The organism is Streptomyces sp. NPDC058308, from assembly GCF_042880275.1.
Classification (GTDB): domain Bacteria; phylum Actinomycetota; class Actinomycetes; order Streptomycetales; family Streptomycetaceae; genus Streptomyces.
Genome location: NZ_JBHVZA010000043.1, coordinates 1 through 51,276, shown reverse-complemented (window position 1 = coordinate 51,276; position 51,276 = coordinate 1). Strand labels below are relative to the sequence as shown.

Here is a 51,276-nt window from a genome sequence, read left to right as displayed (position 1 = left end):
GCGTTTCCGACTCTATCAGACTCTTTCGTGTCCGACTTCCTCGGTGCCTTTCCGGTTCCCGCTCCGGCCTTTCGGCTTTCGCGTTTCCCTTTCCGGCGGATCCGACTTTATCAGAAGTTTTCGGCCGGACTTACCGGCTTCGGATTCCGATTGATCGGGGGTGACTTCTCGCATTGATGTAATTCGAGAAGCAGGAAGATATTAACTGTTGCCACTGGACTTGTCCAGTTCTAGGCAACTGTTCGAATCTACCTCCCCGGTCCTTCCGTGTCAACGGCTTTTCCGGGGCGAGAAGGAGACTAGCAGGTCAGCGGGGTCGGACGCACATCACGCTGCGAGCGGGACCGACGCACTGCGTTCTTGCTGGTCAACGTCGCCTGTGGCGCCTGCGCGGGCCGCTCTGCCGCCCAGGACGTAGACGTACGCGAGGAAGGTCAGTTCGGCGCCGACGCCGATGGCGATGCGGGCCCACGTCGGGAGGCCCGAGGGGGTGACGAAGCCTTCGATGGCGCCCGAGACAAAGAGGACCAGGGCCAGGCCGATGGCCATGCCCAGGGCCGCGCGGCCTTCTTCTGCCAAGGCGGTGCGGCGGGTGCGGGGGCCCGGGTCGATGACGGTCCAGCCGAGGCGCAGGCCCGTGCCCGCCGCCACGAAGACGGCGGTCAGCTCCAGGAGGCCGTGGGGCAGGACCAGACCGAGGAAGGTGTCCAGGCGGCCGGCCGAGGACATCAGGCCTATGCCGACGCCGAGGTTGAGCATGTTCTGGAAGAGGATCCAGAGGACGGGGAGACAGAGGAAGGCGCCCAGGACGAGGCACATCGCGGCCGCTTGGGCGTTGTTCGTCCAGACCTGGGCGGCGAAGGAGGTCGCGGGGTGGCTGGAGTAGTACGTCTCGTACTCGCCGCCCGGCCGGGTCATCTCGCGGAGTTGGCTGCGAGCCGCGATCGAGGACTGGACCTCGGGGTGGGTGGCGATCCACCAGCCGATGATCGCTGCCAGGACCGTCGAGAGCAGGGCGGTGGGGATCCACCAGCGGCGGGATCGGTAGACCGCTGCGGGGAAGCCGTGCGTCAGGAAGTGCGTCACGTCGCGCCAGGAGGCGCGACGGGTGCCGGTCACGACACTGCGCGCGCGGGCCACCAGGTGCGTGAGGCGGCCGGTGAGCTGCGGGTCCGGTGCGCTGGACTGGATCAGGGAGAGGTGGGTGGCGGTGCGTTGGTAGAGGGCTACGAGTTCGTCGGCCTCGGCGCCGGTGAGGTGGCGCTGGCGGCGCAGCAGGGCGTCCAGTCGGTCCCACTCGGCTCGGTGGGCGGACACGAAGACGTCGAGGTCCATCGGTTGACTGCTCCTCGTACTGCGGCGCGTGACTGCTCAGCTTGGCAGACTGGCCAGTCCTACGGCAGGGCAGGGAAGGGCGGCGGGCGTGAGTGAGCTTGTGACGGGTGAGGCGGTGGCGCTGGAGTTGCGTCCCGCGAAGCTGCCGAGCCGGGCGCTTTCCGTACTGATCGACATGGCCGTGGCGTGGACCGTCTATCTCGTGGTGACCCTCGGGATCATCGCGTCGACCTCCTCGCTGGACGATGCGGCCGCCGCGGCTCTCGCGGTCGCCACCTTCGTACTGATTCTGATCGGCGGGCCCATCGCGGTGGAGACGCTCAGCCATGGGCGGTCGCTCGGGAAGCTGGCGTGCGGGTTGCGGGTCGTGCGCGACGACGGGGGGCCGATCCGGTTCCGGCACGCGCTGGTGCGGGGGGCCGTCGGGGTCGTCGAGATTCTGCTGACGTTCGGGGTCGTGGCGTGTATCGCGTCGTTGGTGTCGGCCCGCGGGCGGCGGCTCGGGGATGTCTTCGCGGGGACGCTGGTCGTGCGTGAGCGGGTGCCCACGGGGCGGGCGGCGTTCGTTCCTCCGCCTCCGCCCTGGCTGGCCGGGCGGTTCTCCGAGCTGGACCTGTCGGGGGTGCCCGAGGGGCTCTGGCTGGCTATTCGCCAGTACCTCACGCGGATGGGGCAGCTGGATCCGCAGGTGGGCTGGGCCATGGCCGAACGGCTTGCCGGTGATCTGGTGGAGCGGACCGGAGCGCCCGCGCCGTACGGGGTGCCTCCGGCCGCGTACTTGGCTGCTGTTGTGCAGGAGCGGCAGGCGCGGGACGCGCGGCGGGCCTTTGGTGGGGCCGCCGACTCCGGGGGCGGGGCGGGGGCTGCCGTTTTTTCGGGGGGCCCGGGTAGTGGTGCTTATCCCGGAGCTGCGCGTACTGACGCTGATCCCGGTACTGCGCGTACTGACGCTGATCCCGGTGCCGCTGATGGCAGCGGATTTCCGGCTGGGGCCGCTGAGTCCGAGTCCGCAGGACAGGGTGGTGAGCCCTCTCCCCCGGCCACGGGGTTCGCGCCACCGGCTTGAGCGGGAACGGAGACGCGAACGGCTGGCGGCTGGCGGTTCGGTGAGGGCGCCGGGGTCAGGTGAAGACCGACGGTGGGGTTTCGAGGTGTTCCAGCTCGATGCCGGGGGCCGCGAGGACCACGTCGCCGGTGAGGTGGACGGCGTGCTGTTCACCGGTGTCCAGGGCTGTGACCTGGTATTCGTCCACGGTCAGGGGGCCGTTGTCAGTGGCGTGTGCTTCGCTTTTCAGCAGGGCCCAGGACTGGTCGAGGGTACGGGGGGCGAGGACCGGGTCCGTGAAGGCGACCAGGCGGAGTCGGGTCGCGGGGGATGCGGGGGTCAGGCGCAGGAGCCGGGCCGTCGCGATGAGGAAGGCGGGGGACGTGCCGGTGAAGGCGTGTGCGGGGGCGTTGTCTTCGGTGGCGTGGGTGCCGGTGGGGTCGGTGCGGACCCAGGTGACGCCGTTGAGGACGCCGGCGCGGACCTGCCAGTCGCCCGCGTGGAGTTCGAGGCGGATGGGGCGGCCCCGGTCATCGAGTGCGAGGTCGACGGAGCCCGCGGGGGTGCCTGAGGGGGTGGTTCGTTGGGAGACGTAGCGCCAGCCGGAGGGGCCGGGGGCGCAGTGGAAGTGTTCTTCACCGAGGGGGGTGTGGTCGTGCGTGTCGTGGAGCGAATAGCGGCCGCGGGGCATGGGCTTGGGTCCTGGTCCTCGGGTGGGTTCGTACGGTGAGTCTCGCCGGTTTCGGAGTGGGGTGCGCAAGTTCCGGCGTAGGTCGCGCGGGGCCGGGGTGGGCCGTGCCCAGTCCGGGGTGGGCCGTGCCCAGTCCGGGATGGGGCGCGTGTCGGCCCGGAGTGGGGCGCGTGTCGGCCCAAAGGGGCAGGCCCCCGCCGCGGGGGCGAGGGCCTGCTGAAGTGGCGCTGACCTGCGGCCGGTTGGCCGTCGGTATCAGTAGCGGTAGTGGTCGGGCTTGAAGGGGCCCTCGACCTCGACGCCGATGTAGGAGGCCTGCTCGGGGCTCAGCTTGGTCAGCTTCACGCCGAGCGCGTCCAGGTGCAGACGGGCGACCTTCTCGTCCAGGTGCTTGGGCAGCACGTAGACGTCGGTGGGGTACTCCTCCTGCTTGGTGAACAGCTCGATCTGGGCCAGCGTCTGGTCCGCGAAGGAGTTCGACATCACGAAGGAGGGATGACCGGTGGCATTGCCCAGGTTCAGCAGCCGGCCCTCGGACAGCACGATCAGAACCTTGCCCTCGGGATAGGTCCAGGTGTGCACCTGCGGCTTGACCTCGTCCTTGACGATGCCCGGCGTCGCCGCCAGACCCGCCATGTCGATCTCGTTGTCGAAGTGACCGATATTGCCCACGATCGCCTGGTGCTTCATCCGGGCCATGTCCGCGGCCATGATGATGTCCTTGTTGCCCGTCGTGGTGATGAAGATGTCCGCCTGCTCCACGACCTCATCCAGCGTCGTGACCTGGTAGCCGTCCATCGCCGCCTGCAGCGCGCAGATCGGGTCGACCTCGGTGACGATCACCCGCGCGCCCTGGCCGCGCAGCGACTCCGCACAGCCCTTGCCCACATCGCCGTACCCGCACACGACCGCCGTCTTGCCGCCGATCAGCACATCGGTGGCCCGGTTGATGCCGTCGATCAGGGAGTGCCGGCAGCCGTACTTGTTGTCGAACTTCGACTTCGTCACCGCGTCGTTCACGTTGATCGCCGGGAAGAGGAGGGTGCCCTCGCGGTGCATCTCGTACAGGCGGTGGACACCGGTGGTGGTCTCCTCCGTCACGCCGCGGATCTCCGAGGCCAGCTGGGTCCACTTCTGCGAGCCCTCACCGATGGTGCGGTGAAGGACCTGCAGGACCACACGGTGCTCGTCGTTCTCCGCCGACTCCAGGGCCGGGACCTTGCCGGCCTTCTCGTACTCGACACCCTTGTGCACCAGCATGGTGGCATCGCCACCGTCGTCCAGGATCATGTTCGGGCCGCCGCTGGGGGTGTTCGGCCAGGTCAGCGCCTGCTCCGTGCACCACCAGTACTCCTCCAGGCTCTCGCCCTTCCAGGCGAAGACCGGGATACCCCGGGGGTCCTCCGGCGTGCCCTTGGGCCCGACGGCGACGGCCGCGGCGGCGTGGTCCTGGGTGGAGAAGATGTTGCAGGACACCCAGCGGACCTCGGCGCCCAGCGCCACCAGGGTCTCGATGAGGACGGCCGTCTGCACCGTCATGTGCAGCGAGCCCATGATGCGGGCCCCGGCCAGCGGCCGGGCATCGGCGAACTCCTTGCGGATCGCCATCAGACCGGGCATCTCGTGCTCGGCGAGGGTGATCTCCTTACGGCCGAACGCGGCCAGCGAGAGATCGGCGACCTTGAAGTCCTGGCCGTTGATGAGAGTCATGAGTGAGCTGCTCCTCGTGGGATTGATCGAGGGTGGACATGGCTGACCTGCGGCGTCGGGCACACGGGTGCACGGACGCGCGCAGCGCAGTCCGTCGGAGGCCCTCTCTCCCTCGGACAGTCCGTGCGTGGACCGCCCGACCGCCATCAGCAGCGACGTCTGGCTCGTCCCCAAGCTACACCGATTGGCCCAGTAAGCCCCAGCCCACCTTCGGCACACCGTGTCTGGCGGATAGGCCGTCAGACCTGGACGATATGGGACCTTTGCGCTTTTGATCCTGGGCTTATGTGTTGCAGGATGCCTTGAGATCGGGAACATTGCGCGATCTTGTCCGGCGAAGGCGTTAGGAGATCCACGTGACCAGTCCGGCCGATCCCCCCATAGGCGGGCCCAGCGGAGGGCAGCGCAGGCTGAAGCTGCTCGCGGTGACCGCCTGTCCGACCGGCATCGCTCACACGTACATGGCGGCGGAGAAGCTCTCGCAGGCGGCGGCGAGCCTCGGTGTCGACATGAAGGTGGAGACGCAGGGCTCCATCGGGGCCGAGAACGTTCTTTCTGACAACGATGTCAGAGAAGCGGACGGCATCATCATCGCAGCCGACAAGGACGTGGACCGCAGCCGCTTCGCCGGTAAGCGGGTCCTGTCCGTCGGCGTGTCCGAGGGCATCAGCCGCCCGGAACGGCTGATCGAGCAAGTGCAGAGCGCGCCCGTGCACGACGGGGGCGCGGGCGGCGGCTCCGCCGGGCAGCCGTCCGGTGGGGGCGGCGGAGGCGGCCGGGAGCGGAGCGTCGCGTACAAGGCACTGATGAACGGCGTCTCGTACATGATCCCGTTCGTCGTGGTCGGCGGGCTGCTGATCGCCATCTCGCTCTCGCTCGGCGGGCACACCGACCCCAAGGGCGGGCTCGTCATCCCCGACGACTCGTTCTGGATGCACGTCAATCAGATCGGCACCATCGGGTTCACGCTGATGGTCCCGATCCTGTCGGGATACATCGCCTACGCGATCGGGGACCGGCCCGCGCTGGTGCCCGGCATGATCGGCGGCTGGATCGCCAACACCGGTGAGCTGTACGACTCCAAGGCGGGCGCCGGCTTCATCGGGGCCATCGTCACCGGCTTCCTGGCCGGTTACCTGGTGCTGTGGATCAAGAAGGTCAAGGTCCCGAAGTTCGTCCAGCCGATCATGCCGATCATCGTGATCCCCATCATCGCGACGTCCGCCCTCGGCCTGTTCTTCATCTACGTCATCGGGAAGCCGATCTCGTGGGTCTTCGAACATCTGACGAGCTGGCTCAGTGGGATGACAGGGACGAGCGCGATCCTGCTCGGCGCGATCCTCGGGCTGATGATCGCGTTCGACATGGGCGGTCCGGTCAACAAGACGGCGTTCCTCTTCGGCGCCGGGCTCATCGCGACCGGCAACCAGACCGTCATGGGCATGTGCGCCGCCGCCATCCCCGTCATGCCGCTCGGGCAGGGTCTCGCGACGCTGATCCGCAAGCGGCTCTACACCGAGCAGGAACGGGAGACCGGGCTCGCGTCGTTGTTCATGGGGTTCTTCGGGATCTCGGAGGGCGCGATCCCGTTCGCGGCCGCGCGGCCCGCGCAGGTCATCCCCGCCAACATGCTCGGCGGCGCCGTGGCCGGTGCGATCGCCGGCCTGGCGAGCGTGAAGGACGCGGTGCCGCACGGCGGTCCGATCGTCGCGGTCCTCGGCGCCGTCGGCGGCGTACCCATGTTCTTCGTGGCCCTCGCCATCGGTTCCGTCGTCACCGCGCTCACGACCGTGACCCTCATCGACCTCAGCGAGCGCAAGCGACGTGGGGCTCCGCCGGTCGGCGCGCCCGGTGGAAGCGGGGGGCCCGAGCCGGTGCTCGCCGGGGTCGGGACGACCGCGAGTGGTGCGGCGGTCGCGGCGGACGGTCTCCGGAAGGACTCGGCTCCGACGAAGGCTGCGACTACGGCTGCGGCTGCGGCTCCGACGGTGGCGGCCCCGGCGCCTGCGCCTGCGCCTGCGCCTGCGCCTGCGCCTGCGCCCGAGTCTGAGTCTGAGTCTGAGCCCGAGGACGCCGGCGAGGTCCTCTCCGGCTACCTCACCCGGCAGACCGTGAAGGTCCAGCTGGTCGCCGCCGACAAGGAGGCGGCGATCCGCGAGATGGCCGCACTGCTCGCCGCCACCGGCAAGGTCAACGACGTGGAGGAGCTGGTGCGGACCGCGCTGCGGCGCGAGGCGCAGGGCACCACAGGGCTCGGCGAGGAGATCGCCATCCCGCACGCCAAGACCGACGCCGTGGACTCGCCGGTCGTCGGGTTCGCCCGGTCCTCCGAGGGCATCGAGTGGGGCGCCCTCGACGGTACGAAGGCCAAGCTGATCTTCATGATCTCCGTACCGGAGGCCGCCGCGGGGGACGAGCACCTGCGGATCCTCGCGCTGCTGTCGCGGAAGCTGATGGACACCGGCTTCCGGGGGCGGCTCGAGGCGGCGCCGGACGACGCCGCGATCCTCGACGTGCTGCGCGAGGTACGGTAGCCCGCCTTTCGGGGACGTTTACGACGACGGGCCCCGCACCGGTGTGGTGCGGGGCCCGTCGTCGTACGTACGGGAACGGCTCAGTGGCCGCCGGGCGCCTTGGCCGGGTTGGTGCCCGCGGCGGCCGCGGACTCGCTGAAGATGTCCGGTTCGAGGTAGATCACGCGGGCGATCGGGACGGCGGCGCGGATGCGCTCCTCGGCGGCGTTGATCGCGGAGGCGACCTCGGCGGCCGTGTCGTCGTGCTGGACGGCGACCTTGGCGGCGACGAGCAGTTCCTCGGGGCCGAGGTGGAGCGTGCGCATGTGGATGACCTTGGTGACCGTCTCGCCGTCGACCACGGCCTGCTCGATCTTCCTGACCTCGTCGGTGCCCGCGGCCTCGCCGAGCAGCAGGGACTTGGTCTCCGCAGCGAGGACGATCGCGATGAGGATGAGCAGGACGCCGATGCAGAGGGTGCCGACGCCGTCCCAGACGCCGTCGCCGGTGGCCAGGGCGAGGCCGACGCCGCCGAGGGCGAGGACCAGGCCGACGAGCGCGCCGAGGTCCTCCAGGAGGACGACGGGCAGCTCGGGGGCCTTGGCGCGGCGGACGAACTGCGTCCAGCTGAGGCTGCCGCGCGTCTGGTTGGACTCCTTGATGGCGGTACGGAAGGAGAAGCCCTCCGCGATGATCGCGAACACCAGGACCCCGACGGGCCAGTACCAGTGCTCCAGCTCGTGCGGGTGCTTGATCTTCTCGTAGCCCTCGTAGATCGCGAACATGCCGCCGACCGAGAAGAGGACGATGGAGACGAGGAAGGCGTAGATGTAGCGCTCGCGCCCGTAGCCGAAGGGGTGTTGCGGGGTCGCCTCGCGCTGGGCCTTCTTGCCGCCGAGGAGCAGCAGTCCCTGGTTGCCCGAGTCGGCGAGCGAGTGGACGCTCTCGGCGAGCATCGAGGACGAGCCGCTGAAGATGAACGCGACGAACTTCGCCACCGCGATCGCGAGGTTCGCGCCGAGTGCCGCGACAATCGCCTTTGTTCCGCCTGACGCGCTCATGAGTGCCCGGGGTCCCTTCGCCTTCGTACGTTCTCGGCCATCGCCTGCGGGCAGTGCTTTGCCCGCCCTTTGCGGTGGGTCATTGTTGCAGCACGGGAGAGCGCTGGGGCGTCAGGCCACCACCGTGGCACGGAAAACCGTGCCTGTTCCGGACACTTCGGCCTTTTCTCCCGCCGGGACGAATGCGGACTGGCCGGGCGCCAGGGCCAGTTCGCCCGCGCGGACCGAGCCCGCCGTGCAGAGCAGGATCTGCGGGGTCGGGGCGGTGAGGTCGTGCGGGGCGGCGCCCTCGGGCAGGACGAAGCGGGAGAGGCGGAACTCGTCGATGGGGGTCTCGTAGACCTCTTCGCCGTCAGAGACTGTGACATCAGCCGCTGCCGCGGCGGGCTCCGGACGCAGCACGCCGGGGTCGGTCGCCTCGAAGCGGACGATGCGCAGGAGTTCGGGGACGTCGACGTGTTTCGGCGTCAGGCCGCAGCGCAGGACGTTGTCGGAGTTGGCCATGATCTCGACGCCGAGGCCGTCGAGGTAGGCGTGCGGGACGCCGGCGCCGAGGAACAGGGCCTCGCCGGGCTGCAGTCGGACGTGGTTGAGGAGCATCGCCGCGATGACGCCGGGGTCGCCGGGGTAGTGGTGGGCGATGCCCGCGTACGGCTCGTACGCGCCGCCGAGGCGCTGGGCGGCGGCGGTGACCTCGGTGACCGTCTCGGCCATCTGCTCGGGGTCGGCGGTCAGTACGGCCGTCAGGACCTCGCGCAGGGCGGCCTCTTCGGGCTGGGCGCGCAGCAGGTCGACGTACGGCTTGAGGGAGTCGACGTCCAGGGCCTCCAGGAGGTCCGCGGTCTCGGCGGGGGCGCGGAAGCCGCAGAGTCCGTCGAACGGCGTGAGGGCGCAGATCAGTTCGGGCTTGTGGTTGGCGTCCTTGTAGTTGCGGTGCGGGGCGTCGATCGGGACGCCGCGGCGCTCCTCGTCCGCGTACCCCTCCTTGGCCTGCGCGAGGTCGGGGTGGACCTGGAGGGAGAGCGGGGCGCCGGCGGCGAGGAGCTTGAGCAGGAAGGGCAGCCGCGGGCCGAACTTGTCGGTCGCGGCCGTGCCGAGTTCGCGCTCCGGGTCCGCGTCGATGACCTCGTTCAGCGCGCCGCGCCCGGTGCGCGAGGGTGCGCCCGGGTGGGCGCCCATCCACATCTCGGCCTGCGGCTCGCCGGTCGGCTCTGCGCCGATGAGCTCCGCGATGGCGGTGGTGGAACCCCAGGCGTAGGGGCGGACGGTGTTGCTGAGGCGGTCCACGGAGGAGCTCTCCCTTGCTGCGGCTACTGCTGCTACTGCTGCTGCTTCGTACGCGGAACTGCCGCTACCGGCGCGGCCGCGGACGCTGAACCGGGCGCGCCGCCTGCCGCGGCGGTCGCGGTCATGATCCGTCCGCCGAGGCGAGCGCCAGGTAAACGGCGGCGAAATCCGTGACGGCGATCAGCTCGGCGAGTGCTTCCAGTTCGTCGCCGCTCTCCGGTTCCAGCTCGCTGATCGCGACGTCGTGGCCGTGTGCGAGCTCGCGGGCGGCGGGGGCCGCGGTGAGGCCTCCGGCGTCCACCGGGGAGTCGCGGAGCAGCACCACGCGCGCGCGAAGGACGGCCGGGTCGTCGACGCGGTCGCGGAAGAAGTCGTCGGTGTCGTCGCCGCCCGCCGGATTGCCGGCGAGGAGGGCGCCGTGCGCGGGCAGCGCCTCGGGCAGCTCGGCGGCGAGCGCGGCGTGTCCGGCGAGCTCGGCGAGGGTGGCGGCGAAGCGGCGGCCCGCGACCCCGGCGGAGCGGCCCTCGGTCCAGATCAGCGGGAGGGCGTCGGCCAGCTCGGCGGCGAGGGTCTTGGCGGGGTTGCTGTAGGTCGCGACGGCCGGGCCGCAGCGTTCCGCGACGTGGTCGAGGCGGTCGGCGACCTTCTGCAGGGTGTCGACGGGGGCGGCGAGCAGTCCGGTGCGGTCCAGGAGCACGAGCAGCGGGACGAGGAGGGCCCACAGGGTGCCGGGGGCGCCGGGCGCGGCCTCGTCCTCGACGCGGCGTGCCTCGTACGAGGCGGAGTCGCGGTCGGTCCGGTCGTGTGCGCCTTCGTACGCGCCGTAGGGCGAGCAGGCCATGGGGACGGTGAGGCCGTGGCTGCCGTCCACGCTCTCGGCCAGCGGGGTGCGTGCGGGGGCCACCGCGACGACCGTGCAGCCTCGGCGGTAGGCCTGTTCGGCGAGGAGCGAGAGGCCGGGTTCGGTGCCGTCCGGGGTGGCGATGAGCAGCAGGTCGACGGGGCCGACCCAGCCGGGCAGCGCCCAGCGCAGGGCGCCGGCGGCGGGGGCCACGCCGGTGGGGGCGAGGCGGATGACGGGGCAGCCGGTGCCCGCGAGGCCGTCGAGCAGGTCGGCGACGCAGGTGGCCGCGGTGCCCGGCCCCGCGATGAGGACGGCGCGGGGCCGTCCGTCGGGCTTGAGTTCCGTAAGGCCCGCCTCCGCGGCGTGCCGGACGGCGGTGCGGACGCGGGCGCCCGCCTCCGCCGCGCCGCGCAGCAGTCCGCGGCGGTCGGCGCGGGCCAGCGCCTCTGGGGCGTCTAGCAGCGACTCGTCGAGCATGGGGGGTCGGGCCTCCGATCGCCGTGCACGGTTTCCTGCGGGGTGCCGGGCCGTTACGCGGGGCGGCGGGCCTCGTCGACCAGGAGTACGGGGATGCCGTCGCGGACCGGGTAGGCGAGGCCGCACTCCTTGGCGGCGGCCGTGCAGATCAGCTCGGTGTCCGTCTCCTTGAGGGGCGCGTGGCAGGCCGGGCAGGCGAGGATCTCCAGGAGGCCGGCTTCGAGCGGCATGGGGTGGGTCCCTTCGAGCTGATGTGATGGCGTTCATGAGCTGGTGCGACGGCGTTGCCGCGATGTCCTTGTCGCTCGTCGCGATGTCCCTGCGGCTTTTGCCGCGCAGGATGCGGCCTGGTCAGCCTACCTCTGTGCGGGGCGGGGCGCGGGGGTGCGGAGGGGCCGGTGGCGGGCCCCTCCGCGGTGTTCGAGGGGTCCCCCTTCGCGGTGTTCGAGGGGTCGGCCGGGGCCGACAGGCGGGGTCAGCCGCGGATGATCGCCAAAGCCTCGTCGCGCACCTTGGCCATGGTCGCCTCGTCGCGGGCCTCCGCGTTCAGGCGCAGGAGGGGCTCCGTGTTCGAGGCGCGGACGTTGAACCACCAGTCGGCGGCGGTCACGGTGAGGCCGTCCAGCTCGTCGAGGGTGACGCCGTCCTGGCCCTCGTACGCCGTTTTGATCGCGGCGAGGCGGGCGGTCTGGTCGTCGACCGTGGAGTTGATCTCGCCGGACCCGGCGTAGCGGTCGTACTGGGCGACGAGCCCGGAGAGGGTGCCGTCCTGGCCGCCCAGGGCCGCGAGGACGTGGAGCGCGGCGAGCATGCCCGTGTCCGCGTTCCAGAAGTCCTTGAAGTAGTAGTGCGCGGAGTGCTCGCCGCCGAAGATGGCGCCGGTCCTGGCCATCTCCGCCTTGATGAAGGAGTGGCCCACGCGCGTGCGTACGGGCGTGCCGCCGTTCTCCTTGACGACCTCCGGGACCGACCAGGAGGTGATGAGGTTGTGGATGACCGTGCCCTTGCCGCCGTGCTTGGCCAGCTCGCGGGAGGCGACCAGGGCGGTGATGGCGGACGGGGAGACCGGGTCGCCGTTCTCGTCGACGACGAAGCAGCGGTCCGCGTCGCCGTCGAAGGCGATGCCGAGGTCGGCGCCCTCCTCGCGGACCCGCCGCTGCAGGTCCACGATGTTGGCCGGGTCCAGGGGGTTGGCCTCGTGGTTGGGGAAGGTGCCGTCCAGCTCGAAGTACATCGGCACGAGTTCCAGGGGCAGGCCGTCGAAGACGGTGGGGACGGTGTGGCCGCCCATGCCGTTGCCCGCGTCCACCACGACCTTGAGCGGGCGGATGGCGGTGAGGTCCACGAGGCCGCGCAGGTGGGCGGCGTACTCGGTGAGGGTCTCGTGCGTGGTCAGGGTGCCGGTGGTCGCGGCGGGCTCGGGGGCGCCGGTGCGCAGCCAGCCCTCGACGAGGGCGCGGATCTCCGCGAGGCCGGTGTCCTGGCCGACCGGGGCGGCGCCCGCGCGGCACATCTTGATGCCGTTGTACTGGGCGGGGTTGTGCGACGCCGTGAACATGGCGCCAGGCAGGTTCAGCGCCCCCGAGGCGTAGTAGAGCTGGTCCGTCGAGCAGAGCCCGATCTCGGTGACGTCCACGCCACGTGCGGCCGCGCCGCGTCCGAAGGCCCGGGAGAGGCCCGGCGACGAGGGGCGCATGTCGTGCCCGACGACGATGGCCGACGCCGACGTGACCTGCGCGAACGCCGCCCCGAAGAGCTCGGCGAGCGACTCGTCCCACTGGTCAGGGACCACCCCGCGGACATCGTACGCCTTCACGATCTGGGACAGATCAGCAGTCACGGCCAACCCTCTCTGCAGGTGCTGCGAGTTCAGCGAGTACCGAGAGCCCTGCGAGAGCCCTCCGTGGTCAGCACAAAAGTACCCGCTGGCACCGGTGACAGGCCGGGCACGGGCGACACCCCCGCCACGGCCGCGCGGGCCCGGGCTCACGGCAGCATCCAGCCGAGCACCGACGTGCTCTGTCCGACCACGATCAGGCACATCACGAGGAGCAGGCCGAGGCTCCAGGGCAGCACCTTGCGCAGCAGGTCGCCCTCCTTGCCAGCGAGTCCGACGGCGGCGCACGCGATCGTCAGGTTCTGCGGGGAGATCATCTTGCCGAGGACGCCGCCCGAGCTGTTGGCGGCCGCGAGGAGTTCCGGGGAGAGCCCGGACTGCTGGGCCGCCGTCACCTGGAGGGCGCCGAAGAGGGCGTTGGAGGAGGTGTCGGAGCCGGACACCGCGACGCCGAACCAGCCGAGCACTGGCGAGAGGAAGGCGAGTCCGGCGCCGGCGGCGGCTACGTAGTGCCCGATCGTGGCGGCCTGCCCGGAGAGGTTCATGACGTACGCGAGCGCGAGGACGGACGTCACGGTGAGGATGGCGTGGCGCAGTTCGTGGACGGTGGCGGCCCATTCGCGTACCGCCACGCGCGCGTGCACCCCGATGAGCGCCGCGGTGCCCACTCCGGAGAGCAGCACGAGCGTCCCGCCGGTCGACACGAGGGGCAGCGAGAAGACGTTGCCGCCGACGGGGTCTCCGGAGGGGTCGCCGACGTTCAGGAAGGGCCAGTCGAAGGTGCGGGTGGCCTCGGCGAGGAGGTCCTTGACGGCGGGGATCTGAGCGACGGAGAAGACGGCGACGATCAGGGCGTACGGGGCGTAGGCGCGCAGCACTTCGGGGCGCGGGTCGTCGTGGTCGAGGTCTTCGCTGCGGACGCCGGTGAGGACCGCGGCGCGGACGGGCTCGGCGGCGGGCCTGCGCGCACGGGGCACCGCCATCAGCGCGCCCGCACCCGCGAGGGCGGCGCCGATGTCGGCGAGCTGCGCGGAGAGGTAGTTGGACGCCGTGAACTGTGCGGCGGCGAAGGCGGTTCCGCAGGCCAGCGCGGGCACCCAGGTCTCGCGGAGCCCGCGCCGCCCGTCCACGAGCGCCACCAGGAGCAGCGGCACGACCAGGGCGAGCAGCGGCGTCTGGCGGCCGACGACGGTGGCGACGGTGTCCAGCGGGAGGCCCGTCACCTGAGCCAGCGTCACGACGGGGGTGGCCATGGCTCCGAAGGCGACCGGCGCGGTGTTGGCGACGAGGGAGACGACGGCGGCGCGCACCGGGTCGAAGCCGAGGCCCACGAGCATGACCGCGCTGATCGCGACGGGCGCCCCGAACCCGGCGAGCGCCTCCAGGAGCGCCCCGAAGCAGAAGGCCACGACGAGCGCCTGGATGCGGGGGTCGTCGGAGAGCCGCCCGAAGGAGCGGCGCAGGACGTCGAAGTGCCGGGTACGGACCGTCATGCGGTAGATCCACAGGGCGTTGACGACGATCCACAGAATGGGGAAGAGACCGAAGAGGGCGCCCTGCGCGGCGCTGGAGGCGGTCTGGCCGAGCGGCATGCCGTACGCGAGCCAGGCGACGAGGACAGCGACGGCGAGGCCGATGAGCCCTGCTCGGTGCGCCTTCATGCGGACGGCGCCGAGGAGGACGAGGACGGTCAGGAGGGGCAGGGTCGCGACAAGTGCGGACAGGCCGAGCGAGTCGGCCACGGGCTCCAGTTGCTGGACGAACACGGGGCGCCTCCCGGCTGTGGGGTGGCGAAATCGTCAGGGCCTCGGTGAACGCACGTCAACGATGCGGACGGCGAAGATCCGGTGAAGGGCGAAGCGTCAGGACGGAGCGGCTTTGAAGGAACCCGGCGCGGTTCAGGAATCCGGCGCGGTTCAGGAGTCCGGGGAGCGCAGCACCCGGAGGTGGCCGCGTCGTGCGACCTCCATCGGGTCCGCCCTGCGCGCGCCTCCCCCGCCGGCCTCGGCGGTGCGCTCCTGCGGACGGGCCGCCTCGCGCACGGCGTTGGCGAGCGCTTCGAGATCGTCGCCGGAGGGGCGGGCCGGACCCGACGCGTCGGCGAGCCGCACGACGTCCCAGCCGCGGGGCGCGGTGAGGCGCTCGGAGTGCTGGGCGCACAGGTCGTAGCAGTGGGGTTCGGCGTAGGTGGCGAGGGGGCCGAGGACCGCGGTCGAGTCGGCGTAGACGTACGTCAGCGTCGCGACGGCGGGACGGCCGCAAGCGGTGCGCGAACAGCGACGTACAGGGCTCACAGCGTTGGACGGTACCGCACTCTTGAGCGGGCCGCGACGACTCTCCACGAGGTCACTCCACCGTGTCGTGCCGTGCCCCTCGTGCCACCCTGGCCCACAGGCACCTCGTTGACCTGCACAGACACCAGTGACCACAGGGGTGCACGGTGTTGAATCCGGTCACCACATGGCTCGGATCACGTCATTTGGCGCGCGATCGACGGTCCTGGAGAGATACGGAATTGAGTCCAAGCTTGGCCGGAACGGTCAGGAAGCGACATGCCCCGCCCCACACGGAAAGGGCGATCTCGGGGACTACTCTTCGTCAGTGATGGACGACCCCGTACAGCCCCGTTCCGCAGACCCGAGGCCCCGCCGCCGCGACCGCCACGGCAGGGGCATGCGCGGGCCCGTGGCGCCGCCCCAGGTCCCGCTCTCCGCGAGCCGCGGCGAGGCCTTCACCGACCTCGTGCAGGACTCCGTGGAGCGCCTGGAGCGGCGCTGGCCGCAGCTCGCGGACATCGAGTTCCTGGTCCTTGAGGTGCCGCCCCTTGGGCGCCCCGACGGCGAGTGGACCGACGAGGTGGTGCCGCTGGGCGGCACGCTGTCGGCGGCCGAGGGGCAGCCCGCCCGCGTCATCATCTACCGGCGCCCGGTGGAGATCCGCACCAAGGGGCGCGAGGAGCGCGCGGCGCTCGTCCACGAGGTGGTCGTCGAGCAGGTCGCCGAACTGCTCGGGCTCTCCCCCGAGTCGGTCGACCCGCGCTACGGCGACGAGGACTGACGCCCCCGCCGCTGTCCCGCCGCCCGCCGCCACCAGCACCGCTTCAGTACTGCTTCGCCGTCACTTCTGCAGCACCGTCAGATCCCGTTCGGCCTCCGGCACCGCGACCGTCCCCCGGTCGTCCGGCAGCGTCTGGACGGTGAACATCGGGATGCCCTCCTCCGGAGCCGACAGCATCCGTGACGCGTGGACCTCGCCGCCCGACACGGACTCCACCGTGAGGGCGTAGGAGCCCTTGAGCCCGGCGGGCACCGGGGGGTGGTCGACCGCGAGGGTCGTGCCGCCCCTGACCGTGTACGTCTTCGAGGCGGGCGAGCCGCCCTCGGTGCCGGCCGACGCCGTGACCTTCACCGTCGCCGACTTGCCCGGGGCGACCAGCGACAGCGTGGAGCCCTTGGCGCGGTTGTCGGCGACCGTCGCGCGGGTGCCCACCGGCCCCGTCGCCGGGATGAACGCCGTCTCCTGCTTGCCGCCCTTGCCGCGCGTGACACGCAGCGCCGCCACCACGGGCACCGACGTGTCGGTCGGCCTCAGGAGCAGCGAACCGGCCTCGCCCTTCGTGACGTCGCCGAGGTCGACGGCGGCCGTCATACCGGCCTTGACGTGCAGGTTCTCGTGCCCGGCAGGAGTGATCGTGCCGGTGGCGGAGGCGAGTTGGACCTTCAGGTCAGCGTCGTCGGCACCGGGCGCGTAGGCGACCAGGCGCACCGAGGTGGCGTCCTTCGGGATGCCCGGCAGGACGAGGCTGTCCGCGGGGTCGGCCGCGGCGGGCAGCCAGTCGCCGCCCAGCTTCTCGTCGGAGGACTGGACGGCGGCCGCGACCCGGCCGCTGCGCACGATCACGTGCATCGTGAGGTTCGCGTACTGCTTGTCCGCGAGCGTGGACAGCAGCACCGGGACGCTGGAGTGCGGCTGCACCTGGATCGAATCGCCCACCTGGGAGGTGACTTCGCCCTCGGGCCCGAACAGCTCCACGTCGACGACGGCGGCGGAGTCGTCCGGGTTCGTCAGGTGGATGTAGTCGCTGCGGCCCTTGGCGGTGCTCGCGCCCGGGAACCAGAAGTCCGTGTCGGGCGCCGTGCAGTTGGCGCCCTGCATGCCGCGGCCGCTGCCCGCCGCGTACGTCGTGGTCTGCTGCACGGTCCAGCCGGGGGCCAGCGTGCCGTCGGCCGTGCCGATGAGCGCGGGCGCCTCGGCGCCGGACTCCTCCCCCGCGACCGGCTGCCCCGGCGCCTTCTGGGTGAGGAAGGGCTTGGCCTTCTTGCCGTCGTCCTTGGGCGCGTCCGTCAGCGCCTTGGTCACGGGCAGCAGTTCGGCCTTGCCGCCCGCCCCGTCACCACCGCTGCCTTTGGGCGTGAACGCGGTGTACGAGGTCTCGGCGAGGTCGGAGCCGCTGGGCACCGGGCAGAGCAGGCTGCTGCGCTCGACGGGCTGCCGCGCCGCCGCCTGCACGCCCTGGTCGGTGCTCTCCGGGCCGCTGAACGCGGCGAAGCCGGTGACGGCGCCGAGCGCGACGACCACGGCGATCAGGGACTGGGTGGTGCGGTTCACTGCTGGCTCCCGTCGGGGCGCTCGCTGTCGGTGCCGTGGGGCGGCTGCGGGGGCGGCGGCGGCATCGGAGGCTGCCGCTGGTCGTACGAGGTGTCATACGAGGCGTCGTACGAGGTGTCATGGGACTGCCCGTACTGCTGGTCGCCTCCGTACTGCTCGCCCCCGTACTGCTCCCCTCCGTAGACACCGCCCGCGCCTCCGTAGGACGCGTACGGGTCGTACTGGCCGCCCTGGTAGGCGTCCTGCTGGTACGGCTGCTGCTGCTCGTACGAACCGGCCGGATACTGGCCGCCCTGGTACTGCTGCCCGTACGTGCCGTGTTCGGCGCCCGCGTGGGCGGGGGCCTCCCACTCCTCGTAGGACTGCGACTGCTGGTGGGGCACGGCGGCGAAGGCATCCTCCGAAGGAGGAGGGGCCACGTCCTGGCCCGCGTCCTGTGCGGCCTGCTCGCTCTGGGCCCTCAGCCTGCGCGCCCTGCGGCCCTCGCCCTCGACCGCCTGGACCGGGACGACGGGCTCCTCGGGGAGGTCGTCGTCGACGTCACGACGGCGGCCCGGCAGTGCGAGCACCACGAGGACGACGGCGAGCGCGCCCTGCGCCCAGAGCCAGGCCGTGTGGGTCAGCGGGGCTTCGAAGGTGACGTCCAGGTGGCCGCCGGCGGTGGGCAGTTCGAAGCCCTGCGCCCAGCCGTCCACGGTGGTGCGGGTCAGCGGGTGGCCGTCGAGGGTCGCCGTCCAGCCGGGGTCGGCCGAGTCGGCGAGCCGCAGGATCCGGCCCTCCTCACCGGAGTCGATCTTCGTGTGCAGCTCCACGGGCCCTGCCGCGACGGGCTCCGGCTCGCCGGTCCTGGGGACGACGGCGGCGCGCGCCACCTGCCGGTCCACGCGCCACAGGGCGCTGCCGTCCTCCTGGCTGAGCCGGGTCAGGCCCGGGGTGGCGTCCAGGGTGCGGGTCATCTGGCGGGGTGCGCCCTCGCGTACGAGGACGTAGCGCACCGCGAAACCGCCGAGCTGGTCGGCCTGGTCGGCGCCGGAACCGGCGACCAGACGGGCGACGATCTTGTCGAGCCGCTCGTCGTCCGCGGCCGCCGCGGCGAGTTCCGCGTCGCCGAGCCGGCCGCCGGAGCCCCGTACCAGCGTGTAGGAGACCTTGGCGGCCGCCTCGCTGTCGAGGACCAGGGTGCGGGCCTGGTCCTGCGTGCCGCTCTCCTCCGCGACGAACGCGGGCACCTGCACGGGATCGCGCCGCTCCAGAGGGCCGTCGGCGCCGTCGAGCATCCATCCGACGGCGACGAGCAGCGGCCCCGCGGCCGCGGCGAACGCGATGAGCGCGGCCACCGGCTGGCGCCAGCCGAAGCTCTGCTCGGCCACCCGCGCGCGGGCACCGTCGGCGCCGAGCGCGGCGGCGGCCAGGAGCGCGATGCCGTATCCGAGGGTGGCAGGGCCTGCCCAGGCCGAGCCGTTCGACAGGACGGCGAAGACCAGGGAGACCAGGGCGGCCGCCCACGCCGTGCGCACCGCCCGCTGCCGCTCGCTGCGCAGCAGGGCGCCGAGCGCGGCGAGGAGGATGCCGACGAGCAGGAGGCCGTGGACGGTGCCGGGGCCGCCGGGGCTGGCGCCGAGCAGGTCGAGGGCGGAGGCGGAACCGGAGCCGGACTCCAGGCCCGCTTCCTGGAAGAAGCCGAAGGGCAGCAGCGTCAGGGACCACGGCGCGAGGACGAGCAGCGGTGTGCCGAGTGCGGCGAGGAAGCGCAGGCCGTAGGCGGTGATGTCACCGCGGCGCACCACGAGGAGGGCGAGGCCGAGCACCAGGGCGATCGGCCAGACGATGGGGGTGAAGGCGGTGGCGAGGGTGAGCAGCAGGGCGTACGCCCAGGTGGCGCGCCAGGTCCCGCGGGTGCCCCGCGGGGCCGCCAGGCCGCTCGCCGCGACGCCCGCGCGCGCGATGAGCGGCAGCAGGACGGCGAGGACCGCGGTGCCGATGCGGCCGCCCGCGAGCGCGCCGGTGGCGGCGGGCAGGAAGGCGTACGCGACCGACGCCCACGCGCGCAGCAGGCGCGAGGTGACCAGCGGGCGGGAGACGAAGTACGCGGCGAAGCCGGCCAGCGGCACGGAGCCGACGAGGAGGACGGTGACCGCGAGCCCGGTGGAGCCGAAGAGCAGCGTGGACAGGGCGGCGACGAGCGCGAGGTAGGGCGGTGCGCCCTGGGTGCCGCCGGTGCCGACGGGGTGCCAGCCGTCCAGGTAGCGGTCCCAGAGGCCGGCGGAGTCGGCAGGGGCGGGCAGCAGCGCGCCGCCCGCGAGGGCGCCGGTGCCGAGCAGGGCGCGGCAGGCGATGAGGGACGCGAAGAGGAGTACTACGAAGAGCACCGGTCCCGGTTTGCGGGCGATGCGCTTGATGCGGGCGAACTGCTCGATCTCCAGGAAGTCGGCGTCGTCGCCGCCGGGTCCGGACTCGACGGTGCCGTGCCGTCCGGCCCCCGAGGGGGCCTCGGCGTCGGCTCGGCCGATGAGGCCGCCCGCGGCCTGTTCGACGGTGGCGCGCACGGTGGCGCCGGGCGGCGGGAAGAGCGCGCGCAGCTCGCCCGCGTCGAGCGCGGACTTCCCGCGCGTCTTGCGGGCGGCGATGATCCGCCCGGGGCGCAGCAGGGTCGTGAGGAGGCCGGTGATCTCGTCGACGGCCTGTCCTGGCGCCTTGCCCACGAGGTAGGCGACGGTGCGCAGCAGGGTGCCGACGACGATCCGGAAGAGGACCCAGGGCAGCACGGCGCCGCGGGCGTTGACGAGCAGGGCGTAGGTGGCGCCGGCCTTGTCCACGCGGTGCGGCGACGTCGCCGTACGGCCGACGCAGTCGACGGCGCGGCGCTCGCGCGAGGAGGCCTCGGCGTGCCGGACGACGGCGTCGGGGGCGACGAGGACGCGGTGGCCCGCGGTGTGCGCGCGCCAGCACAGGTCGACGTCGTCCCGCATCAGTGGCAGGTGGCGGTCGAAGCCGCCGAGCTGTTCGTAGACGTCGCGGCGGATGAGCATGCCCGCGGTGGACACGGAGAGCACGGGCCGCACGTGGTCGTGCTGGCCCTGGTCCTGTTCGCGCCGGTCCAGGCCGGTCCAGCGGCGTCCGCTGTTGGCGATGGAGACGCCGACCTCGAGGAGCTGCCTGCGGTCGTACCAGCCGCGGAGCTTGGGGCCCACGACGGCGACGTCCTTGCCGAGCTCGTGTTCGTTCTCGACGACACGGAGCAGTTCGGTGAGGGCGTCGGGGTCCGGCGCGCAGTCGTCGTGCAGCAGCCAGAGCCACTGGACGGGCTCGCCGTGCGGCAGGTCCGGCAGGTCGTACGCGTCGTCGCGCCAGGACCGGCTGACCGGGTCCCAGCCGCTGGGGCGCTTCAGATACGGGAGTTCTTCGGGGGTGAGCACCTCGGCGGTGCGGACGGCCTCGTCGACGGCGGTGCCGAAGCCGGCGCGGCGGGCGAGGTGCAGCACGCGGTCGGCGCCGAGGGCCTCGGTGACCAGGCGGGCGGAGTCGTCCGCGCTGCCGGTGTCCGCGGCCACCGCGTTCTGCACGGGGCGCTCCTGGCCGAGGAGCCCGGCCAGGGCGTCGGGCAGCCAGCGGGCGCCGTCGTGGGAGACGAGGACGGCGGTCACGACGTGCCGCGGGAACTCGGGAGCGGCAGCGTCGTGGTGACTGGCTGCCGAATGGCTGTGCACGGACATCGAGGTACGGGCCCCGGTTCGATGGACTGCGGTGGACGCCTGCACCCTGCGGGGGCGCTGGGGCGTCTCGGACGGGGCCCCACACTAACGGCTGGCACCAGAACGGCCCGCCGCCTGTGGATAACCCACGGGTGACGGGCCGTTCGTCGAGCATTGGTCGGGGGAGGTGTGTGCCGAATTGATCGGGCGGCACGCGCCGTGGAGCTCCGGTTCCTTCACGTGCTTCCTTCGTACTGCCTTCGCGTAACGCCTGCTCGTACGCGGGCGAGAGCGCCTGCGCTCAGACCGCGGCCTTCTTCAGCCGGCGCCGCTCGCGCTCCGACAGGCCGCCCCAGATACCGAATCTCTCGTCGTTGGCGAGTGCGTACTCGAGGCATTCGGAGCGGACTTCGCAGGCGAGGCAGACCTTCTTGGCCTCGCGCGTGGAGCCGCCCTTCTCGGGGAAGAAGGACTCGGGGTCGGTCTGGGCGCACAGCGCGCGCTCCTGCCAGCCGAGTTCCTCGTCCGCGTCCTCGACCAGCAGTTCCTGAACCAGCTCGGTCATGTGCGCCCCTCGTCTGTCTTGTGCGTCCCCGTGGTGCTGCCGTTACCGATTTCGACTGAACGACACGAGTGAAATTACAAGTGTGCCGATCCGGGCCAGTCAAGCCGAGATCTGCTATTGGGCCCCTTATTCACTCTGCGGAACCAAGGGTATGCGGAAAGTGTTCAAATCGGCATAAACCATGACAGCGTCGATGGTCCGTCCGACGCCCCGCAGAACGTTCGCCACCGGGGGACCTCGTGAGGTCTCCACTGAGGTCTCCACTGAGGTCTCCACTAGTGAGGACGTTGACGTTTGAGCGCCGGTTGCTGCGCCATGTGTCCCGAGAGGCGGGTGCACAAACCTTTCGCCTGAGAGAACAACCGGATGAGGTGAAACATATCCCGCATAGTGGACACCGAGTTGACATAGAAGGTGCATGACCGGTGTCCTGGTGGGCATGCTCGCGAACATGGCTCTTTCGATGACCCGCACCAGCGGGTCCATCGGTGCTGCCCACGCGCGCTGTCGCTGTTCCTGCTCCAGCTGTTGATTAGATCCAGCTGTCGAGCGCTTCTCTGCGCTCCACCCTTCTGCGTCTTTCTCTGCGCTCCACCTTCCTTCGCGACACCCCAGCACTCTTACGTTGAGGAACCACCGCACGATGAACAGCGACAGTGACCTCCAGATCGCCGGCGACCTTCTCGAAGTCCCGCACCTCCTGCAGCCCGCCCGCGAGCACCCCGCCACCGTGGCCGAGTTCGTCGGCCTCGCCCGCACCATCGCCGCCGACCGCTCCCGGTGGGCGCACCTCGTCCAGTACGACGCCACGAGCCGGTGGTACCACCGCCTGCGCATGGTTCCCCAAGCTCTCGGCTCCGCTCGAGCAGGGGAGGCCCCTATCGGCTACGAGGTGTGGCTGCTCTCCTGGGTGCCCGGACAGGGCAGCGGCCGGCACGACCACGGGCGCTCAAGCGGCATCCTCACCCTCCTCCAGGGCGAGCTGACCGAGCACACCGAGCGGGGCACACGGGCGCTCGGCGCGGGCGCGCAGCGCGTCTTCGCGCCGGGGTACGTCCACGAGGTCGTCAACGACTCCCTGGAACCGGCCGTCAGCCTGCACATCTACTACCCCGGCCTGACCGAGATGCCGATGCACGCCGCCCGCTGCGCCGCGGCCCTCGCACCGGGCACCGCGGAGGATGTCGTAACCGCCTGACGCACTGTCGTATCCGCCTGACATGCTGGGGGCCATGCGCATTGTGGTTCTGGCCGGCGGCATCGGCGGCGCCCGTTTCCTCCGCGGGCTCAAGAAGGCCGCGCCCGACGCGGACATCACGGTCATCGGCAACACCGGTGACGACATTCACCTGTTCGGGCTGAAGGTCTGTCCCGACCTCGACACCGTGATGTACACGCTGGGCGGCGGCATCAACGAGGAGCAGGGCTGGGGGCGTACGGACGAGACGTTCAAGGTCAAGGGCGAGCTCGCGGCGTACGGCGTCGGGCCCGAGTGGTTCGGACTCGGCGACCGGGACTTCGCCACGCACATCGTGCGGACGCAGATGCTGGGCGCCGGATATCCGCTCAGCGCCGTCACGCAGGCGCTGTGCGAGCGGTGGCAGCCCGGCGTGCGGCTCATCCCCATGTCCGACGACCGCGTCGAGACGCATGTCGCCATCACGGTCGACGGCGAGCAGAAGGCCGTGCACTTCCAGGAGTACTGGGTGCGCCTGCGCGCCTCCGTGGACGCGCACGCCGTGGTGCCCGTCGGCGCCGAGCAGGCCAAGCCCGCGCCCGGCGTCCTCGAAGCCATCGCCGAGGCCGACATCGTGCTCTTCCCGCCGTCCAACCCGGTGGTGAGCGTCGGGACCATCCTCGCCGTACCGGGCATCCGCGAGGCCATCGCCGACGCGGGCGTGCCGGTCGTCGGGCTCTCCCCCATCGTCGGCGACTCCCCCGTGCGGGGCATGGCCGACAAGGTGCTCGCCGCCGTCGGCGTCGAGACCAGCGCCGCGGCCGTCGCCGAGCACTACGGCAGCGGGCTGCTCGACGGCTGGCTCGTGGACACCGTCGACGCGGGCGTGGTGGAGCGGGTGGAGAGCGCCGGGATCCGGTGCCGTGCCGTGCCGCTGATGATGACCGACACCGACGCCGCCGCCGAGATGGCGCGGCAGGCCCTCGCGCTCGCTTCGGAGGTACGCGCGTGACCGCACCGTCCTACACCGTGTGGGCCGTGCCCGGACTCCCCGAGGTACGGGAGGGCGACGACCTCGCCAAGCTCATCGCGACCGCCGAGCCGGGGCTCGTCGACGGCGACGTGGTCCTGGTCACGTCCAAGATCGTCAGCAAGGCCGAGGGCCGGATCGTCGCGGCGGACGACCGCGAGGCCGCCATCGACGACGAGACCGTACGGGTGGTGGCGCGGCGCGGGACCCTGCGCATCGTCGAGAACCGGCAGGGCCTCGTGATGGCCGCGGCCGGCGTCGACGCGTCGAACACCCCGGCGGGGACCGTGCTGTTGCTGCCCGCCGACCCCGACGCGTCGGCCCGCGCGGTGCGCGACGGGCTGCGGGACGCGCTCGGTGTCGAGGTCGGCGTCATCGTCACCGACACCTTCGGACGGCCCTGGCGGGCCGGACTCACCGACGTCGCCATCGGGGCCGCCGGTGTGCGGGTCCTCGACGACCTGCGGGGCGGCGTCGACGCGCACGGCAACCCGCTCGCCGCGACCGTCGTCGCCACCGCCGACGAACTCGCCGCCGCCGGGGACCTGGTCAAGGGCAAGGCCGCGGGGCTGCCGGTCGCGGTGGTCCGCGGGCTCGCGCACGTGACGGGCGGCGACGGGCCGGACCCCGGGGCCCGGGCCCTGGTGCGCGAGGCGCGGGACGACATGTTCCGCCTCGGCACGTCCGAGGCGGTACGGGAGGCGGTGGCCCAGCGGCGGACCATCCGTGAGTTCACCGACGACGAGGTCGACCCGGGGGCCGTACGGCGGGCCGTGGCCGCGGCGGTCACCGCGCCCGCGCCGCACCACACGACGCCGTGGCGCTTCGTGCTCCTGGAATCCGCCGCCGCGCGGGCCGAACTGCTCGACGCCATGCGGGACGCGTGGATCGCCGATCTGCGTCGGGACGGAAAGTCGGAGGAGTCCATCGCCAAGCGGGTGCGGCGCGGGGACGTGCTGCGCAGGGCGCCCTATCTGGTGGTGCCGTGCATGGTGATGGATGGCTCCCACACGTACGGGGATGAGCGGCGGGATGCCGCCGAGCGCGAGATGTTCGTCGTCGCGGCGGGGGCGGGCGTGCAGAACTTCCTGGTCGCGTTGGCCGGGGAGCGGCTCGGGTCCGCGTGGGTGTCGTCGACGATGTTCTGCCGGGACGTGGTGCGGGAGGTTCTTCGGCTGCCGGCGGCTTGGGAGCCGATGGGGGCGGTGGCTGTGGGGCAGGCGGCAGGTGAGCCGAAGGCTCGGGGGGAGCGGGATGTGGGGGGCTTTGTTGTGGTGCGGTGAGGGGTTGGCGGGGGCGCGTGGTCTGGCGGGGGCGCCTTGGTGGGGGATTGCGCAGTTCCCCGCGCCCCTTGGGTGTGACCCGGTGTGTTGTCTGGTGCGGGTTCGTCGTGGGTGATTGCGCAGTTCCCCGCGCCCCTTGGGTGTGCTCCGGTGCATCGTCTCGTGCGGGTTCGTCGTGGGTGAGCGCGCAGTTCCCCGCGCCCCTAAGGGGGGCTCCGGGGGCGTTTCAGGGGCGCGGGGAACTGCGCGAGCAACCCCCACTCAGCCGAGGCTAACGACGAAACAGAGGTCACCTCAGGGGCGCGGGGAACCGGGCGTTACCACGCCGCGATGTCCGTCTTCCTCATCTTGGGTTCTCTGCGGGACGGCGTTCGGCCGCTGAGGAGGATCAGGCGGGTGGCCCGGTGGCGCTGGCCCTCGTAGGGGGCCAGGAGCCTGAGCATTTCCGGGTCGTCCGCTGCGCGGTTGTCCGCGAGGGCGTGGCCGATGATGCCGGGGAGGTGGACGTCGCCGACCGTCACCGCGTCCGGCGCGCCATGGCTGCGCTGGACCGTTTCCGCCGAGGTCCAGGGCCCGATGCCCGGGATCAGTTCGAGGCGGGCCTGGGCCTGGAGAGGGGGCATCGCCGCCGCCTCCTCCAGACGGGCCGCCCGCGCGACCGCCCGCAGGATCGTGGACGCCCGCTTGTTGTCGACGCCCGCCCTGTGCCACTCCCAGGAGGGGATCAGGGCCCAGGTGCGGGGCGCGGGCATCACGTACAGGTGAGGCGTGGGCCCCGGCGCCGGTTCCCCGTACTTGCGGAGCAGCAGGCGCCACGCCCGGTACGCCTCGTCCGTCGTGATCTTCTGTTCCAGGATCGACGGGATCAGGGACTCCATGACCAGACCCGTACGGGTCAGGCGAAGACCGGGGCGGCGGTGGGCCGTCGCGGCGACGAGCCGGTGGCGCGGGGCGAACGCGGCGGGGTCGTCCGACGCGCCGAGGAGGGTGGGAAGCCGGTCGAGGAACCACTCCGCGCCGGGGCCCCAGGCCTCCGCATCGACGGCCCCGGAGCGGACGGCCACCCGGAGCGTGCCGGGGCCCTCCGGTGTGCGGCTCGTGCGCCAGACCGAGCCGTCGGGGGTCGCGCGGAAGGCGGGGTCGGCCGGGCCGCGCCGCAGCGGGCCGAGCGTCAGGCCGAGGTCCAGGGGGAAGGGCGGCTGCCAGGTGCGGGTCCGGGCCGCCGTGGTCCGGCGGGGGACGGCCGCGGGGACGCTCGCGGGGACGGCCGTTTCGCCACCGCGCACGGTGGTGCGGGTGGGGCGCGGGGCGAAACGGGAGGACATCTGTATGAGGGTAGGGGACCGCGGCCCCCGCCGTGGCCGATACCGCCAGGCGGCCGAGGCCCGGCCACCACCGCCGCTGCTGCCGCTACTGGTCCGAGGAGAACCGGACCGCCCCGGCCGGCAGCGTGGCCTCGCACCAGACCCGTACGCCCTCCCGCAGTTCGTTGTCGGCGCCGACCGACGCGCCGTCGCCGATCACCGCTCCCGAGAGCGCCGAGCGGGCGCCGATCCGCGCGCCCGCGCCGATCAGGGAGTCCGTGATGACCGTGCCCTGTTCGATGACCGCGCCGGACAGGATCGTGCTGCCGGAGATGCGCGCGCCTTCGCCGACGCGCGCGTTCTCGCCGACGACGGTGCCGCCGGTGAGCTTCGCGTCGGGGGCGACGGTGGCGGTCGGCAGGACGAGGCGGTCGCCGCAGCGGCCGGGGACGGCGGGCGAGGGGGCACGGCCGAGGACGAGGTCGGCCGAGCCCCGTACGAACGCCTGGGGCGTGCCCAGGTCCAGCCAGTACGTCGAGTCGACCATGCCCTGGAGGTGGGCGCCGGAGGCCAGCAGGCCGGGGAACGTCTCGCGTTCGACCGACACCGGGCGGCCCGCCGGGATCGTGTCGATGACCGAGCGGCGGAAGACGTACGCGCCCGCGTTGATCTGGTCGGTGACGATCTCCTCGGGGGTCTGCGGCTTCTCCAGGAAGGCCGTGACCCGGCCGGCCGGGTCGGTGGGGACCAGGCCGTAGGCGCGGGGGTCGTCGACCTTGGTGAGGTGCAGGGAGACGTCGGCGCCGGACTCCTCGTGGGTGGCGACGAGGGCGCGGATGTCCAGACCCGTGAGGATGTCGCCGTTGAAGATCAGGACGGGTTCGTCGGGGCCCGAGCGCAGCCGCGAGGCCACGTTCCGGATGGCGCCGCCTGTGCCGAGGGGCTCGGTCTCGGTGACGTACTCGATGTGCAGGCCGAGCGCCGAGCCGTCGCCGAAGTACGGCTCGAAGACCTCGGCGAGGTAGGAGGTGGCGAGGACGATGTGGTCCACGCCCGCGGCGCGGGCCCGCGCGAGCTGGTGGGTGAGGAACGGGACGCCCGCCGCCGGGACCATCGGTTTGGGGGTGTGGACCGTGAGGGGCCGCAGCCGGGTTCCCTTGCCGCCGACCAGGAGGATCGCTTCTGTCACCTGTCGTCTCTGCTTCCTGCTGGGGCCGGCCGAACTTGAGTTTCGGCCGGCCAGTGTATGCAGACGGATGTGCAGGTCGTGCAGATCGTGCGGTCCGTGCGGTGCGTCGGACCTCAGCGGCCCTGGAGGCGGGCCGAGCTGGTCCTGGCCTTGCCGAGCTTCTTGTACAGACGGCTTCCGGGGCACGAGGTGGCGAACCCGTCCCGGTGCCCCGAGATCACGTGGAGCCGGACGTTCCTGCCCTTCTTGTAGAGATTGCCACCGCCGGACTTCAGGTAGGTAGTACCGCGCGGGTTGGCGCCGTACAGGCCGAGCTTCCACGCGGTCAGCCGGGCGACGGCCTTCAGGGCGGCCTTCGGCGGTTTGGCGGTGCCGTACGAACCGATGACGGCGATGCCCGTGGTGTTCGCGTTGAATCCGCGAGTGTGGGCCCCGAGGACCGGCTTGGCCACACCTCCGGCACGTCCTTCGTAGATGTTTCCGCACTTGTCGACCGCGAAGTTGTAGCCGACGTCACGCCAGCCACTGCTCTTGACGTGGTAGCGGTAGATGCTGCGCAGCACCGATCCGGCCTGTGAGCAGCGGTAGTTGTTGCCGGACGCGCTGTGGTGCAGGAAGGCGGCCTTCACGGTCTTCGTGTACGCGAAGTTCCTCTCCCGGAGCTTCTCGTTCGCGCCCCAGCCCCTGCGCGTGATGATGCGCGGGCGCGGGCCGATGTGCGGCCGCACCTTGCCGACGGCCTCGGCACCGCCGCGGGCGGCGATCAGGTCGTTCTCCGTCTGCCGCTTCGTCAGTTCGGGGATGACGGCGGCGCCGATCGGTGCGAGCTCGGCGTTGACCGCGGAGGCGGCGGCGGACTCGGCGGTCAGCGCGGGGGCGCGCCCCACGTCGGTCTGGGCGCCGTTGGGCGGGGCCTCGTCGCCGGGGTTGACCAGTTCGAGGCGCAGGCCTTCGGGGAGCGAGGGGACGGCCGCCCGGTCCGCGGCCCGCTCCGGCCTGACCCGGACCTCGACGCCGTCCGAGGCGCCGACCCACAGCGGCGCGGTGGAGCCGCGGACGGTACCGGCGGCGCGGTCGGGGTCGTCGGTATCGGGGGCGTGTTCGTGGTTGTGCGTCTCGACTTGTTGCCAGCCCGACCAGGTGGCGGCGCCGGTCGCGCGGGTGCGGACCTGGACCGTGCCGCGCAGGTCGGCTTCGGGGTCGTTCCAGACGACGCCCACCAGGGAGAAGGGGCGTACATCTCGCTGTTTCAGGCCCTGTTCGCTCGCCCCGGCCGGGCCGAGTGAGCGGTCGGAGGCGAGGGGGACGAGCGGAAGGGACTGGGTGCTGCCGGGGACCGCCTCGGTGGCGGGTCCGGCGGCCGACGGTACGTCGGGCGCCGCGGCCCGGGCACCGGACGGCGACAGGGTGAGGGGCAGGGCCAGAGCGGCCGCGCACGTGACGCCGATCGAGGAAGCAAGGAATCCACGCATACAGCTGATAGTTGGCACATAGGTACATATCTGTCCATCGGTAACTGACGGGCCGTCGGCCTCAAATGGGCGTCCGGTCGTCCGCGCTCCCCCGCCGTGCCGGAGACGGCGGCCGGCCCCCGCGTACCCTTGCGCCCGTGAACGCCAACGACCGCACCCCTGCCGACCTGCTGCGATCCGCGCTCGCCTCGGACCCGGGCCGCCCCCTGCTCACCTTCTACGACGACGCCACCGGCGAGCGCGTGGAATTGTCCGTGGCCACCTTCGCCAATTGGGTGGCCAAGACCGCCAATCTGCTCCAGGGAGATCTCGCCGCCGAGCCCGGCGACCGGGCCGTCCTGCTGCTGCCCGCGCACTGGCAGACGGCCGTGTGGCTGCTCGCGTGTTCGTCGGTGGGCGTCGTCGCCGACGTGGGCGGCGATGCCGCGTCGGCCGATCTCGTCGTCAGCGGACCGGACTCCCTGGAGGCCGCGCGCGGCTGCTCCGGGGAGCGGGTGGCGCTCGCGCTGCGGCCGCTCGGCGGGCGCTTCCCCCAGGCGCCGAGCGGCTTCGCCGACTACGCGGTGGAGGTGCCGAGCCAGGGCGACCGGTTCGCCCCCTTCGTGCCCGTGGACCCCGACGGGCCCGCCCTGGCCGTGGGCGGCGAGGAACTGACCGGTGCCGGACTCGTGGAGCGGGCGCGCGAGGACGCCGCGCGGCTCGGCGTGACGCCCGGCTCGCGGATCCTGTCCGGCCTTTCGTACGACACCTGGGAGGGGCTGAGCACCGGTCTGTACGCGGCGCTGGCCGCGGGCGGCTCCGTAGTGCTCTGCCGCCATCTCGACCGGCTGGCCGATGAGGGCCTGCGGAAGCGGGTGTCCGACGAACGGGTGACTCTCACCGCGCGCTGAACCACCGGTCACGGGTGCGCTTCCCCCGTTCGGCGCACACCGGCCCCTGGCCCGGAGGCCCCCGGCGCCCGCGCGGTCCATGGTCGTAGGTACGGACGAACGCACCGACGCAGCCATGAGGGGTGGGCGCACACGTGACCGAGACCGCAGGCACGCCTTCCGGACCGGACGGGCCCCCGCCCCCGGAAGGCACCTCGCCTGAGCCGAAGGCCACGTACGGACCCGGCACGGGTGCGAGCCCCACCGGCGTGGGCGTCGCCCGCCGCAAGCACCGCTGGCTGCGCTGGACCGCGCTCGGCGCCGCCGTCCTGGTGCTCGGTGTGGGCGGCGTGGGGTGGGCGGCGTACCAGAAGCTCAACGGGAACATCACCACGGACACGGACGCCGCCGACGAGCTGGCGCGCTACGAGAAGGAACGCCCGACGGCGCTGGTGCGCGGCGCCCAGAACATCCTGCTCCTCGGCTCCGACACGCGTGCGGGGCCGGGCAACCGCAAGTACGGCAAGGACCCGGGCACCCAGCGCTCGGACACCACGATCCTGCTGCACCTGGCGGCCGACCGGCAGAGCGCGACGGCCGTGTCGATCCCGCGCGACCTGATGGTGCAGATCCCCGGCTGCCGCAGGCCGGACGGCTCGCGGACCGAGCCCCGGTTCGCCCAGTTCAACTGGGCGTTCGAGTTCGGCGGGACGGCCTGCACGATCCGTACGGTGGAGACGCTCACGCGCATTCGGGTCGACCACCACATGGTCGTGGACTTCGCCGGGTTCAAGGACATGGTCGACGCGGTCGACGGCGTGCAGGTCTGCATCAAGACGCCGATCGACGACGGCGACGCCCAGGTGAAGCTCGCCCCGGGCATGCGGAGCCTCAACGGCGAGCAGGCGCTGGGTTTTGTGCGCGCCCGCAAGAGCCTCGGCGACGGCAGCGACACCGACCGGATGGACCGCCAGCAGGAGTTCCTCGGCGCGCTCGTCAACAAGGTGCAGAGCAATGACGTCCTGCTGAATCCGGCGAAGCTCTATCCCGTTCTCGACGCGGCGACTTCCTCGCTCACGACCGATCCCGGACTCGCAAGTCTGCGGGGTCTGTACGAACTGGTGCGCGGCATGCGCGATATCCCTACAGAAGGGGTGCAGTTCCTGACCGTTCCCCGGCAGTCGTACACGTACGACGCCAACCGCGACGAGCTCGTCGAGCCCGCGGCGGACCGCCTCTTCGACCTGCTGCGGACGGACAGCCCGGTCGCGGTGGACCCGCGCCGCTCCGAGCAGCCGGCGGACCTCTCCGCCGAGAAGCAGTCCGAGCAGCAGCCCGAGAAGCAGTACGAGAAGCAGTACGACGACTCGGGCGAGGAGTACGACGACTCCGGCGAGTGGAGCGACGAGAAGCCGGACGACCCTTCTCCGACGCCATCCCCCGCGCCCACATTCCGGGGCAACACCGCCGCGGGATCCACCTGCGAGTAAAACGATGCCCAAGGGAACGGTGTGTCCCACAAAGAAATAGGGCGGATTGCCCAGTTGTAGGGGAGTGGAATTTGTCACCGGCGTCGTCCGACGCTGAACTGGGCGGATAGTGTGAGCGATCCGGTGCGCAGGGCCTGTCGGCCGCGCACCGCTGGACCGAGTGACCGAGCGCCTTCTTAGAGGGGGGAAAGGCGCCGCGTGGCCCCGACGGAGGACGCAAACAACCGTGGACGCGCAAGGCCGTGGGCGGGCGGAGAACATCGACCCCGCAGACCAATGGGTACTCAACCCGGACACCGGTGATTACGAACTGCGACTGAGTCCCTCCGCAGAGCAGTCGACGGTGCCCGCACCCCGTGGCTCGTCACCCCGCAGGGGTGGCCGCGGCCGCTCCGCGCCGGGCCGTGAGGGTCCTGCCCGCGAGGGAGAACGCGACGAGCGCCGCGAGGTGCCGGGGCAGCGCCGGCGGCGGGTCAAGGAGCCGGAGCCCGGCTCCGGCGGCCGGCGCAAGCAGAAGCCGCGCAAGGGCAAGGGCAAGACCAAGGGCAAGAAGATCATGGTCTGGACGGGCGGCACGCTCGCCTTCCTGCTCGTCGCGGGCTGCACCGGCGGCTACCTCTACTACCAGCACCTCAACGACAACATCACGTCGATAGACGATGACGGTGCGGGCACCGGCGGCTTCAGCAAGGACCGGGCCATCAACATCCTGGTGATGGGCACCGACAAGCGCAGCGGTGACGGCAACAAGGGGTACGGGGACGAGGGCAGCGTCGGTCACGCCGACACGACGATCCTCCTGCACGTCTCCAAGGACCGGACGAACGCGACCGCGTTGAGCATCCCGCGCGACATGATCGTCGACATTCCGACCTGCCCGACCAAGCAGGAGGACGGCAGCACCAAGGACATCCAGAGTTCGCAGAAGGCCCGCTTCAACGAGAGCCTCGGTCAGTACGACCGCACGCCGAGCTGCACGATGCGTACGGTCAAGGCGATCACGGGCATCACGCCCGACCACTTCATGGTGGCCGACTTCAACGCGGTCAAGACGCTCTCCAGCGCGGTCGGCGGCGTGGAGGTCTGTCTCGCCAAGGACATCGACGACCCCAAGTCGCATCTGAAGCTGCCCAAGGGCAAGCACACGATCGCGGGCGAGGACGCGCTGGCCTTCGTCCGCACCCGCCACTCCGTGGGCAACGGCGGCGACTTGAGCCGGATCGAACTGCAGCAGCAGTTCCTCAGCTCCCTGATGCGGAAGCTGAAGTCCAGCGACACCCTCACCAGCCCGCAGAAGATGATCAAGCTCGCGGAGGCGGGCACCGAGGCGCTCACGGTCGACTCCAAGATCGCCGACATAATGAAACTCAAGGACCTCGGCATGGAGCTCGGCAAGCTCGACATGAAGAACCTGAGCTTCACCACGGTGCCGGTGATCGACAACCCCGCCGAGAAGGTCCCCATCACGGTTGTGCCCGACCCGACCAAGGCGGAGCAGCTCTTCGCGATGATGCGCGCCGACGAGTCGCTGACCGAGGTGAAGAAGAAGCAGAAGAAGGAGAAGGCCGCGGTGGCCGCCCGCCTCAAGGGCCCCAAGGCCGACGCCTCCGACGTCCGCGTCGACATCTACAACGGCAGCGGCAAGACCGGCGCCGCTCAGACGACTCTCACCTGGCTGCAGAACGATGAGGGCGTGCTCAAGTCCAGCCAGCTGGGCAACGCGCCGTCGGTCAGCAAGAAGACGACGCTCGAGTACGCGCCCGGCCAGGCGGACCAGGCCCGTCGGCTCGCCGACCTCATGGGCCTGTCCGGTTCCGCCATGAAGCCGGGCAAGAGCGAGAAGAACGCACAGGGCCTCCCGGCCATGAAGCTGACGATCGGCGGTGACTTCAAGGGCGCGGGGGTGCCCATTGATGCCGCGTCGAAGGCACCGAAGGACATCAAGAAGGTCGAAGCGGACAAGGTTATGTGTGCGGAGTGACCTGAAGCGGTCGTTCTGCATCTAACAATGCGCCAAGGCGCTGCAGGGCGACCGCAGTTCAGGAACGGGGCGGGGAGGGGCTGGGGATGAGGCAGAACAGCGTGCGTAAGGAGGGGGCGCGACGACGCGCTCCGCACGCCAGTGATCACGGCTGGGACAACGGCGCACACGGCGAGGCACGCCCCGATGACCCTCCGCGCACCGACGGCGGCGCCCCGAAGGGCGACGCACGGCACCGGCGCGGCGCGAGTGGCGGCGGACGCCCGCCACGGCGCAAGCGACGCGTCCTGCGCTGGTCGGCGACGATCCTCTCGGTACTGATACTCGGGACGGCCGGCGCCGGATACCTCTACTACCAGCACCTCAACGGCAACATAGAGACGGACGACCTGAACCTCGGCGAGCACCGGGCCCCCGAGCCCACGCCCAACGCCGCGGGACAGACCCCGCTGAACATCCTCCTCATCGGTTCGGACGCACGCGACTCCAAGGCGAACCAGAAGCTCGGCGGCGCCAAGAACACCTTCGGTTCGCCGCCCCTCGCCGACGTGCAGATGCTGCTGCACGTCTCGGCCGACCGCTCCAACATGTCGGTCGTGAGCATGCCGCGAGACACCCTGCTGCAGATCCCCAAGTGCACGGACCCCGACGACGGCAAGGTCTATCAGCAGACCGGCCCGAAGACCATGACGAACGAGTCGCTCGGCCGGGGCGGCCCCGGCTGCACGGTCGCCACCTGGGAGAAGCTCACCAACATCCACATCGACCACTTCATGATGGTCGACTTCTCGGGTGTGGTCTCCATGGCCGACGCCATCGGCGGCGTACCGGTCTGCGTGGACAAGAACATCCACTCGCGCGACAGCCAGGGCCACGGCTCGGGCCTGAAGCTGAAGAAGGGCACCACGGAGGTCAAGGGGAAGCAGGCCCTGCAGTGGCTGCGCACCCGCTACGGCTTCGAGGGCGGCACCGACATCAGCCGCGCCAAGGCCCAGCACATGTACATGAACGCGCTGGTCCGCAAGCTCCGCGAGAACACCGGCCTGACCAGCCCGAACCAGCTGCGCAAGCTCGCCGACAAGGCGACGAGGGCGCTGAAGGTCGACGACGGCCTCGGCGACCTCATGAAGCTGTACGACCTCGGCAACGAGCTGAAGAAGGTCTCGCCGTCGCGCACGACGATGACGACCATGCCGTTCGAGTACGCCGGTGAGCGCGTCGTCCCCAAGCCCGGCGACGCCGAGCAGCTCTTCCGCCTGGTCCGCGACGACATCCCGCTGGACGGCAAGGGCAGGAAGAAGCCGGCCAAGGAAAAGCCGTCGGACGACCCGGCCGCCGCGGACGGTGAGATCGCGGTGCAGGTCCAGAACGGCACCCGTACGTCCATGGAGCCGCCCGTCAGCGGCCGGGCGAGCACGGTGGCGCAGCTCCTCGCGGGCAAGGGCTTCAAGAAGGCGACACCGGACACGGCGGCCGCGCTCACCGAGGCCAGCACGGTGATCCGCTACCCCAGCAAGGACTTGGAGGGCGACGCCCAGCGGGTCGCCAAGTCCCTGGGGCTGCCGTTGAGCTCGGCGAAGAAGTCGACGGACGTCTCCGGGGTGACGCTGGTCGTCGGCGCCGACTGGCGCGAGGGCGACGCACCGCCCAAGCCGAAGAAGAAGGACGACAGGACGCCGGAGTCCGCGGACGCGCTCAGCGGCTCCGACAAGAAGGCGTGCATGAAGGTGGACCCGGGCTTCAGCTGGTAGGCGACGGGTACGACGGCGGCCCGGTCCCACCGGTGAGATGGGGCCGGGCCGCTGTCGTTCGTACGGGACGGGGGCCGTCAGAGGCGAGCTGCTCTCAGGCCTCCTGGGTCTCGCTCTCCCCCAGCACGGCCGGGCGGCGCGAGGCGATGACCTTCCTGGCCAGCGAGCGCGGGCTGGTGAGGAAGCCCCAGCCCCACGACATGTGCATGGTCGCGAGGGCCACCGGGATCTGCAGGCGTGCCTTCAGGGGCAGGCCCTTGCCCGCGGGGACGGACCCGGCGACTATGGCCGCGAGGTAGCCGCCGGGGACGACGAAGCCCCACGGCGTGAGCGCCGCGCCCACGACGATGCCCGCGGCGATGGCGCAGACCGCGGTCGGCGGCGCGAGGTAGCGCAGGTTGATGGAGCCCTCGTGGTAGCGCGCGACGACGTGCCGCCAGCGGCCGTAGTCCTTGTACTGCTTGGCCAGCGCCTTCACGTTCGGGCGGGGGCGGTACGAGACCTTCAGCTCGGGCGAGAACCAGATCAGGCCGCCGGCCTCGCGGATGCGGAAGTTCAGTTCCCAGTCCTGGGCGCGGATGAACTCCTCGTTGTAGCCGCCCTGGCGCTCCAGTGCCTCGCGGCGGAAGACACCCAGGTAGACCGTCTCGGCCTGCTGGGGCTCGCCGCCGGTGTGGAAGGCGGCGTTGCCCACGCCGATCTTCGAGGTCATGGCGGCGGCGACCGCGTGCTCCCAGTCGTTCTGGCCCTCGGCGTGCATGATGCCGCCGACGTTCATCGCGCCGGTCTCCTCCAGGAGGCGGACGGCGGTCGTGATGTAGCCCGGCGAGAGCGCGGCGTGACCGTCCACGCGCACCACGATCGGGTGACGGGACGCCTTGATCGCGGCGTTCAGCGCCGCAGGCGTGCGGCCCGTGGGATTGGGCACCGTGTGGACCCGGGGATCTTCGCGGACCAGCTCGGCGGCGATCTCGTCCGTGCGGTCGGTGGAGGGGCCGAGCGCGACGACGACCTCCATCTCGCCCGCGTACTCCTGCTGCAGGATCGCGTGCACGGACGCGCGCAGATGCCGCTCCTCGTTGAGGACGGGCATGATCACGGAAACGGCTGGAGGCTGCACCTCGGACTTCGCGTTCATCACGCGTCACGTTACCGCGAATGGGGGACACGGGCGCGCGCCGTCCGGGTCGCTACCCCGGGCCGCATTTCGTATGGCATTACATTTCTCGGGTTCCCGGCTCGTCCCCGCCCCCGGCCGCCCGCTCTCCGCGGAGGTGTTCCGCACGTGCCCACACCGCCCCGCTCCCCCGCCCCCACGCCGCGCCGCCCCCGCCCACCGGCCCGCACGTCGCCACGGAAGGCCGGCGGGCGGGGAAAGCGGCCGCGGTGGGCGATGCGGGTGGCCACCACCTTCTCCGTGACGGTGCTGGCCGCGGCGGGCATCGGGCACTCCGTGGTGACCAGCCTCGACACGGGCATCAAGCGGGTGGACGCCTTCAAGGACATGAAGAACAGGCCCGAGTCGGGCCACGGCATGAACGTGCTGCTCGTCGGCACGGACGGCCGCGACAAGATCACGCCGGAGGAGAAGGCGAAGTACCGGCTCGGCGGCGCGCCCTGCCACTGCACGGACACGATCATGATCGTGCACATCTCGGAGGACCGGGACCGCGCCAGCGTCGTCAGCCTGCCGCGGGACAGTTACGCGGATCTGCCCGCGCACGTCGACCGGAACACGCTCAAGCAGCACCGCGAGCATCCCAACAAGATCAACGCGGCGTACGCGGAGGGCGGGCCGAACCTGACCGTGCGCACCGTCGAGCACATGACGAAGGTCAAGATCGACCACTATCTGGAGATCGACTTCCTCAGCTTCATGAAGACCGTCGACGTGCTCGGCGGCGTGGAGATCTGCACGGCGCGGCCGCTGCGGGACTCCCACACCGGGCTCGACCTGGCGGAGGGCACGCACCAGCTGAACGGCGGCGCGGCGCTGCAGTACGTCCGCTCCCGGTACATCGACGGGGCCTCCGACCTGGGGCGCATGCAGCGTCAGCAGCGTTTCCTCGCGGCGCTCATCGCGAAGGCCACCGGCAGCGGTGTCCTGCTGAACCCGGTCAAGTTCCGTGACGTGACGCGGACGCTGCTCGGCTCGGTCCGGGCGGACAAGGGCTTCGACACGGGCGACATGCTCGATCTCGGGCGGGCGATGCGGGGCTTCTCCCCCTCGTCCTCGGAGTTCACGACCGTGCCGCTGAGTCCGCAGGGGCAGATCGTGCCGGGCATCGGTTCGACGCTGAAGTGGGACCCGGTGAAGTCCGGCAAGCTGTTCGAGACGCTCCGCGACGACCGGCCGCTGGCGGTCCACCGCAACCGGTCCAAGGCCACGCTGGTCGGCGTCTCGCCGCAGCAGGTCCGGGTCCAGGTGGACAACGGCACGGGGACGCCGGGGCTCGGGCAGCGGGTCGACGCGGCGCTGGCGGCGACGGGGTTCCAGACCACCCGCACGCCGACGGACGTGCCGGGCGCGGCGGCGCGGCCCGCGGTGCGGACCGTGGTCGCGTTCGACCCGCGCTGGGACCGCTCGGCGAAGGCGCTCGCCACGGCGCTTCCGGGGGCGGAGTTGCGGGCGGTGCCGGGGCAGGGGGCGACGTTGAAGGTGATTGCGGGGACGGATTTCAGGGCGGTGCGGGCGGTGCGGGCGGAGGATGTTCACCAGGGTGAGTTCGGGGCGGTGACGGGGGACGAGGTGGTCTGCTCCTGAGCCCGCTCCGGGGGGCGGTTCGGCTCTCTCCCTGTGCGGGTGCGGGTGCGGGTGCGGGTGAGCGGTGGCTTGTCGCGCAGTTCCCCGCGCCCCTGGGGGGTGCCGGTCGGCTGTTTCCCCGCGGGTGCGCCGTGGTTACTCGCGCAGTTCCCCGCGCCCCTAGACGGGGGGTGCCGGTCGGGTCTTTCCCTGCGGGTGCGCCGTGGTTGCTCGCGCAGTTCCCCGCGCCCCTGGGGGGGGCCGGTCGGCTGCTTCCCTGCGGGTGCGCCGTGGTTGCTCGCGCAGTTCCCCGCGCCCCTCGGGGGTGCCGGTCGGGTCTTTCCCTGCGGGTGCGCCGTGGTTGCTCGCGCAGTTCCTCGCGCCCCTAGAGGGGGTGTAGCCCGGCTGTTTTCCTGCGGGGGCGTTCCTCGCGCCTCTGGGGGCAGGGGCGCGAGGAACTGCGCGAGCGGCCACCGCGCACCTGCAGACATGGAACCCGCAGAAACCCCCTCAGGGGCGCGGGGAACTGCGCGAGCAGCCAGCACGCACCCGCAGACGTGGAACCCGCAGAAACCCCCTCAGGGGCGCGGGGAACTGCGCGAGCAGCCAGCACGCACCCGCAGACGTGGAACCCGCAGAAACCCCCTCAGGGGCGCGGGGAACTGCGCGAGCAACCACGACGCGCCCGCAGTCAGGGAACCGGCGGCACCACCCCTAGGGGCGCGGGGAACTGCGCGACAGGTCGGCGCGCGTCCGCAGCCCGCAGGGGGATGGTCGGGCGGCACCGCCCCCAGGCGGGGACAACCATCCCGCGCCCGCGGACTCGCCTCAGTCCTCGAACCCCTCCGCCACCCGCGCCTCCCGCAACTCCTTGATCGCCCGGCGCCGGGCCAACCGGTGGGTGCGGCGGATCTGTGCCTCCTGGTAGCGGCGACGGTCGCGGTCGGTCTCGGGGACGACCGGAGGAACCGTCCGCGGCTTCCCGTCCGCGTCGACCGCCGCGAAGACGAGATACGCCGACCCCACCTGCTGCGCCGGCGTCGACTCGTTCCAGCGCTCGGCGAGGACCCGGACCCCGACCTCCATGGAGCTGCGCCCGGTCCAGTTGACCTGGGCTTTCACGTGGACCAGGTCGCCCACGCGGACCGGCTCGAGGAAGACCATCTCGTCCATGGAGGCCGTGACCGCCGGCCCACCGGAGTGGCGTCCGGCGACGGCCCCCGCCGCGTCGTCCACCAGTTTCATGATCACGCCACCGTGCACCGTCCCGAGAAGGTTGGTGTCGTTGTGGGTCATGATGTGGCTGAGTGTGGTGCGGGACGCCGAAGTCGGCTTGCCCGGAATCTCCGATTCCGGACTGGGGGCCTGGTCTGTCATGCCCTCCACCCTATGCCGGACGTATGTCCACCCCCTCCCCGGCCGCTTTGCATCAGCTCTGCAACAGCCCGGACCCGAATCCCCGACGGCCCTGTGAGGCGCACGGTCCGAGACGGCACACTGGGCCACATGAGCGATTGGCCTGACGATCAGGGCGGCGGCCGGGGTTACGGCGGCGGCCGCGGTGACTCCCAGCCCGAGGGAGCCCGCGTGATGCGGCACATCCAGCGCGGCCAGCCCTCCCGTCCGGCCGGTACGCCGCCGGGTGGGGTCCCGCCACAGCCCTCGTACGACGACGGGTACGACGAGCGGTACGGGGACGGCCGCCCGTACGGCGACGCCCGCGACGACGTCTTCGAGCCGCGGACCCCGCGCCAGGACCCGTACGGCCAGAACCCCGGCAACGCGTACGACAGCGGCTACAACACCGGCCAGGTCTACGGCCAGCCGAACGGCGGCAACGGCGGCCAGGGCGGCGCCGGACACCCGCCGCGCGCCGCACGCCCCGCGCCGAACTGGCGCAAGCGGATCAAGTGGGGTGCGATCACGCTGGTGAGCGTCCTCCTGGTGACGTCCGTCATCACGTACTTCTGGGCCGACTCCAAGCTCAAGCGCGAGGTCGACCTCTCCAAGGTCATCGAGCGGCCCGAGGGCGGCGCGGGCACGAACTACCTGATCGTCGGCTCCGACAGCCGCGCGGGCATGACCGCCGAGGACAAGAAGAAGCTCCACACGGGTTCGGCCGAGGGCAAGCGCACGGACTCGATGATGATCCTGCACGTCGCCGACGACGGCGGGAACACGATGATCTCGCTGCCCCGCGACTCGAACGTCACGATCCCCTCGTTCAAGGGCGCCGAGTCCGGCAAGCTCTACCCGAACCAGGGCCGCCAGACGAAGCTGAACGCCGCGTACGCGGAGGACGGGCCCGAGCTGCTCGTCCGCACCGTCGAGTACAACACCGGGCTCAAGATCGACCACTACGCCGAGATCGGCTTCGGCGGCTTCGCCAAGATCGTGGACTCGGTCGGCGGCGTCGAGATGGACATCCCCAAGGCCTTCAAGGACAAGTGGTCGGGCGCCGACTTCGAGGCGGGCAAGCAGACGCTCGACGGCCAGGAGGCGCTGGCCTTCGTCCGCACCCGGCACGCCTTCTCCAGCGACCTGGACCGTACGAAGAACCAGCAGAAGTTCCTCGCGGCCCTGGCCCACCAGGTGGCCACGCCCGGCACGGTCATGAACCCCTTCAAGCTCTACCCCACGATGGGCGCGGGCCTGGACACCCTGGTCGTCGACAAGGACATGGGCCTGTTCGACGTGGCCTCCATGTTCTGGGCGATGAAGGGCATCACCGGCGGCGACGGCAAGTCCATGAACATGCCGATCGCGGGCCAGACGGGCGGCAACCTCCTCTGGGACAAGGCCAAGGTCAAGCAGCTGGTCGAGCAGCTGAACAACGACGAGAAGGTCACCGTCCAGGGCAGCAACTGAGGCGCTCCCCGACGAACGCGAGAGGGCCCCGCCGACCTGGTCGGCGGGGCCCTCGTCCGTCCCGCCGCACCGCCCCGTACCCCGAACGCTCCGCCCGCCGCGAAGCCGCGGCCGCTCCGTGCCACGGTGAGGGGAACTGCCGCCCGCCGACGTCCGGAGCACCCGCCATGGCAGACCTGCAGGAGGACCTCCCCACCACCACCGGGGCGGGGGAGCTCGACCGGCCCCCCGCCCCGGCCGAACCCGTCCCCGCGCCCGAACCCGTTTCCGAGCCCGGGCCGGAGGCACGGCGCGAGCCGGTCCCCGATCCGCTGCCCGCGCGGTCCCCGTTCCCCGGGCGCGAGCCCCTCCCGCGACGGGACCCGCTCCCCGTACCGGAACCGCTGCCCGCGCCCGCCCCGCTCCCCACGCACGAGCACGAGAGCGAGAGCGAGTCGGTGCGGACCGTCGACCCCGCCGAGCGGGCCCGTGCGCTGCTCGCCGCGCATCCCGTCGCCGACGGCTACAGCGGGCTGCCCTGGGCGCTGCGCGAACTGCCCTGGTACGACTTCGAGACGGGCGACAACGGCCTGGAGTGCGACGTGCCGCGGCTGCGCCGGGGCCGCGTCGGCGCACAGTTCTGGTCCGTGCACGTGCCCGAGGGGCCGCAGGCCGACCGGCCCGTCGGCGCGACGCTCGAACAGATCGACTTCGTGCAGCACGTCGTCGCCGCCCACCCCGAGGCCCTGCGACTCGCCCGCAACGCCTCGGAGGCCGCCGACGCGCGCAACTGCGGCCGCGTCGCCACCCTGATCGGGCCCGCCTGCGGCGCCGCGCTCGGCGACTCGCTCGGCACGCTGCGCGCGCTGCACAGCCTGGGCCTGTGCGCGGTCACCCTCTCCGGCACGTCGTGGGCGGGCGCGGATGGGCTGAGCCCGTTCGGCGAGGAGGTCGTCAGGGAGATGAACCGGCTCGGGGTCCTCGCGGACCTCTCCGGCGCGTCCGAGGCGACGGCGCGGCGGGTCCTCGCCGTCTCCAAGGCCCCGGTGATCTTCACCCGCTCCGGGGCGCGCGCCCTGCGCGACCATCCGGCGAACCTCGACGACGCGCTGCTCGCCGAGGTGGGCGCCGCCAAGGGGCTCTGCCTGGTGCCGCTCGCCGCCGACCGGACGGGGGCCTCGGTGCGCGAGGTGGCCGACCACCTCGATCACGTACGCCGGGTCGCCGGGCCGGAGTGCGTCGGCCTCTCGGGCACGTACGACACCGCCGAGACGCATCCCGCGGGCCTGGCCGACACGGCGAGCTACCCGCGGCTGGTCACCGAGCTCGTCGAACGCGGCTGGCCCGAGGCCGACTTGGCGCTGCTCACCTGGGGCAACGCCCAACGCACCCTGCGCGAAGCGGACTTCGCGGCGCGGGCGGCGCGGAACCGGCGGGCCGCGTCGACGGCGCGGATGGAGCGTCTGGACGGCTGAGCGACCGCTCCCCGGCCCGGGGGGCGGTCAACTCCCGCTCGCTCAGGGGAGCTTGCAGAGGCAGAAGGGGTGCCCGGCGGGATCCGCGTACACGCGGAAGTCGCGCTTGCCGTCGTCGTCGTCCACGTCCAGCGGACGCGCGCCGAGGGCGATCACCTTCTTCTCGGCCGCGTCGATCTCCTCCGTCGTACGGCCCGCGTCGAGGTCCAGGTGGAGCTGCTGGCCGTGTACGTCGGAGCGCGGCCACTGCGGCGGTCGCAGGTCGCTCACCCGCTGGAACGACACTTTGACGCGGCCGGGGAACACGAGGTCCACCCAGTCGCCGCCGTCGTCGCCCTCGACGGTGCCTCCGATGATCTGGGCGTAGAACTCCGCCAGGGCCAGGGGGTCGGGGCAGTCGAGGACGACGTTGCGCAGCTTTGCGATGGGGGTGGAGGTGCTGGGGGCGTCAGCCATGGTTTGCTCCTTGTCGTCGGATACGTCGAACACGTCCGCCACGTCTGTCACGTCAGTCCCGTCGGACACGTCCGTCACGTCAGATACAGAGGCAGAACGGGTGCCCGGCAGGGTCCGCGTAAACCCGCCACGGGCGCTCGCGGTCGGCGTTGTCGAGCACCGTGGCGCCGAGCGCGAGGATCTCCTTCTCCGCGGCGTCCATGTCCTCCACTGTGACGTCCAGGTGGATCTGCTGCGACCCGTCAGGACCGGGCCACCTCGGGGGCCGGTGGCCGGGGGCACGCTGGAAGGCGAGGTGCGTGCCGGTGTCGCCCTGGAGGTCGGCCCAGCCGTTGCCGCTCGCGACGGGGGTGCCGCCGACGAGTCGGGCGTAGAACTCCGCCAGGGCGAGCGGATCGGGGCAGTCCAGGACGACGGCGTGGAGCCGGGCGAGCGACATTCTTCCTCCAGGAGTACGACGAACTGGGGAAACTCCGGCCGGTGCCGGTTGGTTCCCGCGGCTCCCGCGGCTCCCGCGGAAGGGTTACGCCGTCGGGCGGCCCATGGCCCGGTAGGTCCAGCCGGCCGCGCGCCACGCGGCCGGGTCCAGGGCGTTGCGGCCGTCCAGGATGACGGGGGACGCCGCCGCGGCGGCCAGCTCCGCCGGGTCGAGGTCGCGGAACTCGCGCCACTCGGTGAGGTGCAGCACCACGTCCGCGCCCCGGACCGCGTCAAGGGCCGTGTCCGCGTAACCGAGGGTGGGGAAGAGCCTGCGGGCGTTCGCCATGCCCTTGGGGTCGTACACCGTGACCTGGCCGCCCTGGAGGTGGATCTGGCCGGCGACGTTGAGCGCCGGGGAGTCGCGCACGTCGTCCGAGTCCGGCTTGAAGGTCGCCCCGAGGACCGCGACCCGCTTGCCGAGGAACGAGTCGCCGCCCAGCGCCTCACGCGCCATCTCGACCATCTGGCCGCGCCGCCGCATGTTGATCGAGTCGATCTCGCGCAGGAAGGTCAGGGCCTGGTCGGCGCCCAGCTCGCCGGCGCGCGCCATGAACGCGCGGATGTCCTTCGGCAGACAGCCGCCGCCGAAGCCGATCCCGGCGCGCAGGAACTTCTTGCCGATGCGGTCGTCGTGGCCGAGGGCCTCCGCCAGCTTCACGACGTCGCCGCCCGCCGCCTCACACACCTCGGCCATGGCGTTGATGAAGGAGATCTTCGTGGCGAGGAAGGAGTTGGCGGAGGTCTTCACCAGTTCCGCCGTCGGGAAGTCGGTGACGACGAAGGGCGAGCCCTCCGCGAGCGGCGTCGCGTACACCTCGCGCAGCAGCTTCTCGGCGCGCTCGCTGCGCACGCCGACCACGATCCGGTCGGGGTGCAGCGTGTCCTGCACGGCGAAGCCCTCCCGCAGGAACTCCGGGTTCCAGGCCAGTTCGGCCTCGCCGCCCGCCGGGGCCAGCTCCAGGAGGCGGGCCGCGAGCCGGTCCGCGCTGCCGACCGGGACGGTGGACTTGCCGACGACCAGGCACGCCTTGTTCAGGTGCTTGGCGAGCGACTCAAGGGCGGTGTCGACGTACGACATGTCGCACGCGTACTCCCCGTGCTTCTGCGGGGTGTTCACGCAGAGGAAGTGCACGTCACCGAAGTCCGCGACCTCGGCCCAGTCCATGGTGAAGCGCAGCCGTCCGCTGGAGCCCTCGATGCCCGCGACGTGCTTGCGGAGCAGCTCCTCGAGACCGGGCTCGTACATGGGGACCTCGCCCCGCTGGAGCATCTCGATCTTCTCGGGCACGACGTCGAGCCCAAGCACCTCGAAGCCGAGCTCGGCCATGGCCGCGGCGTGCGTGGCGCCGAGATAGCCGGTGCCGATCACGGTGATCTTGAGGGCCATGCGGTGCTCCAGAGGTATGCGGGCTTCGGTGCGCGACCGAGCATAGTCGGGCACGTCGGGGCCACTCACGGGGCACGTTTCGCGCTGTCGGCAAGCTCACGTATCCCTCGGGCGGCGACGCCACTAAAATTTGGGTTACTTAACGGTAATTAGCGTCCTTGGAGCGTGAGAGACCTTGGCCGGATCGGCTGATTTCGACCTGTACCGCCCGTCCGAGGAGCACGACATGCTCCGTGACGCGATCCGCTCGCTGGCCGAGGCGAAGATCGCCCCGTTCGCCGCCGCGGTGGACGAGGAGGCCCGCTTCCCGCAGGAGGCCCACGACGCCCTCGTCGCCAACGACCTGCACGCGGTGCACGTACCGGAGGCCTTCGGCGGCGCCGGTGCCGATGCCCTCGCCACGGTCATCGTCATCGAGGAAGTGGCGCGCGTCTGCGCCAGCTCCTCGCTGATCCCCGCGGTCAACAAGCTCGGCTCGCTGCCCGTCATCCTCTCCGGCTCCGAGGAGCTGAAGAAGAAGTACATGACGCCGCTCGCGGGCGGCGAGGGCATGTTCTCGTACTGCCTCTCCGAGCCGGACGCCGGTTCGGACGCGGCGGGCATGAAGACGAGGGCCGTGCGCGACGGCGACTTCTGGGTGCTCAACGGCGTCAAGCGCTGGATCACCAACGCGGGCGTCTCCGAGTACTACACGGTGATGGCCGTGACGGACCCGGAGAAGCGCTCCAAGGGCATCAGCGCCTTCGTCGTCGAGAAGGGCGACGAGGGCGTCTCCTTCGGCGCCCCGGAGCGCAAGCTCGGCATCAAGGGCTCCCCCACCCGCGAGGTCTACCTCGACAACGTCCGCATCCCCGCCGACCGCATGATCGGCGAGGAGGGCACGGGCTTCGCGACCGCCATGCAGACCCTGGACCACACCCGCATCACCATCGCGGCGCAGGCCCTCGGCATCGCGCAGGGCGCCCTCGACTACGCCAAGGGGTACGTCAAGGAGCGCAAGCAGTTCGGCAAGCCGATCGCCGACTTCCAGGGCGTCCAGTTCATGCTCGCGGACATGGCCATGAAGATCGAGGCCGCGCGCCAGCTGACGTACGCCGCTGCGGCCAAGTCCGAGCGCGTCGCCGCCGGAGGTGGAGAAGGGGACCTCACCTTCCAGGGCGCGGCCGCCAAGTGCTTCGCGTCGGACGTGGCGATGGAGGTCACCACGGACGCGGTCCAGCTCCTCGGCGGTTACGGCTACACCCGCGACTACCCCGTCGAGCGCATGATGCGCGACGCGAAGATCACGCAGATCTACGAGGGCACGAACCAGGTCCAGCGCATCGTGATGGCGCGGAACCTGCCGTAGCCTGCGGCGCTTCAGCGGTAACGGTGCCCTCTCCCTGACTTCAGCTTCAGGGGGAGGGCACCCTTTAGGGGCGCGGGGAACTGCGCGCTCAGCCACGAACCACTCGCGGACGCGTCTGCCTCCGGCGGTTCCCCCGCGGGTGCGGGTTTTCCGTGGTTGCTCGCGCAGTTCCCCGCGCCCCTGACGGGGCGCGCCGCGCCTCAGCCGTCGAGCTGCTCCAGCGTCGCGATCGACGGGCCCCTGCGGGACTGGAGGTCCCGCGCCACGTCCTCCGCCGCGCCGAGCACCCGTACCGCGTTCTGCCACGTCAGCTTCGCGAGGTCGGGCTTCGACCAGCCGCGGTCGAGGAGCTCCGCGATCAGGTTCGGGTAGCCCGCCACGTCGTCCAGGCCGTCCGGCGTGAACGCCGTGCCGTCGTAGTCGCCGCCGATGCCGATGTGGTCGATGCCCGCCACCTCGCGCATGTGGTCGAGGTGGTCGGCGACCGTCGCGGCGGTGGCGACCGGGCGCGGCGTCGACTCCTCGAAGGCCGCGTGGACCTTCATGGCCTCCGGCCTCGTGTCGAGGTGGTGGAAGCCGTTGGCCCGCATGTTCTCGTCGGCGGCCGCCGTCCAGTCGACCGCCGCCTGGAGGACGAACTTCGGGACGAAGGTCGCCATCGCCACGCCGCCGTTGGCCGGCAGGCGCTCCAGGACGTCGTCCGGGATGTTGCGCGGGTGGTCGCAGACCGCCCGCGACGAGGAGTGCGAGAAGATCACCGGGGCCACCGAGGTGTCCAGGGCCGCCCGCATCGTCGTCGCCGCCACGTGGGAGAGGTCGACCAGCATGCCGACGCGGTTCATCTCGCGGACGACCTCGTGACCGAAGGCCGAGAGGCCGCCGACGCCCGGCTCGTCCGTCGCCGAGTCCGCCCACGCGATGTTGTCGTTGTGCGTGAGCGTCATGTAGCGGACGCCGAGCGTGTGCAACGCCCGCAGCGTGGCCAGGGAGTTGTTGATGGAGTGGCCGCCCTCGGCGCCCATCAGGGAGGCGATGCGCCCCTCGGAGCGGGCCTTCTCCATCTCCGCGGCGGTCCGCGCGCGGGCCAGGTCGGCGGGGTGGCGGGTGAGCAACCGCTCGACGCAGTCGATCTGTTCGAGCGTCGCGCTGACCGCCGCGTCGCCGGTCAGGTCGGTGCGCACGTACACCGACCAGAACTGCGCGCCGACGCCGCCCGCGCGCAGCCGGGCGATGTCCGTGTGCAGAGTGCCGCGCTGGTCCGTCGCGATGTCGAGCTTGCCGATGTCGTAGCCAGCCTTCTCGCGCAGGGCCCACGGCAGGTCGTTGTGGCCGTCGACGACCGGGAAGTCCGCGAGGAGGGCGCGCGCCCGGTCGAGGGACGTCATGCGATCACTGGAAGTCATGCGGTCACTTTCCCGGACCGAAGCCGGGACCGGAACCGGAACCGGATCCCGGGCCGAAGCCGAAGCCGGACCCCGCGTTCTCGACCTTGGCCCGCAGCCGCTTGCCCTTCTCCGTCGCCTGGCCGTTCAGCTCCTGCTGGAACTCCCGCATACGGGCGAGGAGTTCGGCGTCGTGCGCCGCGAGCATGCGGGCCGCGAGCAGCCCCGCGTTGCGCGCGCCGCCGACCGAGACCGTCGCCACCGGGACGCCCGCCGGCATCTGCACGATGGAAAGCAGGCTGTCCATACCGTCCAGGTACTTCAGCGGAACCGGCACGCCGATCACCGGCAGCGGGGTCACCGACGCCAGCATGCCGGGCAGATGGGCCGCGCCGCCCGCGCCCGCGATGATCGCCTTGAGGCCGCGGTCCGCCGCCTGCTCGCCGTACGCGATCATCTCGTGCGGCATGCGGTGCGCGGAGACGACGTCGACCTCGAAGGGGATCTCGAACTCGGCGAGGGCCTGCGCGGCCGCCTCCATGACGGGCCAGTCCGAGTCGGACCCCATGACGATGCCAATAACGGGAGAGGTCATTCGGTGATCGTTCCTCTGAGGTAGCCGGCTGCGTGGCGGGCGCGGTCGAGGACCTCGTCCAGATCGTCGCCGTAGGTGTTCACGTGACCGACCTTGCGGCCGGGCTTCACGTCCTTGCCGTACATGTGGATCTTGAGCTGCGGGTCGCGGGCCATGCAATGCAGGTACGCGGCGTACATGTCGGGGTAGTCCCCGCCGAGGACATTGGCCATCACGGTCCACTTGGCGCGCGGGCGCGGGTCGCCGAGCGGCAGGTCGAGCACGGCGCGGACGTGGTTGGCGAACTGCGAGGTGATCGCGCCGTCCTGCGTCCAGTGGCCGGAGTTGTGCGGGCGCATCGCCAGTTCGTTGACGAGAATGCGGCCGTCGGGCGTCTCGAAGAGCTCGACCGCCAGGTGGCCGACCACGCCGAGCTCCTTGGCGACACGCAGCGCCAACTCCTGCGCCTCGCCCGCCAGTTCCTCCGAAAGGCCGGGGGCGGGCGCGATCACCGTGTCGCACACGCCGTCGACCTGCTGGGACTCGACGACGGGGTAGGCGACGGCCTGGCCGTGCGGCGAGCGGACGACGTTCGCCGCCAGTTCGCGCACGAAGTCGACCTTCTCCTCGGCGAGCACGGGCACACCGGCCCGGAAGGGCTCTTCGGCGTCCTCGACGGAACGTACGAACCACACCCCCTTCCCGTCATAGCCGCCCCGCACCGTCTTGAGGATCACGGGGAAGCCGTCGCCGCCGTCCGCGGTGCCCTCGGCCGCGAAGGCGGCCACGTCGGCCGGGTCCTCCACGATCCGATGGCGCGGGCAGGGCACGCCGATCTCCGTGAGCTTCTCGCGCATCACGCCCTTGTCCTGGGCGTGCACCAGCGCGTCGGGCCCCGGACGCACGGGGATGCCGTCCGCCTCCAGGGCCCTGAGATGCTCGGTGGGTACGTGTTCGTGATCGAAAGTGATCACGTCGCAGCCCCGCGCGAAGTCACGCAGCGTGTCCAGGTCGCGATAGTCGCCGATGACGACATCGCCGACGACCTGGGCCGCGGAATCCTGCGGGGTGTCACTGAGGAGCTTGAATTTCAGGCCGAGGGGGATGCCCGCCTCGTGGGTCATGCGGGCGAGCTGACCGCCGCCGACCATGCCGACTACCGGGAACGTCACACCCCCAGGGTATCGGCCGGTATCGGCCACCCGGGAACGGCCGGTTACCGGCGCCTTCGGGGCCCCTCCTGTCACAGCGGAGCCACAGTGTCCGGGCGCCCGCGCGCGCCGGGGATGGCCGCTGGTTAGCATGGCTTGGTCGACACGACCGAATCACCAATCCGTCGGCACGTAGAAACCGGTACGAATCACCATGAATCCACCGGTACGAATCGACGGGGGCTGGGGCGACCACCATGACGGAACGGGGCGCACTGCGGGGGCGGCTGGACAGTCTCAAGCGCGAGATCGCCAAGTTCGGAGCCGTGGGAGCGGTCGGAACGCTGGTGAACTTCGGGGTCTTCAACCTCGTGCGGCACATGACGGACCTGCACGTGGTGCGGGCGAGCGTGATCGCCACGGTCGTCGCCATCGCCTTCAACTACCTGGGCTTCCGTTACTTCACGTACAGGGACCGTGACAAGAGCGGCCGCACCAAGGAACTCACGCTGTTCCTGCTGTTCAGCGTGGTCGGCCTGGTGATCGAGAACGGCGTGCTCTACGCGGCGACGTACTGGTTCGGCTGGGACGGCAAGCTGCAGGCGAACTTCTTCAAGTTCCTCGGCATGGGCATCGCGACGCTCTTCCGCTTCTGGTCCTACCGCTCCTGGGTGTTCAAGGCGCTGCCCGCCCGCGAGACCGTCGCGCATGCGGAATCGTTCCTGGAGGAGACGGAGAGCGACGAGCCGCCGGTCGTACGGCGCGCGGGCTGACGCCGCGCCGTCCCCCGGTCCGCTAGCGGACCGGCTTGTCCTCCGCTTCCGGGTCCGTGGCCCTCGCGAGCGGCGTACGCGACAGGAAGAGCCCGAAGACGGGCGGGTTCGTCTGCAACATTTCGAGACGGCCGCCGTCCGCCTCGGCCAGATCCCGGGCCACCGCGAGGCCGATACCCGTCGAGTTGCGGCCGCTGATGGTCCGCTCGAAGATCCGCGCGCCGAGGTCCGCGGGGACCCCGGGCCCCTCGTCCGTGACCTCGATGACCGCCTGGTTGCCGGTGACCCGGGTACGCAGTGCGACCGTGCCGCCACCGTGCATCAGCGAGTTCTCGATCAGCGCGGCGAGCACCTGCGCCACCGCGCCCGGCGTGCCGACCGCCTCCAGGTGCCGCTTGCCCGAGCTGACGATGGCGCGGCCCGCGCTGCGGTAGGCCGGGCGCCACTCCTCAAGCTGCTGCTTGACCACCTCGTCCAGATCGAAGGCGACGGCCGAACCGGTGCGCGGGTCACGGGAGTTGGTGAGCAGCCGCTCCACGACGTCGGTGAGCCGCTCGACCTGGGCCAGCGCGATCGTCGCCTCCTCCTTCACCGTGTCCAGGTCCTCGGTCACCGTGATCTCCTCGAGCCGCATGGAGAGCGCGGTCAGCGGCGTGCGCAGCTGGTGCGAGGCGTCCGCGGCCAGCCGGCGCTCGGCCGTCAGCATCCGTCCGATGCGCTCGGCCGAGGCGTCCAGGACGTCGGCGACCCGGTCGAGCTCCGGCACGGCGTACCGCTTGTGGCGGGGGCGGGGGTCACCGGAGCCGAGGCGCTCCGCGGTCTCGGCGAGGTCGGTGAGCGGGGAGGTGAGACGGTTGGCCTGGCGTACGGCGAGGAGCACCGCCGCGACGATGGCGAGCAGCGCGACGGCGGCGATGATCAGCAGCGTGCGGCCGACCTCGCGGGTGACGGCGGCCTTCGGCTCCTGGACGGTGACCTTCTCGCCCTGTTCGCCGGGGCGGGTCGCGCTGATCACCTTGCCCGAGGGGCGGGTGCCGATCTCGATGGGGTCGCGGCCCGGGAGCACGATGCGGGCGTACCGGTCGGTGGCGACCTGGTCGCGCAGGATGTCGCTGGTGATCCGCTCCTCGCTGATCAGCCGGCTGTCGACGATGCTGGCGAGGCGCAGGGCCTCGGAGTCGACGCGCTCCTGGGCGCTGCTGCTGATCGTCCTCGTCTCGACGATGACGAGGCTCACGCCGAAGACGGCGATCACCACGAGGACGACGGCGAGGGTGCTGTTGATCAGTCTGCGACGCATGCGGATAGTGTCCCGCGTAGCGGGGCGGGTGGGGGGGCGGGGCGGGGTCGCGGGGGCCGGTGCTCGCGGGCCGGTCTTGTCCCCCGGGGGGGGCGCCGAGGGGGGGGGGGTGCGGGGCGGCCAGCGCCGCGCGGGGGGGCGGGGGGCGC

General features: G+C 71.6%; 40 protein-coding genes. 15 read left to right on the top strand and 25 right to left on the bottom strand.

Going from position 1 to position 51,276, the window contains the following annotated elements:
- Positions 1 to 327: 327 nt before the first annotated feature.
- A complete protein-coding gene (locus ACFVYL_RS35230; RefSeq protein WP_389723482.1) occupies positions 328 to 1,335 on the bottom strand; it encodes a stage II sporulation protein M in 1,008 nt (335 codons plus the stop codon).
- 88 nt (positions 1,336 to 1,423) lie between these two features.
- On the opposite strand from ACFVYL_RS35230, the gene ACFVYL_RS35225 reads away from it, so the two are divergent.
- The gene (locus tag ACFVYL_RS35225) at positions 1,424 to 2,401 is read left to right on the top strand and encodes an RDD family protein (protein WP_389723479.1); all 978 of its coding nucleotides are present in this window, start codon (positions 1,424 to 1,426) and stop codon (positions 2,399 to 2,401) included.
- A 55-nt stretch (positions 2,402 to 2,456) separates the two neighbouring features.
- On the opposite strand, the gene ACFVYL_RS35220 is transcribed toward ACFVYL_RS35225, so the two are convergent.
- Together ACFVYL_RS35220 and ahcY are read right to left on the bottom strand one after the other, a co-directional pair.
- A complete protein-coding gene (locus ACFVYL_RS35220; protein WP_389723476.1) occupies positions 2,457 to 3,071 on the bottom strand; it encodes a hypothetical protein in 615 nt (204 codons plus the stop codon).
- A 255-nt stretch (positions 3,072 to 3,326) separates the two neighbouring features.
- Entirely contained in the window at positions 3,327 to 4,781 is a 1,455-nt protein-coding gene (gene ahcY / locus ACFVYL_RS35215; protein ID WP_389723472.1) for an adenosylhomocysteinase, read from the bottom strand.
- 356 nt (positions 4,782 to 5,137) lie between these two features.
- On the opposite strand from ahcY, the gene ACFVYL_RS35210 reads away from it, so the two are divergent.
- On the top strand, positions 5,138 to 7,315 hold the full coding sequence (locus ACFVYL_RS35210; RefSeq protein ID WP_389723469.1) for a fructose-specific PTS transporter subunit EIIC: 2,178 nt from the start codon (positions 5,138 to 5,140) through the stop codon (positions 7,313 to 7,315).
- A gap of 80 nt (positions 7,316 to 7,395) precedes the next feature.
- Here the strand turns inward: ACFVYL_RS35210 and ACFVYL_RS35205 are convergent, their stop codons facing one another.
- The 7 genes from ACFVYL_RS35205 to ACFVYL_RS35175 form a co-directional block, all read right to left on the bottom strand.
- Positions 7,396 to 8,355, bottom strand: a complete 960-nt coding sequence (locus ACFVYL_RS35205; RefSeq protein WP_389723466.1) for a cation diffusion facilitator family transporter — start codon at positions 8,353 to 8,355, stop codon at positions 7,396 to 7,398.
- 111 nt (positions 8,356 to 8,466) lie between these two features.
- Positions 8,467 to 9,642 (bottom strand): mannose-6-phosphate isomerase, class I, encoded by a 1,176-nt coding sequence (gene manA / locus ACFVYL_RS35200; RefSeq protein ID WP_389723463.1) that lies wholly within the window; start codon positions 9,640 to 9,642, stop codon positions 8,467 to 8,469.
- Positions 9,643 to 9,763: 121 nt separating this feature from the next.
- Positions 9,764 to 10,963, bottom strand: a complete 1,200-nt coding sequence (locus tag ACFVYL_RS35195; RefSeq protein ID WP_389723460.1) for an SIS domain-containing protein — start codon at positions 10,961 to 10,963, stop codon at positions 9,764 to 9,766.
- 53 nt (positions 10,964 to 11,016) lie between these two features.
- Positions 11,017 to 11,193 carry a Trm112 family protein gene (locus ACFVYL_RS35190; RefSeq protein ID WP_389723457.1) on the bottom strand — a complete coding sequence of 59 codons (177 nt, stop codon included), beginning with the start codon at positions 11,191 to 11,193 and terminating at the stop codon, positions 11,017 to 11,019.
- A 245-nt stretch (positions 11,194 to 11,438) separates the two neighbouring features.
- Positions 11,439 to 12,803 (bottom strand): phosphomannomutase/phosphoglucomutase, encoded by a 1,365-nt coding sequence (locus ACFVYL_RS35185; RefSeq protein ID WP_389723454.1) that lies wholly within the window; start codon positions 12,801 to 12,803, stop codon positions 11,439 to 11,441.
- A 146-nt stretch (positions 12,804 to 12,949) separates the two neighbouring features.
- Complete coding sequence (locus ACFVYL_RS35180; RefSeq protein WP_389723452.1) at positions 12,950 to 14,566, bottom strand: L-lactate permease; 1,617 nt, start codon at positions 14,564 to 14,566, stop codon at positions 12,950 to 12,952.
- Between the two features lie 150 nt (positions 14,567 to 14,716).
- Positions 14,717 to 15,142: a DUF3499 domain-containing protein gene (locus ACFVYL_RS35175; RefSeq protein WP_389723449.1), complete on the bottom strand. Its 426-nt coding sequence runs from the start codon at positions 15,140 to 15,142 to the stop codon at positions 14,717 to 14,719.
- Positions 15,143 to 15,404: 262 nt separating this feature from the next.
- Here ACFVYL_RS35175 and ACFVYL_RS35170 point away from each other — a divergent pair, with 262 nt between their 5' ends.
- On the top strand, positions 15,405 to 15,857 hold the full coding sequence (locus ACFVYL_RS35170) for a metallopeptidase family protein (protein ID WP_389723446.1): 453 nt from the start codon (positions 15,405 to 15,407) through the stop codon (positions 15,855 to 15,857).
- Positions 15,858 to 15,917: 60 nt separating this feature from the next.
- Here ACFVYL_RS35170 and ACFVYL_RS35165 read toward each other — a convergent pair whose 3' ends face one another.
- From ACFVYL_RS35165 to ACFVYL_RS35155, 3 genes are all read right to left on the bottom strand, one after another.
- Positions 15,918 to 17,408 (bottom strand): DUF5719 family protein, encoded by a 1,491-nt coding sequence (locus ACFVYL_RS35165; RefSeq protein ID WP_389723443.1) that lies wholly within the window; start codon positions 17,406 to 17,408, stop codon positions 15,918 to 15,920.
- The gene (locus ACFVYL_RS35160) at positions 17,405 to 21,121 is read right to left on the bottom strand and encodes a glycosyltransferase (protein ID WP_389723441.1); all 3,717 of its coding nucleotides are present in this window, start codon (positions 21,119 to 21,121) and stop codon (positions 17,405 to 17,407) included. The genes ACFVYL_RS35165 and ACFVYL_RS35160 overlap by 4 nt, the downstream gene beginning before the upstream one ends.
- Before the next feature lie 280 nt (positions 21,122 to 21,401).
- The gene (locus ACFVYL_RS35155) at positions 21,402 to 21,665 is read right to left on the bottom strand and encodes a WhiB family transcriptional regulator (protein ID WP_016642094.1); all 264 of its coding nucleotides are present in this window, start codon (positions 21,663 to 21,665) and stop codon (positions 21,402 to 21,404) included.
- Between the two features lie 643 nt (positions 21,666 to 22,308).
- On the opposite strand from ACFVYL_RS35155, the gene ACFVYL_RS35150 reads away from it, so the two are divergent.
- From ACFVYL_RS35150 to ACFVYL_RS35140, 3 genes are read left to right on the top strand one after another with little or no spacing between them, the layout of a single operon-like run.
- The gene (locus ACFVYL_RS35150) at positions 22,309 to 22,863 is read left to right on the top strand and encodes a cysteine dioxygenase (RefSeq protein ID WP_389723439.1); all 555 of its coding nucleotides are present in this window, start codon (positions 22,309 to 22,311) and stop codon (positions 22,861 to 22,863) included.
- Positions 22,864 to 22,897: 34 nt separating this feature from the next.
- Entirely contained in the window at positions 22,898 to 23,854 is a 957-nt protein-coding gene (cofD, locus tag ACFVYL_RS35145; RefSeq protein WP_389723437.1) for a 2-phospho-L-lactate transferase, read from the top strand.
- Complete coding sequence (locus ACFVYL_RS35140; RefSeq protein ID WP_389723435.1) at positions 23,851 to 25,155, top strand: coenzyme F420-0:L-glutamate ligase; 1,305 nt, start codon at positions 23,851 to 23,853, stop codon at positions 25,153 to 25,155. The genes cofD and ACFVYL_RS35140 overlap by 4 nt, the downstream gene beginning before the upstream one ends.
- Before the next feature lie 317 nt (positions 25,156 to 25,472).
- On the opposite strand, the gene ACFVYL_RS35135 is transcribed toward ACFVYL_RS35140, so the two are convergent.
- The 3 genes from ACFVYL_RS35135 to ACFVYL_RS35125 all read right to left on the bottom strand — a co-directional run bounded on the left by ACFVYL_RS35135 (position 25,473) and on the right by ACFVYL_RS35125 (position 29,120).
- Positions 25,473 to 26,480, bottom strand: coding sequence for a DNA-3-methyladenine glycosylase family protein (locus ACFVYL_RS35135; RefSeq protein ID WP_389723433.1), 1,008 nt, complete (start codon positions 26,478 to 26,480; stop codon positions 25,473 to 25,475).
- Positions 26,481 to 26,565: 85 nt separating this feature from the next.
- Positions 26,566 to 27,648: a sugar phosphate nucleotidyltransferase gene (locus ACFVYL_RS35130; RefSeq protein WP_389723431.1), complete on the bottom strand. Its 1,083-nt coding sequence runs from the start codon at positions 27,646 to 27,648 to the stop codon at positions 26,566 to 26,568.
- Positions 27,649 to 27,761: 113 nt separating this feature from the next.
- Positions 27,762 to 29,120 (bottom strand): peptidoglycan recognition protein, encoded by a 1,359-nt coding sequence (locus tag ACFVYL_RS35125; RefSeq protein WP_389723429.1) that lies wholly within the window; start codon positions 29,118 to 29,120, stop codon positions 27,762 to 27,764.
- A gap of 137 nt (positions 29,121 to 29,257) precedes the next feature.
- On the opposite strand from ACFVYL_RS35125, the gene ACFVYL_RS35120 reads away from it, so the two are divergent.
- The 4 genes from ACFVYL_RS35120 (at position 29,258) to ACFVYL_RS35105 (ending at position 35,211) form a co-directional block, all read left to right on the top strand.
- Positions 29,258 to 30,010: a TIGR03089 family protein gene (locus ACFVYL_RS35120; RefSeq protein ID WP_389723427.1), complete on the top strand. Its 753-nt coding sequence runs from the start codon at positions 29,258 to 29,260 to the stop codon at positions 30,008 to 30,010.
- 134 nt (positions 30,011 to 30,144) lie between these two features.
- On the top strand, positions 30,145 to 31,479 hold the full coding sequence (locus tag ACFVYL_RS35115; RefSeq protein ID WP_389723424.1) for an LCP family protein: 1,335 nt from the start codon (positions 30,145 to 30,147) through the stop codon (positions 31,477 to 31,479).
- A gap of 226 nt (positions 31,480 to 31,705) precedes the next feature.
- Positions 31,706 to 33,460 (top strand): LCP family protein, encoded by a 1,755-nt coding sequence (locus ACFVYL_RS35110; RefSeq protein WP_389723421.1) that lies wholly within the window; start codon positions 31,706 to 31,708, stop codon positions 33,458 to 33,460.
- Between the two features lie 86 nt (positions 33,461 to 33,546).
- The gene (locus ACFVYL_RS35105; protein ID WP_389723418.1) at positions 33,547 to 35,211 is read left to right on the top strand and encodes an LCP family protein; all 1,665 of its coding nucleotides are present in this window, start codon (positions 33,547 to 33,549) and stop codon (positions 35,209 to 35,211) included.
- Between the two features lie 94 nt (positions 35,212 to 35,305).
- On the opposite strand, the gene ACFVYL_RS35100 is transcribed toward ACFVYL_RS35105, so the two are convergent.
- The gene (locus tag ACFVYL_RS35100; protein ID WP_389723415.1) at positions 35,306 to 36,349 is read right to left on the bottom strand and encodes a glycosyltransferase family 2 protein; all 1,044 of its coding nucleotides are present in this window, start codon (positions 36,347 to 36,349) and stop codon (positions 35,306 to 35,308) included.
- A gap of 255 nt (positions 36,350 to 36,604) precedes the next feature.
- Here ACFVYL_RS35100 and ACFVYL_RS35095 point away from each other — a divergent pair, with 255 nt between their 5' ends.
- Positions 36,605 to 37,975 carry an LCP family protein gene (locus ACFVYL_RS35095; protein WP_389723412.1) on the top strand — a complete coding sequence of 457 codons (1,371 nt, stop codon included), beginning with the start codon at positions 36,605 to 36,607 and terminating at the stop codon, positions 37,973 to 37,975.
- Between the two features lie 807 nt (positions 37,976 to 38,782).
- On the opposite strand, the gene ACFVYL_RS35090 is transcribed toward ACFVYL_RS35095, so the two are convergent.
- Positions 38,783 to 39,331, bottom strand: coding sequence for an acyl-CoA thioesterase (locus ACFVYL_RS35090; RefSeq protein WP_361726483.1), 549 nt, complete (start codon positions 39,329 to 39,331; stop codon positions 38,783 to 38,785).
- 129 nt (positions 39,332 to 39,460) lie between these two features.
- Between ACFVYL_RS35090 and ACFVYL_RS35085 the strand changes: the two genes are divergently transcribed.
- Positions 39,461 to 40,822, top strand: coding sequence for an LCP family protein (locus ACFVYL_RS35085; RefSeq protein ID WP_389723409.1), 1,362 nt, complete (start codon positions 39,461 to 39,463; stop codon positions 40,820 to 40,822).
- 167 nt (positions 40,823 to 40,989) lie between these two features.
- The gene (locus tag ACFVYL_RS35080; RefSeq protein ID WP_389723406.1) at positions 40,990 to 42,276 is read left to right on the top strand and encodes a dipeptidase; all 1,287 of its coding nucleotides are present in this window, start codon (positions 40,990 to 40,992) and stop codon (positions 42,274 to 42,276) included.
- Between the two features lie 42 nt (positions 42,277 to 42,318).
- Here ACFVYL_RS35080 and ACFVYL_RS35075 read toward each other — a convergent pair whose 3' ends face one another.
- The 3 genes from ACFVYL_RS35075 to ACFVYL_RS35065 form a co-directional block, all read right to left on the bottom strand.
- On the bottom strand, positions 42,319 to 42,732 hold the full coding sequence (locus ACFVYL_RS35075; protein WP_389723403.1) for a VOC family protein: 414 nt from the start codon (positions 42,730 to 42,732) through the stop codon (positions 42,319 to 42,321).
- Between the two features lie 79 nt (positions 42,733 to 42,811).
- Positions 42,812 to 43,171, bottom strand: coding sequence for a VOC family protein (locus ACFVYL_RS35070; RefSeq protein ID WP_389723400.1), 360 nt, complete (start codon positions 43,169 to 43,171; stop codon positions 42,812 to 42,814).
- Between the two features lie 84 nt (positions 43,172 to 43,255).
- On the bottom strand, positions 43,256 to 44,599 hold the full coding sequence (locus ACFVYL_RS35065) for a UDP-glucose dehydrogenase family protein (protein WP_389723397.1): 1,344 nt from the start codon (positions 44,597 to 44,599) through the stop codon (positions 43,256 to 43,258).
- Positions 44,600 to 44,774: 175 nt separating this feature from the next.
- Here ACFVYL_RS35065 and ACFVYL_RS35060 point away from each other — a divergent pair, with 175 nt between their 5' ends.
- On the top strand, positions 44,775 to 45,947 hold the full coding sequence (locus tag ACFVYL_RS35060) for an acyl-CoA dehydrogenase family protein (RefSeq protein ID WP_389723394.1): 1,173 nt from the start codon (positions 44,775 to 44,777) through the stop codon (positions 45,945 to 45,947).
- Between the two features lie 200 nt (positions 45,948 to 46,147).
- Here ACFVYL_RS35060 and ACFVYL_RS35055 read toward each other — a convergent pair whose 3' ends face one another.
- Genes ACFVYL_RS35055 through ACFVYL_RS35045 form a run of 3 tightly spaced genes read right to left on the bottom strand, consistent with a single transcriptional unit; the run spans position 46,148 to position 49,075 of the window.
- Positions 46,148 to 47,332, bottom strand: coding sequence for a dipeptidase (locus ACFVYL_RS35055; RefSeq protein ID WP_389723485.1), 1,185 nt, complete (start codon positions 47,330 to 47,332; stop codon positions 46,148 to 46,150).
- A 22-nt stretch (positions 47,333 to 47,354) separates the two neighbouring features.
- Positions 47,355 to 47,924 carry a 5-(carboxyamino)imidazole ribonucleotide mutase gene (gene purE / locus ACFVYL_RS35050; protein ID WP_389723391.1) on the bottom strand — a complete coding sequence of 190 codons (570 nt, stop codon included), beginning with the start codon at positions 47,922 to 47,924 and terminating at the stop codon, positions 47,355 to 47,357.
- Positions 47,921 to 49,075: a 5-(carboxyamino)imidazole ribonucleotide synthase gene (locus ACFVYL_RS35045; RefSeq protein WP_389723388.1), complete on the bottom strand. Its 1,155-nt coding sequence runs from the start codon at positions 49,073 to 49,075 to the stop codon at positions 47,921 to 47,923. Before ACFVYL_RS35045 ends, purE begins: the two co-directional genes overlap by 4 nt.
- Before the next feature lie 236 nt (positions 49,076 to 49,311).
- On the opposite strand from ACFVYL_RS35045, the gene ACFVYL_RS35040 reads away from it, so the two are divergent.
- Complete coding sequence (locus tag ACFVYL_RS35040) at positions 49,312 to 49,827, top strand: GtrA family protein (protein WP_389723385.1); 516 nt, start codon at positions 49,312 to 49,314, stop codon at positions 49,825 to 49,827.
- Positions 49,828 to 49,849: 22 nt separating this feature from the next.
- Here the strand turns inward: ACFVYL_RS35040 and ACFVYL_RS35035 are convergent, their stop codons facing one another.
- Positions 49,850 to 51,127 (bottom strand): ATP-binding protein, encoded by a 1,278-nt coding sequence (locus ACFVYL_RS35035; protein WP_389723382.1) that lies wholly within the window; start codon positions 51,125 to 51,127, stop codon positions 49,850 to 49,852.
- Positions 51,128 to 51,276: the final 149 nt, after the last annotated feature.

What these genes read in the sequence shown, in the direction of transcription:
- ACFVYL_RS35065 (WP_389723397.1), bottom strand. Translation starts at nt 44,599, where the DNA reads ATGGCCCTCAAGATCACCGTGATCGGCACCGGCTATCTCGGCGCCACG.
- ACFVYL_RS35125 (WP_389723429.1), bottom strand. Translation starts at nt 29,120, where the DNA reads ATGCGTGGATTCCTTGCTTCCTCGATCGGCGTCACGTGCGCGGCCGCT.
- ACFVYL_RS35040 (WP_389723385.1), top strand. Translation starts at nt 49,312, where the DNA reads ATGACGGAACGGGGCGCACTGCGGGGGCGGCTGGACAGTCTCAAGCGC.
- ACFVYL_RS35055 (WP_389723485.1), bottom strand. Translation starts at nt 47,332, where the DNA reads ATGACGTCCCTCGACCGGGCGCGCGCCCTCCTCGCGGACTTCCCGGTC.
- ACFVYL_RS35100 (WP_389723415.1), bottom strand. Translation starts at nt 36,349, where the DNA reads ATGAACGCGAAGTCCGAGGTGCAGCCTCCAGCCGTTTCCGTGATCATG.
- ACFVYL_RS35195 (WP_389723460.1), bottom strand. Translation starts at nt 10,963, where the DNA reads ATGCTCGACGAGTCGCTGCTAGACGCCCCAGAGGCGCTGGCCCGCGCC.
- ACFVYL_RS35035 (WP_389723382.1), bottom strand. Translation starts at nt 51,127, where the DNA reads ATGCGTCGCAGACTGATCAACAGCACCCTCGCCGTCGTCCTCGTGGTG.
- ACFVYL_RS35230 (WP_389723482.1), bottom strand. Translation starts at nt 1,335, where the DNA reads ATGGACCTCGACGTCTTCGTGTCCGCCCACCGAGCCGAGTGGGACCGA.
- ACFVYL_RS35160 (WP_389723441.1), bottom strand. Translation starts at nt 21,121, where the DNA reads ATGTCCGTGCACAGCCATTCGGCAGCCAGTCACCACGACGCTGCCGCT.
- ACFVYL_RS35170 (WP_389723446.1), top strand. Translation starts at nt 15,405, where the DNA reads ATGGACGACCCCGTACAGCCCCGTTCCGCAGACCCGAGGCCCCGCCGC.
- ahcY (WP_389723472.1), bottom strand. Translation starts at nt 4,781, where the DNA reads ATGACTCTCATCAACGGCCAGGACTTCAAGGTCGCCGATCTCTCGCTG.
- ACFVYL_RS35095 (WP_389723412.1), top strand. Translation starts at nt 36,605, where the DNA reads ATGCGGGTGGCCACCACCTTCTCCGTGACGGTGCTGGCCGCGGCGGGC.
- purE (WP_389723391.1), bottom strand. Translation starts at nt 47,924, where the DNA reads ATGACCTCTCCCGTTATTGGCATCGTCATGGGGTCCGACTCGGACTGG.
- ACFVYL_RS35105 (WP_389723418.1), top strand. Translation starts at nt 33,547, where the DNA reads ATGAGGCAGAACAGCGTGCGTAAGGAGGGGGCGCGACGACGCGCTCCG.
- ACFVYL_RS35080 (WP_389723406.1), top strand. Translation starts at nt 40,990, where the DNA reads ATGGCAGACCTGCAGGAGGACCTCCCCACCACCACCGGGGCGGGGGAG.
- ACFVYL_RS35075 (WP_389723403.1), bottom strand. Translation starts at nt 42,732, where the DNA reads ATGGCTGACGCCCCCAGCACCTCCACCCCCATCGCAAAGCTGCGCAAC.
- ACFVYL_RS35155 (WP_016642094.1), bottom strand. Translation starts at nt 21,665, where the DNA reads ATGACCGAGCTGGTTCAGGAACTGCTGGTCGAGGACGCGGACGAGGAA.
- ACFVYL_RS35150 (WP_389723439.1), top strand. Translation starts at nt 22,309, where the DNA reads ATGAACAGCGACAGTGACCTCCAGATCGCCGGCGACCTTCTCGAAGTC.
- ACFVYL_RS35135 (WP_389723433.1), bottom strand. Translation starts at nt 26,480, where the DNA reads ATGTCCTCCCGTTTCGCCCCGCGCCCCACCCGCACCACCGTGCGCGGT.
- ACFVYL_RS35070 (WP_389723400.1), bottom strand. Translation starts at nt 43,171, where the DNA reads ATGTCGCTCGCCCGGCTCCACGCCGTCGTCCTGGACTGCCCCGATCCG.
- ACFVYL_RS35090 (WP_361726483.1), bottom strand. Translation starts at nt 39,331, where the DNA reads ATGACAGACCAGGCCCCCAGTCCGGAATCGGAGATTCCGGGCAAGCCG.
- cofD (WP_389723437.1), top strand. Translation starts at nt 22,898, where the DNA reads ATGCGCATTGTGGTTCTGGCCGGCGGCATCGGCGGCGCCCGTTTCCTC.
- ACFVYL_RS35190 (WP_389723457.1), bottom strand. Translation starts at nt 11,193, where the DNA reads ATGCCGCTCGAAGCCGGCCTCCTGGAGATCCTCGCCTGCCCGGCCTGC.
- ACFVYL_RS35205 (WP_389723466.1), bottom strand. Translation starts at nt 8,355, where the DNA reads ATGAGCGCGTCAGGCGGAACAAAGGCGATTGTCGCGGCACTCGGCGCG.
- ACFVYL_RS35085 (WP_389723409.1), top strand. Translation starts at nt 39,461, where the DNA reads ATGAGCGATTGGCCTGACGATCAGGGCGGCGGCCGGGGTTACGGCGGC.
- ACFVYL_RS35220 (WP_389723476.1), bottom strand. Translation starts at nt 3,071, where the DNA reads ATGCCCCGCGGCCGCTATTCGCTCCACGACACGCACGACCACACCCCC.